Here is a 56422-nt window from a genome sequence, read left to right on the forward strand (position 1 = left end):
CGCCACCGGTCCCGGTGGCGCTCCACGCCTCTCCACCCACCCGGGCCCGGCTCAGTTCGCCTGCCCCAGGGCATGGCCCTCGCTCGCGGCGAGAACGAAGGGGTGGCCCGCGGGGTCCGCGTAACGGCGGGCGTCGTAAGGCCCGTGGTTCTCCCGTGTCTGCAACGGCCGCGCTCCCAGGCTGACCGCTTCGCGCTCTGCCTCGTCCATGTTGTCCTGCGGGACGAGGAAGTGCAGATGTGCCTGCTGTGAATCGTCCGGGCGGGGCCAACTGGGCGGCGCCGCGCCCCGGTCCCGCCGTATCGCGAGATGCACGGTGCCGCTCTCGACGACTTCGATGTAGTCCGGGCTGGTCCCGATCCGCACTTCTCCGCCGAGGAATTGTGCGTAGAAGTCCGCCAGTGCCGCGGGCTCCGCGCAATCCAGTACCAGGACGCTGGTCTTGGCGATGGCCATCCGGTTCCCTCCCTGCCGACGGGCCCCCGCCCGCCTCTTCGGACCGCTACCCCGAGACGGCTTCGGCACTCCGCGGACCGGGAAAGCCGCCGCACCCGACCCGGCGGGCCCGCCGTGCGGAAGGGGGCGCGGCCGACCGCCGGGGGAGAGCTCGGCCGATGATTACGGGGCGGATCCCTGTTCACGGCCGGCCTGCTCCAGCAGCGCGCGGGCGGAACGCGCATGGGGGTGCGCGGCACCGAAGGCACGGTCGCAGGCGCGTACCGCTTCCTCGGCCAACTGGACGGCGTCGGACCAGGTCAGCTTCTCGGGCTTGGTGTGGGGGCTCATCGTGCGGTCCAGGAATCGCACCACCGGCGCCGGGAACATCCCCACCCCCCGCGACCGGCTCGCGCCCTCGTCCCGCAGTGAACGGACCGCTGCCACCATCACCTCCGCATGCGCGAGCCGTAACAGGGCCGCGTCCCGCGGGCGGTCACCTTCGAGTTCCGCTCTGTCCCGATAGGCGAGAGCGTCATGGACCAGTGCGAAAGCCTCGTGCCACAGGCGCTGTTGCCCCAGCGCGCGGGCGCGGTGCAGCTGGGCGAGCAGGCGCGCCGGATGCGCCGCCCCCAGGACCCGCCAGCGCAGGCCCGCCGCCGCGTGCAACAGCCGCTCGCACTCGGCGTACCGCCGCAGCCCGTACAGGGCATCGGCCATTGCGTGTTGTACGTCGGCGACCTGCGTCAGCACCTGACAGTCGGCCGGGGAGAGCCGTCCGGTGAACGGGCCGTCGGCGTTCTCCCGGAGGATGTCGGCGATGCTCGGGCCGGTGCGCCCGGCAAGCGACAGCCCGCGCCCGCCCGCCTCCCTCTCCGCCTGTGCGAGCACCGGACGCAGCACCGCTTCCGCGTCACCGAAGTCACCGCAGCAGCACTGGAGTCGACCGAGTGCCAGGGCGTCCGCGAGCTCCGCCCCGGTGGCCGACGACTCCACGATCCGCACCGCGAACGGCAGCCCTTCCTCGTACTGGCCGGCTGCCGCATACGCGTCCCGCACCCGGCGCGCGACTGTGGCCGCCCGTGAGGGTGCCCGGCCGGAGCGCCACAGCAGGGCCATCGCATGCGGGGCGAACAGGTCCGGCGCCGCCCCGTCGGGCGACCGCAGCAGGGCATGGTCGAGCAACGCCGCGGCGTAGGCACACAGTTGCGCGCGGACCTCGTCCGTCAGCTCCCGGGCGGACTCGGCGACGGCGGCGGCGTCCGCCCGTACACAGGGCACCGGCGGCTCACCGTCCGCCCCGGTCCGCACCTGTGCGCCGTCGGTCAGCTTGCGCACCTCGGCCGCCACCCGTTCCGCCGGCAGCTCCGGCATCCGTACGGCGGCGACCGCCTCGGCGGACAGGACGGACAGCGGAAGGGGTGCATCGTCGAAACACGACAGCAGATGCCGCAGGGAGAGCCGCACCGGCCCCGGCGTGCGGTCCTCGCCCTGCTGATGGGTGATGTGCAGGTCACGGGCGGCCTGGTAGATCCGTGCCCGGTCGTGCGCCTCGGCGTCCCAGGACGCCCCGTCGCTCATGACCCCTGTACCCGCATATCGCGTCCTGCCTGGTAGATCCGGGAGCTGCCCTCCGCACGTGCCTGCAACTGCACGCTGCCCGTGGGGAATTCCGACGGCAGCGCACCCCTGGCCGCCTCCAGGATCCGCCGCAACTCCTCGGCGGCCGCCGGATCGTCACGCAGGACACGCAGCAGCCGCCGCTGCCACTCACCGACCAGTTCCTGCTCCGTCTCCTCGTCATCGCCGCCATCCCTGGCCTGGACGAGTTCCGCGCGGGCCTCGTCGAGGTCCCGGCCGACGCCGTCCGCGTCCGCGGGCCGTACCCGCCGCCACAGCGCGACCACGCCGTTGCGGGTCTGTCCCCAGGCCTCGGTCACCATCAGCCCGACCAGCGTCGTCCCCGCACTGGCAAGCACCGGATCCATTGCTCCACCGCCCCGTTTCCCGGCCATCTGGCTCTTCGGCCCGCCCGGCCCCGGCCGGTGTCCCGTGTGGACCCGGTTGCGGACCCCTGCGTACGTAGTCTCCTACGTCCGGTGACGGCGGCTCAACAACAGCCGCCGCGGGGCGCGCGCCGCGGGTGTGGTGCCGAGGGGCGGTCGCGGCAGTAAAGTCTGCTCCCATGTCGAAGCCCGACGAGCTGCTTGTCGACATCGCCGCGATGGTGGAGTCGGAGCAGAGCAATCAGATGTCTCTCACAGTGGTGGTCCAGGGTGCTGTCATCACCGGGCGGTTGGCGCCCGAGAGCGTATGGCGGCAGCGTGTGGCCGAGGTCTTGGCGCACTCGGAGCGGCTGGGACCGTTTTCCGCGCTCTTCTCCTCAGCCGGCCCGGACACCCGCCCGCCGCAACGGAAAGGGCCACCCACACACCTGTATTTCCATGTGGCGAAGATTCTGCAGGGAAGTATCGGCCTGCCCGAGACCGGCGGGATGTATCGCGTCGCGATCGAGGACGTAGGAGCCTGGACGGTGGGCGACTTCAGCTACTCCGACCGCTGAGGTCGCGTTTCCGCCGCGGCGCAGGACCGCCCTGCCGTCGCTGCCGAGGCCGCCGCGTGACCACGGTCCGTCATGAGTCCGGAAGACTGCCGCCAACAAAGGTGGGCTCCGACCGGTGCGGTCGGAGCCCACTTCGTTGTCCGGTGCTGCCGGGTGCTGTCCGGTGCTGCCCGGTCAGCTCGTCAGGTCACCGTCAGGCGTCGCCGGAGCCTGGAGCAGGGCCGACGCCTCCTCAAGAGGGGTGCGGGCGACGGGGGTCGAGGAACTGCAGGTGAAGCCGAGGCGGGTCAGCGCCCGGGTCACCTCGCCGGCGGTGAAGTCGCGCCGGTCCTGCCGGGTGATGATCTCCCCGACCTGCTTGACGGGGTAGTGACGGCCGCCGATGAGTACGGACTCACCCGTGATGGGTTCGGGCTTGACGCCCTTCATCGAGTCCTGCACCTCGGTCTTGATCAGGTCGAAGGGGAAGCGGGCGATGACGCAGCGCATAGTGCCTCTACAGGGTCGAAGAGAAACCGGAATCGGACTGACGGCGGAGCGAGGGAAGTGCCGCGGGCGAGCGGGATCACTCCCGGTCTACGAGGTGGTCTTGCCGGCCGAGGGCCGACGCTGCGACGTCCCGGACGCGGTCCGGGGCGCTCCGGAGGACCGCCGGGCCTGGGCGGAGCGACTGCGCCGGCCGCGGGTGGAGGAGCCACTGCGCTTGGGGCGTTCGACGACCGGTGCGGCGATGGTGACGGGAACACCGGAGGGAGCCTGGGCACCGGTGATACGGGTCAGTTCGGCCTCGCCCGAGCGGACCTGGGTGGACTGCGGGGTGATTCCCGCGTCGGCCATCAGCCGGTCCATCTCGCGCCGCTGGTTGGGCAGGACGAGGGTGACGACGCTGCCGGACTCCCCGGCGCGGGCGGTGCGACCGCCGCGGTGCAGGTAGTCCTTGTGGTCCGTGGGCGGGTCGACATTGACGACGAGGTCGAGATTGTCGACGTGGATGCCACGGGCGGCGACGTTGGTGGCCACCAGCACGGTGACATGGCCGGTCTTGAACTGGTCCAGGGTCCGGGTCCGCTGGGGCTGGGACTTGCCACCGTGCAGGGCCGCGGCGCGTACCCCGCTGTTCAGCAGGTGCTTGGTGAGCTTGTCCACCGCGCGCTTGGTGTCCAGGAACATGATCGACCGGCCTTCGCGGGCGGCGATCTCCGTGGTGGTGGCGTGCTTGTCGGCGTCGCGGACGTGCAGCAGGTGGTGTTCCATCGTGGTCACGGCGCCCGCCGACGGGTCGACGGAGTGGACCACCGGGTCGGTCAGGTAGCGGCGGACCAGCAGGTCGACGTTGCGGTCGAGGGTGGCGGAGAACAGCATCCGCTGGCCCTCGGGACGTACCTGGTCGAGGAGCGCGGTGACCTGGGGCATGAAGCCCATGTCGGCCATCTGGTCGGCCTCGTCCAGCACGGTGATGCCGACCTGGTTCAGGCGGCAGTCACCACGGCCGATGAGGTCCTTGAGCCGTCCGGGAGTCGCGACGACGACCTCGGCCCCGCCGCGGAGTGCGCCGGCCTGGCGGCCGATCGACATCCCGCCGACGACGGTGGCCAGCCGCAGCGACAGCGCCCGGGCGTAGGGGGTGAGCGCATCGGTGACCTGCTGCGCCAGCTCCCGGGTGGGGACCAGAACCAGCGCCAGGGGCTTGCCCGGCTCGGCGCGCTGGCCGGCGGTGCGGGCCAGCAGGGCCAGGCCGAAGGCGAGGGTCTTGCCCGAGCCGGTGCGGCCGCGGCCCAGAACGTCGCGCCCGGCCAGCGAGTTCGGCAGCGTGGCGGCCTGGATCGGGAACGGGGCGGTCACCCCTTCCGCGGTCAGCGACGACAGCAGCGCGGCCGGCATGTCCAGTTCGGCGAACGACTCGGCCGGCGGCAGTGCGGGCGTATGCGTGACGGGCAGGGCGAACTCTCCCTGCTGCGCGGCAGGACGACGCCGCTTGCCACCGGATCGGTTGGACGCCTGCGCGCGGTAGCCGCCACGGCCTGAACCGGCGGAGCGGGTACGGGAGAAGCGGTCGTTCGGGCGAGATGTGCGGTTCATGAGAACCTTCCTCGATGCGGTACGTCGAAGAATTCCCGGCAGCTGTGAGCCGCACACAAAAGAATCGCAGAACGGACCGAAGAAAACAGATGGAACGAGGCGGGGCGGAATTGACCGCCGGCGCGTGGAAAAGATTTCGCCGCAAAGTGCGGCGCACGTGATGCCGGATCGGGGAGCCGGGCGGAGCGGTGTGCTGTCGCAGCAGGCCGTGGTCCGGTACCGAGCGGGCTGCCCCTTGTCGCCGGCGCGGCCGTGACACGGCACACGCGGCGCATTCCGCAAAGGGCAACGAGCTGGGGCCCGCACCCAAGGTGCGGGCCCCAGCTGCGGTGTTACGCGTCAGCGTCAGGCGGGGACGATGTTCTCGGCCTGGGGGCCCTTCTGGCCCTGCGTGACGTCGAAGTTCACCTTCTGGCCTTCCTGCAGCTCGCGGAAGCCCTGGGTGGCGATGTTCGAGTAGTGGGCGAAGACGTCAGCGCCGCCACCGTCCTGCTCGATGAAGCCGAAACCCTTTTCCGCGTTGAACCACTTCACGGTGCCAGTAGCCATGTCATATCTCCTTCGGGGGCAGTGCCGGGGCCGCACTGTGCGGACCCCGCGTCGCCGCGATGATTGCCCCGTCCGGAAAACCGGATATACAAAAGCGCTCCCGCCGACCTGGAATGGCGGCGGGGGTGCGAGAAGTCTTTGGGAACCACAACTGCAACTGAGATCGACAGTAGCACGGCACGAGCGGCCTTGCGTGGCTGTTGCCTCCGCCTTTTCCGGGGCGCGAAAACCCCTGCTGCCGTGGCGGGTAATTCTGTGGTCGCGGCACGAGATATTCGCCCCTCGCGCGCTTGCCCTCCGGCCGGGAGGGGGCGCATCGCCGCGTACGTCCGGCTTGAGCGGCGGTGTAAGCGGTTCGTCCGTCACGCCGGTCACTCGCGGCCCACGGGCCGCTCTGTCGTCCGACGCGGGTCGACGCCTCGAAGGGGCGGAGAAAATCTATGCCGGTCGCGGGAGATATCCGCACCCGAGCCTCTCCACCGATTCCTGCCGACGGCGGCCGGAACCGTACCACTCACGGGACGTCGCGGACACGCCACAGGGGCCGAGCCGCGGGAAAATGTCGGGGTGGCGCGATATCTCCGTGGCGGGGCCGGAATCCGGGCGAGGGCGGCGGTGGAAGGGACCGGACGGCCCCTGTCCGGCACGCCCGGCGCATTCCAGGCTGGAGGTGTCACAGGCCAGGTGACGCGGTCCGGGTACCGAGGAGGCATCATGCAGAACACTCCGCACCTTGTCAGCGATGTGATGACACAGACCGTGGCCGCGGTCGAGCGGGAGGCGCGGTTCAAGGAGATCGTCGAGACCATGGAGCGGTGGCAGGTCAGCGCACTGCCGGTGCTGGCGGGGGAGAACCAGGTGGTCGGCGTGGTCTCCGAGGCCGATCTGCTGCCCAAGGAAGAGTTCCGGGAGTCGGACCCCGACCGGCTGGCGCAGCTGCGGCGGGTCGACGATGTGCGACGGGCGGGAGCGCTGACCGCGGGGGAGCTGATGACGAGTCCCGCCCTGACTGCGCGGGCCGATGCCACGCTCTCCCAAGCGGCCCGGACCATGGCGCGCGGGTCCGTCAAACGGTTGCCGGTGGTGGACGCACACGGGGTGCTCCAGGGCATCGTCAGCCGCGCCGACCTGCTCAAGGTCTTCCTGCGCTCGGACGACGATCTTGCGGAGGAAGTCCGCTACGTCGTGGGTGAGCTGTTCACGACGCCTGTCAGGGATCTGCGGGTCACCGTGGTCGACGGGGTCGTCACGCTCAGCGGACGGGTCCGGGACACCTCGCTCATCCCGGTGGCTGCCCGCCTGGTGCGAGCCGTCGAGGGGGTCGTGGACGTGGAATTCGACGTCACCGCCCCGGCTGCCGCCCGGACCCGGACGCCGATGGCGGGCCCGCACGGCTGACGGGACCGTACGCCGAGGCCGCTCACGGCCGGGCGCGCGGCACCGCCGGTGGCGGGGCGCGGTGCCGGGCCCGTACCGAGGAGGCGTCATGGAGCACAGCCCGTACACCGTCGGCGACGTGATGACCCGGACCGCGGTGGCGATCGGCCAGGAGGCGCCCTTCAAGGAGATCGTCGAGACCATGGAGCGCTGGCAGGTCAGCGCGCTGCCCGTGCTGGCGGGCGAGGGGCGGGTGATCGGTGTGGTCTCCGAGGCCGATCTGCTGCCCAAGGAAGAGTTCCGGGGAGCGCAGCCGAGTCGTCTGGAGCAGCTGCGGCGGCTGGACGATGTGCGCAAGGCGGGTGCGCTGACGGCGGGGGAGCTGATGAGCGCGCCCGCCCTGACGGTGCATGCCGGTGACACCCTGGCCCAGGCGGCGCGGACGATGGCGTTCAAGTCGGTGAAGCGGCTACCGGTGGTCGACGGCGCGGGGCTGCTGCAGGGCATTGTCAGCCGCGCCGACCTGCTCAAGGTCTTCCTGCGCCCCGACGAGGACCTGGCGGCGGAAATACGCACGGAGATCATCGGCCGGCTGTTCGCGGCATCCCCCGACGATCTGGCGGTCAGCGTCACCGACGGGGTGGTCACCCTCAGTGGCACGCTCCGCGACCCGTCGCTGCTTCCCGTCACCGCCCGGCTGGTGCAGGCGGTCGAGGGCGTGGTGGGGGTGACGTTCGACGTCAGCGGACCGGCGCCCACCGGGCGGGAGCGCCGGGCGGGCCACGGTTGACGAGGGCACGCCGGCCACCGCACGGCCACCACACAGGCACCACACAGCCACCGCACGGCCGCCGCGGGACCGTTCGGCATGGCAGGCCCCTGCGCGAGGGGTCACGATGGGGACAGTGGGACGGACGTCGTACCAGCCGGAGGGGCGTCATGAGCGACGCGGAGGCATTGTCAGCGCACCGGCCGATCCGGGTGTTCCTGCTCGACGACCATGAGGTGGTCCGGCGCGGTGTGGCGGACCTGCTCGATGCCGAGCCGGACATCGAGGTGGTCGGCGATGCCGGGACGGCCGCCCAGGCGCTCGCCCGCGGCCCGGCGCTCCGGCCGGATGTCGCGGTGCTCGATGTACGGCTGCCGGACGGCGACGGGGTCACGGTGTGCCGGGAGCTGCGCTCGCACCTGCCGGGTCTGGCCTGTCTGATGCTGACCTCGTTCGACGACGACGAGGCGCTGCTCGACGCGATCATGGCCGGCGCGGCCGGATATGTACTCAAGGAGATCAAGGGGGCCGACCTCGTCGCCGCGGTGCGCACGGTCGCCTCCGGCAGCTCGATGCTCGATCCCGCGACGACCGCACGGCTGATGAGCAGTCTGCGGGGCGGCGGCTCCGACGCGCCGCCCGAGGCTGCCGCGCTCGCCGGTCTGTCCCCGCGGGAGCGGGAGATCCTCGGCCTGATCGGCGCTGGATTGACGAACCGTCAGATAGGTAAGCGGCTCTACCTTTCCGAGAAGACCATCAAGAACCACATCTCCCGCCTGCTGGCCAAACTCGGTGTGGAGCGGCGCATCCAGGCGGCCGTCCTTGCCACCCAGGCTGCCTCGGCTCCCGGTGCGGGCGCGGGCCCGCACGGGAACTGAGGCGGGAGCAACGGTGCTTCACCCCCGTATGGGCCCGGAGGCCGGGTGACGGGCCGCTCCGGCCCGTTTCTCCGACCCCGAAAGGAGGACGGTCATGGAGCCGGACATCATCACCGTGGGACTCGACGGTTCACCGGAGAGCCTGGCGGCCGCGCAGTGGGCCGCTGACGAGGCGGACCGGCGCCAGTCGGTGCTGCGGCTGCTCCATGCGTGGATACTGCTGGCCGCCGAGGCGGCGGACACGCCCCCCGAACGTGACCAGAACGCCGCCGCCCGGCAGCTCGTGCGCCGGGCCCTGGACGAGGTACGGGAACGCCGCCCGCATCTGCAGATCATCGAGGACCTGGTGGGGGCGGAGGCGGAACCGGCGCTGCTGCGCGCGGCCGGTGAATCGCTGATGGTCGTGCTCGGGTCGCGGGCTCTCGGGACCTGGGAAAGCTATGTGCTCGGCGATGTGAGCCTGAATGTCGTGGGCCGGGCCGAGGGGCCGGTCGTCCTGGTCCGGGCGGCCGGGCGGGCGAAAACACCCCGCCACCCCTCCGCGGACGGTACGCCCCCCGCCCCCGAGCCGCGGGTCGTCGTCGGCGTCGGCCTCAACGGCCCCTGCGACCAGATGCTGAGGTTCGCCTTCGACGCGGCGGCGAGCCGTGGCCTTCCGCTGCAGGCCGTCCACGGGCGCCCGCTGCCCATGCAGGCGTACACCCCGTGGGGCATCGACCCCGACGCCGCGACAGAACTCACCAAAGAGGCGGACATCGAGCTGCGGGACGCCCTGCGCCCGTGGTGTGAGCGTTTCCCCGGTGTGCTGGTACAGGAGACCGTGCTGCCGGAGAGCCCGAGCCGGGCCCTCGTACAGACGGTCTTCGGGGCCGAACTCCTGGTGGTCGGCCGCCGGCGGCACCGTCCCCGGCTCGCGCCCCGCGTCGGCCCGGTCGCCCACGCCGCCATCCACCATGTGACCTGCCCGGTCGCCGTGGTTCCCCACGACTGAGCGCTTGCCGTAGCGCACTCCCCGCCCATGGGGCCGAACGAGATCCGGCCCGGCACACCCGGAGGGACTGGCCAGAGATGAGGCACCGCTGCGTGGCAGACCTGATGACGCCCGAGGCCGTCGTCGTCCAACGGGGCACTCCGTTCAAGGAGATTGCGCGGCTGCTCGACGAGTACGACATCACCGCCGTACCCGTGCTCGACGAGGACGACCAGCCGGTGGGGGTGGTGTCCGAAGCCGATCTGCTGCGCCGGCAGATCGCGAAGCTCGGGGCGACCACCGCCGAAGCGATCATGACGAGCCCCGCCGTGGTGGCCCGGCCCGAGTGGAGCGTCGTCGAGGCGGCCAAGACGATGGAGAAGAAGAAGGTCAAGCGGCTGCCCGTGGTCGACGACGCCGGACGGCTCATCGGAGTGATCAGCCGCAGTGACCTGGTGCAGCTGTTCCTGCGCCGGGACCGGGCCATCCAGGAGGAGGTGCTGGAGGAGGTACTGACGCGCACGCTCGGGGTGTCACCGTCCGCGGTCACGGTCGAGGTCTCCGACGGCCATGTGACCCTCACCGGCACCTTGGAGCGCAAGAGCCTGGTCCCCATTGCCGTGCGGCTGTGCGAAAGCGTCGACGGAGTGGTCGAGGTGATCGACCGGCTCAGCTCGCTGCGGGACGACACCGCCACGCATCGGCAGGACGCGCCGGAGTAGCGCGGACGGGCCGTCGCCGGCACTCCCTCGCAAGGAATCCGCTCGGTGGCCGTCGCCCCCCGGCGGGGGCCGGGCGGCGGCTCGCTTCCGGCCCCCGCTCGGAGCACCCTGGAGACATGACCCTGTAGCCGTGAACCGAGTGGTGAGGTGCCTGATGAGCACTCTCGAAGAACATATCGACGTGGGCGTTCCCATCGATACCGCGTGGGACTGCCTCCACCGGGCAGAGGCCTATCCGCGCTTCCTGGACGGTGTGCGCGAGGCCCGGTCGGAGGGCGAGCACCGGACGCATCTGGATATCGACGCGGGCGGTCAGCCACAGGCATGCGTAGTGGAGATCACCGACCGCAGCGTGGAAAACGTCATGAGGTGGCAGACCACCAGCGGCCCCGAGCTGGCGGGCACCTTCTCGCTGCTGCCCATCGACGAGGAGCACACCCGGGTCCAGGCCCGGTTCGAGTACGACCCGGGAACCATCAAGGAGGCGTTCGGCGGACCGCAGGGGTTCGCCCAGGCGTCCGCGATCGAACGCGGCCTCCGCAGTGACCTGCAGCAACTGAAGCGCCTGGTGGAACAGGAACGCTGAGCCACCCTGCCGCGCTCGCCCCGTGGCCCGCCCCGGCGACGGTCTTCCGCCGCACCGGGGCGGGCCACGGGCGGCTCGGTCGGCTTTCCTCACGGGCGGGCCGGGACGGGGCGGGGCCGAGGCGTCTCAGCGTGACCTGAGGAAGGCGGCGCGCAGCCCGGATCCGTTGACGAGGAAGGCGGTTGCGCCGATGGTGAGGGCGCATGCGACCTGCATCGCGACGAACCACGGCGGGAGGGCACCGGGAATCATGTCGATGGCGATGATCGCGATCGGCACGGTGACCGAGATGAGGCGCATGCGCAGATAGGCCCAGCGTGCTCCCCGTGCGGCGCGGACGGTCAGCCAGTAGGTCACCGCGGCGCTCGCGAGCACTCCGGCTGACCGGCCCCACATGAACGAGGTCACCGGGTGTGCGGTGGCCGCGAGGATGACGACGGTGCCGAGCACTGCCGCGCTCAGCGCGCCGTAGGCCGCGACGAGGAACTTCACCTTGCCGAAGGCCCGTTGGGTAGGTGGATGGTTGAGGCGGGCGGCCTCGGCCATGGTGTGTCCGGCGGTTTCCATGTCGGTCTCTTCCCTCGTGCGGTTGGTGTGGTGCCGACGTTAGGAAGCGCCGGTGTGGGGCGGTATGGGCCTGGACGCAGGGGTGGGTGGGGCCAGACCTACTTCTGGGCCGATCCGGCGGGAATCGGGCTCCGTGCGCTGCACAGTGGAAACGCCAAGCCGTACCGGCCTGATCGGCGCATGGCAGGAACCGCGGGTGCCAGGGTCGGGGTGATGAAGTGAGAAAGGAAGGTCATGCGACAGGTGGTGTCGTGGGTGTCGAGCGCCGGCGTGGGGTTCGTGCGGGCGTGTGTGGTGGTGGTCGTCAGCATGCTGGTCCCGGCCGTGTGGGCCGCTGCCGTGGCGCTGGGGATCTGGTGGGGGGCGGGAAACCCGTGGCCGTGGGTGGCGCCGCTGGTGCTGGTGGGCGTGGGCACGCTCGCCCTGTCCCGCCCGGTCTGCCGGATGGTCCGCCTTCTCGTCGCGAGGTGGACCGCGACGGTCATCCCCGCCGGTTACCGGCAGGCCGGGCCGGTGACGCGGATGTCCACCGGGTACTGGTGGAACGGTTTCAGCTACGAACGCACCAGCCGTGACGCCCTCTTGGACCAGAAGTGGCGGGTCCGGTGGAGCGACCCCGCCACCTGGCGCGACCTGCGGTTCACGGGGATCGCGCCGCTCACCGCGGGCGTGGTCGCGTCCCTCCCGCCGGCCGGGGTGGCCGCGGCGGCTGTGGGACTCATCCAGCCGGGGCACTCCGCGCGCGTCGTCGGGGGGCTCGGTCTGGCCGTGGCCCTCGCCACCGCCCCGTACGCCTGGCGGTGCGTGGAGCCGGTGGCCGTCCGCTTCCTGCGTGCGTCGCCCGCGATGGTGCTGGCGGAACGGGTGGCGGAGCTGACGGCCCAGCGCGCGGACACGACGGTCGCGCAGGCCGCCGAGATCCGCCGGATCGAACGGGACCTGCACGACGGAGCGCAGGCCCGTCTGGTCGCGCTCGGGCTCTCCTTGGCGACTGCGGAGAAGCTGATGGAAACCGACCCCGACCAGGCCAAGGCCCTGATGCGGGAAGCGCGAGCCGGCGCCGTCACCTCACTGACCGAGCTTCGCGACCTGGTCAAGGGCATCAACCCGCCGGTGCTGAACGAGCGAGGGCTCGTTGACGCCGTTCGCGCCTTCGCCCTGGACAGCCCGCTCGAAGCGACGGTCAGCGCCGACGCTGAGCTACGCCTGGACCCGCCGATCGAGTCCGCCGTGTACTTCGGAATCGCCGAACTCGTGACCAACGCGGTCAAGCACGCCCAGGCGACCGGGGTCCGGATCTCCCTCGCCCGGGACGGGACCGGCATCGTCGTCGATGTCGAAGACGACGGCCGGGGTGGGGCCGGCGAGCGGGCCGGCGGTGGACTTGAGGGGCTCCGCCGCCGCCTCGCGGTCTTCGACGGCATCCTGGAGATCACCAGCCCGACAGGCGGCCCGACCCGTGTGAGGATGTTGGTGCCATGCGCATCGTTGTAGCCGAAGACCTCTACCTCCTGCGTGATGGGATGGTCCGCCTCATCGAGGCCTACGGACACCAGGTGGTGGCGACGGCGAGCACCGGACCCGAGACGCTCGATGCGCTGCTGACCTGGCGGCCGGACGTTGCCCTCGTCGATGTCCGTATGCCGCCGACCCAGTCGGACGAGGGCCTGCGCGCGGCTCTTGCGGCGCGCAGCGAACTGCCCGGACTGCCGGTCTTGATCCTTTCTCAGCACGTGGAACAGCTGTATGCCCGCGAACTCCTGGCCGACGGTGCCGGTGGCATCGGCTATTTCCTCAAAGAGAGCGTGTTCAACGCCGATCAGTTCATCGATGCTCTGGAACGCGTCGCCGGGGGCGGGACCGCCATGGACCCGGCCGTCATCGCCAAGTTGCTCTCCAGCGGGCCCTCGAACCGACGACTCGGACAGCTCACCGAACGCGAACACTCCGTGCTCGGCCTCATGGCCGAAGGGTTGTCCAATCAGGCCATCGGCCGGCAGCTCTTCCTCAGCGACAGCGCGATCAGCAAGTACACCACCTCCATGTTCGGCAAACTCGGCATCACCGATGACGACAACAACAACCGTCGCGTCCTCGCCGTCCTCACCTACCTGAACAAGCCCTGATGCGGCGGGCCCGCCCACACACCGTCCACTTGCTGGAACTACAGGCGGACGACGACGAGGGCGATGTCGTCGCGGGCGCCGGCGCTGACGCCGAGGCGGGCCAGCAGGGCGTCGGCGAGGCGTTCGGGGCTGAATCCGCTGTAGCGGGCGAGGGCGTCGGTGAGCCGGGCGAGGCCGGTGTCGATGTCCTCGTCGCGGCGTTCGATGAGCCCGTCGGTATAGAGGACGAGGGTGTCGCCCGGCACATAGGGAAGGTGGGCCTGGGGGCGCGGCACCTGTTCGGGGTGGGCGCCCAGGGGCGGATCGGTGGCCCGGTCCAGGAGTTCGTGGGTGCCGTCGGCGTGCAGCAGGACGGGCGGGGGGTGGCCGGCGCTGCTGTAGGTGATCTGGCCGCCGGCGGTGTCGATCAGGGCTTGGACGGCGGTGGTGGCCAGCGCTTTGTCGACGGAGCGGGCGTACAGGCCAAGCACCTTCAGCGCCTGCGCGGGGCCTTCGACGGAGCGGGCGGCAGCGCTGAGGGCGCTGCGGAGCATCCCCATGACGGCGGCGGCTTCCAGACCGTGGCCGACGACGTCGCCGACCGCGATGGCGAATCCATCCTCCGGGAGGTCGACGATGTCGTACCAGTCGCCGCAGACATTCAGGGAGCCGATGGCCGGGAGGTAGCGCACCGCGATGTCACGGTGTCCGGCGAGGTCCGGGGAGTGGAGCATGGCCTCCTGCAGGGTGAGGGCGACCTGGCGTTCGCGGGCGTGGGCCCGGCGCAGCTCCTCGTTGAGGTGCTGCAGCGCCCGTGCCCGGACGTACAGCTCGGCCTCCATCGCCTCCTCGCGTGCGCTCAGCTGCCCGCCGGGCAGCGGACGGGACCGGCGGGAGTGGACGAAGGCCGTCACGTCCTCGACCCGGTGGATGATCCATGCCACCCTCTCGTCCGGCCCGGTGACGGGGGTGTTGATCGTGGACCACCAGCGTTCCTCGAACACCCCCGGCTGGTCCGTCACAGGGATGTCGTACCGCTGCACCGCCATCGTGTCCGGCTCCCCGGTGGACAGCACGCGGTGCAGCGAGGGGTGCAGGTTCTGCACCCCTTCGGCATCGGGGTCCGCGGGGTTGTCGGGGAAGGCGTCGAAGACGTACTGCCCGAGCAGATCGTCCCGGGTCCGCCCGGTCGCCTGGAGGTACGCCTGGTTGACGTCCACGATGACCAGCTCCGGGTCGAGGACCAGGCACGCGCTCGGTGTCGCGGCGAACAGCGCCGCATGATCGAGCTCCGGTCTCCTCACGCGCTCCTGCCCATCCTCCCGCAGTCCGGTGATCCGGACCTTCCTCATGCCCGCCGCCGCTGTGTGGCCCGCGTCCGCCGTCGGCGTTGCCTACCCGCCGCGGGTCCGTCCCGGCCGCGGCGGGTCAGGCGCCCGGTGGACGGAAGCCGACCGACTTCTTGGCGGCCTCGTCGATCTCCTCGACGGTCAGCAGCGGAATCGTCTTGGAACGCAGGGCTCCGCTGGCGCGGACGGTCATGGCGATGGCGGCCATCGACAACTGGTCGGGGAATTCGACGATGCAGTACAAGTCGTCGTCCCCGTAAGCGAAGTAGATCGTTTCGAGCCTGCCGCCGCACGCGCTGACCACCTGCTCGACGGCCGCCTTGCGCCCGGTGCCGCCCTCGGCGAGCAGCCCCTTCATGCCCTCGGCGGTATAGCTGGCCTGGACCAGGTACTTCGGCATCCGGCTCTCCCATGCTTCGGCCCATGCGGCAGCGGACCGCGGTACGGCGGTCACACGGCCACCCTCACCCGCCTGATGCGCACCGGCCACTGGTGGGCCGCCGAACGAAGGAACCCCCTACGGAGGGCGCAGCGGGACTCCCGAAGCCGGCCGCCGAGGCAACCGGCCGCCCGTCGAAGCGGGCGGTCACGATGCCTTCCACGGGGCGAAGGCGTTGTCCACGGACCGCAGGGACGACCGCAGCTCCGGGAAGTGGCGCAGCAGCACGGTGGTCATGCTGTTGTTCTCGATCCAGTCCAGACCGGCCTGGGTGTACACCTGGGGCGTGTAGTCCGTGGTGAGGAACCGGTCGCTGTTGAGGCGGCGGGAGGCCATGAGGATGAAGATCCGGAAGGCGGTGTCGCTGAAGGCGAAGCCCTTCGGCCGCGGCTCGGCATACATGCCCACCATGAGGTCGACGCGCTCGATGTCGTCGTCGTACATCCGGCGGAGTTCCCCGGCCCAGGACGGATCGTCCGTGAGGGAGGCGAAGTCCTCGGCGGGTTCGAGGTGCAGCCGGCGCCGGAATTCGTTGTACCGCGGTACGCCGAGTTCGCGGATCCGCAGAATGTCGACGGCCGCCAGGTCCATGAGGTGGCCGTCCGGACGCTGGAACTCCTGAAGGAATGTCGGGTAGTTGTGCAGCGTGACGAGTCCCGGATGCGAGGTGCCGAACGAGTAGAACAGGTCCGGCAGCGCATGCTTCCGCAGGATGTCGTAGGCACAGGGGCCCGACAGTTCGCGGAAAGTGGCCTCCTGCAGCAGCGAGTTGTCGGCGGCCGCACGGAAGCTCCAGTCGTCCGGGATCAGGGGGTGCATGCGGTAGACGGCGACGAATTCCTCGGTGAGTGAGTAGGGGACACCGAAGTGGTCGGGCCGGCCGCCCACGATGCCGCTCAGTACCTCGCTGCCCGTGATCCGGCCGAGCAGTTTGTGCACCCGCTCGCCCAGGATTCCGAACCAGTTGGCACGCAGTGCGGCGACCGTCGTCGGATGGCTGATCACCGCGGGAGTCCACTCGACTGTGTGGATCTTCGCGATCAGCGCCGCGTTGATCAGACGCGCACGCTGGAAGAGCTGCTCGTCCGACCAGCCGGGGTACTCCTGGCGCAGCCGGTCGCAGACGGCGTTGTGCTCCTGGAGGAACAGCAGATGCATCATGGCGAGGCCCAGCCAGAAGCCAGGGGTGTGCGCCGGGTCCCGCTCCGGCTCGTCCGGGAACAGCGAACCGTTGTGCGGCACCCGCAGTTTGCCGTCCGTGCCCGAGCGCAGTGCCCGCTGCGCGGCCGGGTCGTTGCCGTAGAGCTGGGACGCGTCCCACCAGTGGGAGTTCTCGTTGAGGTAGGTCGGCGGCAGGCCGTCGCCGCCGGCCGGCCGGGTCGGGTCGGGGAGGGTGCGGGCCACCGGCATCGGCGATTCCGGCCACGGGTCGTCGTCGGCCAGTTCGATGTGCCAGGGGTGGTCCATGGTGCCCTGACCATGGCTGACCCAGTCCCGGATCATGAACTGCAGCCATGCGGCGACCAGGGTGTTGACCGATTCGGCGGGGAGGAAGGTGTGCCTCGTGAGCAGTGCCCGGCTGATCTCACGGGGGCTGGGGGACAGGATCTCCGGCTCCGGCTCGGGAAAGGTCTGCGCGGGCGGGACATTGCGGCCGAAACGCGACCGGGCCATGCCCATGCGGGGGTTGTCCAGGTCGTTGTACGTACCGTCCGCGGTCCGTTCGGTGCCGTGCCGCGCATCGGGAGGCCCCGGGTCCGGCAGATTCTGGGCCGGGTAGCCGCCGGTGTCGAAGAGATTCTGCCGGCGCAGGATGTTGCGCAGGCCCAGCAGGCCCAGCAGGGTCAGCAGGCCGAGCGGCTTCGGCAGGTTCTGCCAGCCGATTCTGTGGTCCACCGCGAGCATCAACCTGTTGTAGAGGGCGAGGAACGGCGACGGGGCGTCACCGGCGTGTGGGGGGTCTGATCGGCGTGCGGAGCCTCGGGGTGCGGTGCTCATTGTGGACCTTCCTTCCGGCATCCGGTTCGGCCGGCGGGAGAAGGCGGCGCCGGCAGTCGGACCGACGCGTGCACGCGCCAGTTGCCCGGCCGGAACCGGCGGCCCGATCGGATCATCCCCGTCCCCGCGGATGACCGGCTCGGCGCCGGGGATCACGGTCCGTATGCCGGGGCAGTCGCCGCACAGACGTCATGGCTGGGTGGTCCGGGCCGGATGGCCGTCGGATGTGCACCGAGCCCGCGTGCCGCCCACTCCGGCGCCGGTGACACCGCCGCGCGGTGGGCCGGCCGGATTCCCGCCGGGGACCTGGGCGGTTGCCTGCGCCTGCTTCGGCAGGCCCTCCCCGCGTGCGTGAGAGCGGGTGAATCCCTCCATATCTCAAGATATCGAACGTGCCACTGATCGGCGCGCCGAGTTCTCCGGAGCGCCCGGTCAGGCCTGGCCGCCGCCCGCGGCCCGTTGGGGCAGGCGGTGGGCGCAACTCCGCCCATGGCCACCCGTCGGCCGCCGGGAACCAGGCATCGGGCCCGTACGACTGACTGGACCGGGGCCCGTAGGCGGGCCGGAGCTGTCGGGAGGGGCGCGTGCTGGTGAAACGTGGCAAGGAACCGGAGGCCGCCGGGCCGGACGGTGGGACCGCACGCGCACCGGGCGGCGGGTCGCTGACCGTGCTGCTCACGACGGCCATGGCGTTCTCCATGCTGCAGCTGTTCGTGATCGGGGCGCTCGGACCGCGGCTGGTCGGGGAATTGGGGATCTCGCGTACGGTGCTGGGCCTGACCACCACCACGGGCTTCGGGGCGGCGGCCCTGCTGTCACCGATGGCGGGCCGACTGGTGGACCGGGTGGGCCCCCGGCGCTGCCTGATCGCGCTGCTGCTGCTCACCGCCGCTTCGCTGGCGCTCATCGGCGCCGTCCCCGGAACGAGCGTGCTGCTGCTGGCCGTTGCACTCGGCGGTGTACCGCAGGCGCTGGCCAACCCCGCCACCAACAAGGTGATCCTCGCCGCCTTTCCGGCCGAACGGCGGGCCGCCGTCACCGGGCTGAAGCAGTCCGGGGTGCAGTGCGGGGCGTTCGTGGCGGGACTGCCGCTGTCGCTGCTGGCGGCAGGGGTGGGCTGGCGCGGCGCGGTCTGGGCGGCGGCCGGCACGGCGGCACTTGCCGCGCTCTGGGCGACACGGGTACTGCCGGCCGACCCGCCGTCGGCCACCGCGGGCGCACCTGCCGCCGCATCGTCCCCCCGGGAGACATGGCGGCTGGCCGTCTTCTCCCTGCTGCTCGGCTGCGGTATCGCCTCGGTCAACACTTATCTGGCGTTGTTCGGCTCGCAACGCCTCGGGATGGCGCCGACCACGGCGGCGGCACTGGTGGCCGTGCTGGGCGTGGCCGGTATCGGCGGGCGGGTCGGCTGGTCACGGGCGGCGGGGCGGCCGGGCTGGGCCGAGGCGCTGCCGGCGCTGCTGGCGGCCGGTGCGGTGGGCGCCGCGCTGCTGCTCGCCGCCGCGCTCCGGGCGCATCCGCTGGTGTGGGTGGCCGCCGTCGCGGTCGGCTCGTTCGCCGTGTCCGCGAATGCCGTCTCCATGGTGCTGGTGCTGCGGAAGGCGGCGCCCGGCCGGGCCGGGAAGGACTCGGCCCTGGTGTCGGCGGGATTCTTCGCGGGGTTCGCGGTGGGACCGCCGCTGTTCGGCGCGCTGGTCTCCGCGACCGGATACGGGCCGGGCTGGCTCCTGGTGGCGGCGGAGTTCGCGGCGGCGTCGGCGGTCGCCGTTCCCCTGATGCTGCGTCGCACCGGAGGGCCCGATGCCTGAGACGACCCGCCACACGCCATGGGCCGACCGTGCGTGGACGGCAGTGCTGGAGCGGACCGGGCGGACCGCGGCCGAAGTGGGGCCGCGCTTCCCGCTGTACGCCGATCCGGAGAGCGGCACCTGGAAGTCCACGTCCAGAGGGTCCTGGACGGGCGGCTTCTGGGCCGGACTGCTCTGGCTGCGCGCCCTGGCGTCGGGCGCTCCCCGGGACCGGGCGGCCGCGGCCGAGTGCACCCGGAGACTGGCCCACTGGGTCGACCAGGACACCGCCACCCGCGGGCTGATCTTCTGGTACGGCACCGCGCTCGCCGCGGGACCGGGGAGCGACGGTGCAGCGGCCGGGCTGCGGGAGAAAGCGGCCCGGTCCTGTCTGGCGGCATACGACCCGGAGCGGGAACTGGTGCCCTGGGGCGAGGCGTTCGGCGGCCCCCGGATGCTGGCACGGGTGGACGCGGTGCCGGGACTGGTGCCGCTGCTGGCGGGCCTGGCGGGGGAGGGGCGGCGCGCGGCGTACGGGCATCTGACCCGGCATCTGACGCTGAGCCGCACCGAGCGCCCACCGCGCCCGGCCTGGCAGGCCGGGCCCGGTGACGGCTGGACACCCTGCGCCGAACCCGCACCGGGATGGAGCCGCACCACGCCCTGGCTGCTGCTAGGCCTCGCGGACGGACTCCACTGCCTCACGGACGGGCTCGACTCCCGTGCGGCCGGGGCCCTGTGGGAGGCGGCGGACCGGCTCACCGCGCCGCGGCTCGCCCCGGCCGCCGGGCTCGTCCCGCCGGCCCAGGACGGGCAGCGGTCCGGCCCGGTCGACACCTCCGCGGCTGCCATCGAGGCGGTGGCCCTGCTGAAGCTGGCCGCCCTGACGCGGGCGACGGGCCGCGGGAACGAAGCCGGACGACTGACCGCGCGGGCCCGGCAGATCCTGCATCGCTTGTGCACCGGCCATCTGTCGGCCCGGGGCGCGCTGACGGACGGGTGCTACGACGCCGCCCGCGCCCTCGCCCCGCGCCATGAGCTGATCTGGGGCGACTTCTTCCTGGCGGCGGGGCTGGCGATCCTCACCGGCCGGACGGATCCGTTCGCGACATGACCGGTTGGCTTCTCACTACGATCAGCCCCGGTAGCCGCGCAGCACCCGGCGGGCGACGGCCGTGATGTGCAGCTCGTCGGGGCCGTCCAGCAGCCTGGCCGTGCGGCCGGTGCGGAACAGCCCCGGCAGCGCGGTGTCCGGACCGAGACCGGCCGCGCCGTGCACCTGGATCGCGGCGTCGGCCACCTGCTGCAGCATGCGGGCCGCCGCCACCTTGGCCAGGCCGGTCTCCAGCCGGGCGTCGCCGCCCGCGGCCAGCCGGGTCACCGCCTCATGGACCAGGGGCCGGGTGGTACGGATCGCCAGCAGCGAGTCGAAGACCATCTGCTGGACGAGCTGACGGTCCGCCAGCGGTCCGGCCGACTGGCTCCGCGACCGGGCCCGCAGACACATCAGGTCGAAGGCCCGCTCGGCCTGTCCGAGCCAGCGCAGACACCGCAGCACCCTGCCGAGCACCAGCCGCTCCCCGGCGATCCGCAGTGCCTGGCCGGGGGCGCCCACCGCATGCTCGGGCGGCACGGCGACCCCGTCGAGTTCGATCTCCCACTGACCGCCGGCGCCCAGGACGGGCAGTTCCCGCACCACCGTGAACCCCGCGGCAGACGCGGGCACCAGAAACAACGACAGGCCGTCCGTTCCGGCCCCTTCGTCAGCCACCCGCGCCAGCACGGTGACCAGATCGGCGTCGCCCGCGCCCGAGGTGAACCACTTGCGGCCGTGCAGGACCCAGCCGCCCGCGGCGTCCGAGACGGCCCGGGTGGCGGTCAACCCCGGGTCGGTACCGGGTGTTTCGGGCTCGGTCATCGCGTAGCAGGTCCGCACCTCGCCGTCGGTGATGCGTCGCAGAAACCGTTCCTTCACGGTGTCGTCGGCATGCCGCGCGAGCATCAGCACATCGAGCAGGGGAGCCGAACCGAGCGCCGCCGGGCCGTGGTCGCTGGCTCCCTCGGCCTCCGCGATATGGGAGTAGAGCGCAAGGCCGAGCCCCTGGCCGCCGTGTTCCTCCGGCAGCGGCAGGGCCCACAGCCCCTCCCGCTTTGCCTCGGCCTGGAGTCGGCGCAGCTCGGTGCGCGCCGCGGCGCCACCCGCGTCCAGCACCGGCTCGCAGGGCATCACCCGCTCCCGCACGAAGGCCATGACCCGCCCGCGCAGGGCCTCGGCTTCGGGCGGACAGCCGGGCTGCCCGAGTCCGGCGGACCCGAGCGGCGGGTCCGCCGCCGACAGGTGCTGCCCAGCGTTCATGGCGTGCACGGCCTTCCTCCATATTCACCGGGAACTCGGTGGACGGACAGTCCGACTTACTGGCCGTGGAGTTGGTCGGCGCCGGACGCCGTCTGGTTCCCGTGTCTGTGTGTGAACCAGGCGGCGGTGCGCCGCCGGAGAGGAGTGCCGTGGGACACCCTGCCGTCATCCACGCGTCCCAACCGTTGGAAGAGGTGACCGTGCGGGTCGAGGGCCCGCCGGCGCTCACCACGCCGGCGGCCGCCCATCTGCGGGCACTCGGCGCGACCCTGACACCGCAGACGCCCGGACCGCACACCGGGCACGCGACGTTCGAGGCCGCGGGCGCGCCGGGCGCGGCCACCGCGTACACCGCCTGGGCCGATGTCCTGCCGGACGCGGACGCCGTCGACGAGGCCACGGTCCAGGCGGCCACCGGCATGATGCAGGTACACGGCAGACGCGACGGCCGGCCGCGTGGTCTCGCCGTCGACTACGCCGCCACCTGTGCCTCCGTGCTCACCGTGCAGGGCCTGCTCGCCGCCCTGCTCGGCCGGGCGCGCGGCGGCGCGGGCCCCGCGCAGGTCACCACCGGAGCCGACCGGGCCGCGCTGCTCACCCTCGGCCAGTACCTCGCGGCGGCGAACGCCCCGGAGGCCGAGGCCGTACCGCTGTCACCGGGCGGGCCGCCGTTCACCGCCCGGTGCGGCACCCGGTTCGAGCTGGAGGCCTTGGACCCCGTCCTCTGGGCTCGGTTCTGGCGGGACCTCGGTGCGCCCGAGGAGGCCATCCGCACCGGCTGGCAGCCCTTCCAGTTCCGGTACGCCACCGCCTGCGCCCCGATACCCGAGGCCTTGCACCGGGCGGCACGTTCCGCGTCCTGGGCACGGGTGCAACAGGCCGCAGCCGCCTCGGGGGCGGAGGTGTGCCTCCTGCACGCCCCGGCCGCACTGCCCGGAGCGACGGCCGGGACGGCACCGTGGACCCTGACCCCCCACACCGCGGACCGGCCCCCGCCGGCCACCGGCACCGTCTCCTCTGCCGCACATCCCCTCGCGGGGCTGACGGTCCTGGAAGCGGGCCGCCGCATCCAGGCCCCGCTCGCCGCCCATCTGCTCCGTCAGCTCGGCGCCGAGGTCCTCCGGATCGAACCCCCCGGCGGTGACCCGCTACGCGGTATGCCGCCCTGCTGCGAGGACATCTCCGCCCGATGGCTCGCGCTCAACCGGGGCAAGAACGCCGTACAGATCGACATCAAGTCCCCCGTCGGACAGGCCGAGTTGCGTGAGCTGGCCGCCGGTGCCGATGTCTTCCTGCACAACTGGGCTCCGGGCAAGGCCGAACAGCTCGGCCTGGACGCCGACCGGCTGACGGCCGTCAACCCGGGGCTGGTGTACGCCTACACCGGCGGCTGGGCCGGGCGGCTGCCCGGCGCTCCGATGGGCACCGACTTCATGGTCCAGGCCCGTACGGGCGTCGGCACGGTGGCGCGCCCCGCCGACGAACCGCCCGCGCCGTCCCTGATGACCCTGCTCGACGTCCTCGGCGGACTGCTCGGCGCCGAAGCCGTCGTCGCCGGTCTGCTGCTGCGCGAATGCAGCGGCCGCGGGGTAAGGGTGGAGTCCTCGCTGCTGGGCGCCGCGGAGGCGCTCACCGCACCGGCGCTGCACCGGGCTGCGGCCGGCGGGGCACTCCGCCGTCCCGCGGGCTTCCGCCGTCCGCTGCCGACCGCCGACGGCTGGATAGCCCCCGCCGACGACTCCGCTGCCGCCGCCGGTGCCCGCGCGGCCCGGTTGACGGAGCTGACCTCGGCGCAGGCGCTCGACGGGCTGCGCGCCGACGGACTGGCCGCGACCGCCGTGGCCACCGACCTCGGTGCGCTCCCACAGGACCAGCGCCTCCGCGGCGCCTTCACCCGTGACGCCCATGGCTCCCTCGCCGTCCCCACGCCCTGGAGATTCGTATGAACCATCGGATTCACGACCTGGTTCCCGGCACGCTCCGCCGCACCTGGGCGGCGGCGGGACACTGCCCCGATCTCGACCTGTACGCGCTGTTCCGGGCACACCGGATGCGGAACCCCCTCCGCACCGCCGTGATCGATGCACAGGGCGAGACCAGCTATGCCGAGCTGGACACCCAGGCGCGATGTCTGGCCGCCGGCCTCGCCGAGGCCGGTATCCGACCGGGCGACGTGGTGGGCGTCCAACTGCCCAACAGCAGAGCGGCGGTGGCCGCCGATCTCGCGCTGGCCGCCCTGGGGGCGATCGCCCTGCCCTTCCCCATCGGGCGCGGCGGACGCGAAGCCGTGTCGCTGCTGGGCCGCTCCGGGGCGCGGGCGGTGATCGCGGCCACCGCGTTCCGGGGGATCGAGCACGCCAGGGAACTGGCGGAACGGGCCGACGCCTTGCCCGCCCTGCACACCGTGCTCGCCGCCGGCCCGGGCCCGGTCCCCGCGGGGTGCCGGTCGCTGGCCGGCCTGACCGGTGACGAGCGGGCCGGTTTCACCCCCGAACGGCCCGATCCCGACTCCGCGGCCCGGATCCTGGTCTCCTCCGGCTCCGAGGCGGAGCCGAAGATGGTGGCGTATTCGCACAACGCGCTCGCCGGTGGCCGTGGCAATTTCCTCGCCTCCCTGCTGGTCGACGACAGCCCGCCGCGGTGTCTGTTCCTCGTCCCGCTCGCCTCGGCGTTCGGCAGCAACGGGACCGCGGTGACCCTCGCCCGGCACGGCGGAACCCTGGTACTGCTCGACCGTTTCACGCCCGAGGACGCGCTGGCGGCCCTGCGCACCCATCGGCCCACCCATGTGCTGGGCGTGCCCACGATGGTCCGCATGATGGTGGAACGCTGCGGAACGGAAAGCCGTACGGCGGACGGGCCGAGGGCGCTGATCCTGGGCGGCTCCGCGCTCGACGCGGCCACCCACGACGAGGCGGCCCGGGTCTTCGGCTGCCCGGTGGTCAACCTCTACGGATCGGCCGACGGGGTCAACTGCCATACCGGCACGGCACAGCGGGACCTGCTCCCGGACGACGGGCCGGGGATCGTGGTGGGCCGGCCCGACCCCGCCGTCTGCGAGATCCGTATCGCGCCACCGCACGGTGCGGCCTCGGACGGGACCGGGGAGATCCTCGCGCGGGGCCCGATGACGCCCCTGTGCTACGTCGGCGCCCCCGAGTTGAACATGCGCTACCGCACGGCCGACGGCTGGGTGCGCACCGGCGATCTGGGGACGTTCGCCGCCGACGGCACCCTGCGGGTCGTCGGCCGGCTCAAGGACATCGTGATCCGCGGCGGCGCGAACATCAGCCCCGCAGAGGTCGAGGGCGAGCTCTCCTCGCACCCGGACGTCCGGGACGTGATCTGCGTGGGCGTGCCCGATCCGCTGATGGGGGAGCGGCTCGCGGCCTGTGTGGTGCCGAGAGCCGGCCGGGAGATCACCCTGCAGAGCCTGTGTGCCCACCTCGACACACGGGGTCTGGAGCGCCGCAAGCACCCGGAGCAGCTGCTGCCGGTGACCGGCGCGCTGCCCCTCACTCCCGCCGGCAAACCCGACCGCGCCGCACTGCGCGAGCGGCTCGCCGCCGGGCTCCCGGACGAGCCCGCACGGACGGGGTGACCGGCCGGCGGTGGTGGGCCGGTACGCTCCAACGACCCACCACCGCACGGCGATCCGTCCGGTCAGGACCCGGCGAACGCCTTCTCCATCTGCTGCGCGGCCTTGCGGTACACCCCCAGCAGATCCAGGTCCTGGCCCGGGTAGTTGGCGATGTTCAGCTGCTTGGCGCCCGCACCTGGCAGTACCGTTCCGGTCGACATGTTCTCGTTGTCGAGCACGAACTCCGGCTTCTTCGCAGACAGCTTCGACAGCTGAGCCGGAGTCACCGCCTCCGGGCCGTACGTGCCCACCATCTGTGCCCCGGCGAGCTTGGCCGCCCACGTGGTGAACATCTGCGCCGTCACCGCCGGGGCCTTGCCACCCGGCCAGGCGGCCTGCACCTTCTTGTTCAGCGACTCCCACTCCTTGCCGAACGTGGTGTTCCACCGCGCGGCCGCCTGCTGCGTACCGAACGCCTTGCCCAGACGCGTCACATTGGCCGTCGTCTTCGACGGGGTGTTGTCCAGGTTCAGCTCGATCATCTTGGCCTGGGAGCCCGCCGCCTCCTTGATCCGGCCGGCGAAGGGCTCGAACGAGGAGTAGAGGACGTAGTCGGCTTTCGCCACCTTGGTCAGATCGGACGGCTTGACGTCGTAATCGGGCGCATGCCGGATGGCGGCGGGGACGATGGAGGTGACGTTCTTCGCCCCGGCGGCCTTCGCCAGCGCCGCCTCCCACACCGTGGTGGCGACCACCACGGGCCCGGCGGCAGCCTTGTCCGAGGTGCCGGCCGCGGTGTCTTCCGAGGCCGCGCCGGAGCCGCATCCGGAGATCAGCAGCAGTCCCGCGCTCAGTGCGGTGAGGGGACGGATGAGGACGCGGGTGCGCGCCATGAGGGGGTTCTCCGTTCGGGGATGAGATGAGCTGCGAGGGCGACCGCACCCGCAGCGAGGACGAGGACCGGCCCGGGAGGCAGGTCCCAGGCCAAGGAGGCAAGAAAGCCGGCGACGTTCACCACCAGCCCGATGCCGATCGCCCACAGCGTGATCGACACCAGGGAGCGGCCGAGCCGGCGGGCGGCGAGGGCGGGCAGCAGGGTGAGCGCGTCCACCAGCAAGGCACCGGTCAGCCGGATGGCACCGGCCACCGCGACCGCCACCAGGACCAGGAGCAGCACGGTGAGCCGCTGGACCGCCACCCCGGAACACAGCGCCAGTTCCCGGTCGTGCAGCAGCAGCGACAGGTCCCGGCGCCGCCAGACGAACAGCGCGGGAAGAGCCACCGCCAGGGCACCCAGCACCGCGAGGTCGACGGGGCGCACCGCCAGAATCGACCCCCACAGCAGCGCGAAGGCCCCGTTCGCGTTCACCCCGGACAACGCCAGCATCAGCAGCGCGGCGGCGATGGCCAGGCTCATCAGCAGCCCCATCGCCCCCGACAGACCGTCCGGCGTACGCGCCAGGGGAGCCACCCCGGCACCGGCCAGCGCACAGGCGAGCAGCGCGCACAACACCGGGTCCAGGCCCACCAGTTGCCCCACCGCGATACCCAGCAGCGCCACATGCATCATCGCGAAGCGCACCGGCATGATGTCCAGCCCGACGATCACCACGCCCACCACCGGCAGGCCCAGCGCGGAGAGCAGCAGACCGGCCCCGGCGCGCTGTACGGGGACGAGCTGCAGCAGGTCACCGACCTGTCCGAGCGCACTCACCGGACCTCCCGCAGACGTCCGGCGGCCATCTCCAGCGTCCGGTCGCAGCGCGCGGCCATCGCCCGGTCGTGGGTGACCACGAGCACCGTCACCGGCAGCGTGGTGAGCACCTCCGCGGCCTCCTCCTGCCCGGCGAAGTCCAGTGCCGCCGTCGGCTCGTCGGCGAGCAGCACCCCCGCCCCGGCGGCCACACACCCCACCGCCCGCGCCAGATGCATCCGCTGCAACTGCCCACCGGACAGACTGCTCAGCGGACGGTCCGCGAGCGCACCCACCCCCAGACGGTCGGCGGCCCCCGCGGCCTCGGCCGGGGCGCCGCTGCTCGCCAGCAGTTCCTTCGCCAGCAGCGGGAAGCGCCCGGCGGCCGGGCGCTGCGGTATCCATGCGCAGGCCCGTCGGCGCCAGGCCCACTCCGCGGCGCTACGACAGCCCCGCCGCCCGACGAGAATCTGGCCGTCGACCTGCCGGTGCAGCCCCAGCACCGCCCGCAGCAGTGTCGTCTTGCCCGAACCGTTCGTACCGGTCAGCGCGATCCGTTCACCGGCGGCCACGTCCAGATCCACACCGCTCACGGCCTCCAGACGGCCGTGCCGGCACACCACGCCGTGCATCCGTACGTCGAGACCGGACGACTTGCTTTCCTGCCGTGCCGCTGGGGGCTCCGGCCGCTCTTTGCTGCGCTCCACAGCCCACTAGTCGGACCGCCGGGCCGTCGGGTTCCCACCGACATCACTTTCTCCGCGGGGAGCGAACCGGGCGACGCGTCACGGGATATACCGGCGGCGCTGTCGGTTCGGTGCGAACGGCGTCTGTTGACGCCTGCCGTCACCTGCCGCCGCCTGCCGCTGCTTGCCGACGGCCGCCGACGGCCGCGGAGCGGTCCCGGCACCGGGGCGTGGCACCGGGGTTGCGGGACCGGCGCGCGGCACCGGGGCGCGGACCGGTCTGCGGGGCCGGGCTGCGGGGCCCGGGGGGCCGGGGGGCGTGGGAACGCTGCTCCAAGCGCGTCCCTGCACCCCGGCCTCCCGCCCGGCCGCCGCCACCACCTCATCCGGCTCCCGGCCCCGCTTCCGGCCCCGGCCGCCGCGGATACCGCCTCAGGCCGACGCCGTCGAAGCGGGCACCTGCCACTTCGCGCCGAACCCCGCCGGCGCCGCTTCCCGCTCCGCGCTGTCCGGCCGCCGCGCGGTGCTGCCCTCAGCGGAGTTCAGCAGTGCGATCAGCGTCTCCCGGGCCCGGGCCACCCGGGACCGGACGGTGCCCACGGGACACCTCGCCACCGAGGCGGCCTGCGCATACGGCAGCCCGAGCAGTTGGGTGAGCACGAACGCTTCCCGCCGCGCGGGCGTAAGAGCACAGAGCAGATCGGCCAGCACGATGCCTTCGTCGAATCCCGGCAGGATCTCCGGCTGCGCCTGTTCCGCCATGGCCTGCCAGTCGTCGAGCGCGGCGACCCGGGGCCTGGCCCGGTTGGCACGGATCCGGTCGGCGACCGTGCGCCGGGCGATCGTCAGCAGCCAGGTACGGGCCGAGGACCGGCCCTCGAAGGAGGGGAGGCCCTTCAGGGCCCGCAGATAGGTGTCCTGGACCAGGTCGTCCGCCGCCTGGAAGTCACCGCTCAAATGCGTGACATAGCGCAGCACATCGCGTCGGGTGGCCCGTACGAACCGCTCGACGGCGGCCTCGTCGCCGCTGCGGCCCTCCAAAGCCCACCTGGTCACCAGGGCGTCCTCAGCCGCACGCATGCGATGCCTCCTCTCCCTTGCGCAGTTCCATGGGCACGGGTATCTGCGATACCGGCATCTGGGCAGGCGTCATCATCGGAAGTCCTTCGCTGGATCCGGTCACTGTGACGGCGTCGGGACCGGAGTGTCGGGGCGGGCGCGGCCGGCGCGGCGTGCGCGCGAGATCCGTCCGCGGCCCGGAGGGCGCACTGCTGTCAGTGGACAGCCGGCTCCAGCGGTGGGCCCCGGCGCGAGACGACATGGACCAGGAGCAGTCGACGCAGGGCGCGGTGCGGTGTCCGCTCCGGTTCCCGGGCGTCCGCAGGGAGGGTCGGCAGCACGGGTTGCAGAACGAGGCGGATACGCGGCACGAGAGCGAGGGACACCGTCCGTACCAGCCGGAAGACCGCGCGCTCGCCGCCCCACATCCACCACACGCTCAGCGTCGCGATCAGCAGATGCGCCGCGAGCATCGCACCGACGCCACCCGGCGTCCCCGGATGCGGAAGGTGCCCCATGCCGGGCATCTGGCCCGGCACCGACAGACCAACGAAGTGCCCGCCACCCGCCACCACCTGCACCGGTGAACCGTCAACCAAGGCCGCGCGCAGGCCAGTTGAGGCCCGCATGTCATCAAGTGGTACACCGCCACCACACCGCAGCGATTCCCACCACAGCGTGGCCCAGGACAGCTTGCTGTGCCCGGCGTGGTCGATCGCCTGCCCGAGGGCGAAGGCGGAGTGCAGGGCCGCTTGGGTACCCACCGTCAGGGCCGCCACCGTCAACGGACCTCGTTCACGGCCGGCGAAGCACCACGCACCTCCCGCGGCCCCTGCCGCAGCTGTGAGCAGCACCTTCCACGGCAGCACCGCACCGGACGTCAGCACATGCCCGACAGCCGTGAGCAGTACGCAGACCACCGCGAACGCGATGGCCCGCAATCCCCTGAGTACGTATCCGGCTTCCATGGCGAGAACAGCTTGCCCCTCCCATGCTCCGTCAGACAGAAGAGGCCAAAAGATGCTCACTTCCGGAGTGAAAATGACTGCCGGAACGGATGGCGGACTACGGCACATCGATGGCCGACGGGCCACCCAAAGACGTACGGGACACCCAGCGCCGAGGAAGTCCTGCATCCGGGGCGCAGGCGACAAGGGCGGCGTACCGGGCCCCATCACACCCCCCTCCCCGTGCCCTCGCCAAACCCATACCCCAAGGACGAGCCACAACCAGTAGCGTCGGACGCATGCGTGCCTTCATCGTCGATGCGTTCACCGACCGCCCCTTCGCCGGCAATCCCGCCGGTGTGTGTCTGCTGGACAAGCCGGCCGACGCCGCCTGGATGCAGCGGGTGGCCGCCGAACTCAACCTGCCGGAAACCGCCTTTGTGCACCCGACGGCGGAAAACATCTACGGATTGCGATGGTTCACGCCGACCGTGGAGGTCGATCTGTGCGGTCACGCCACCTTGGCCACCACCCACGTGCTCCACACGACCCAGGCCACTGCCCCTGACGCGGTCCTGTACTTCGACACCCTCAGCGGTGCACTGACCGCCCGTCGCCACAGCCAGGGCGCGATATCCCTGGACTTCCCGACGGATGTGCCGACCGCAACCCCCGTGCCCCCGCACCTCGCCGAGGCCCTCGGCGCCGAGCCGAAGTGGACGGGCCGGGCCAGGCACGATCTGCTCGTGGCACTGCCCGATGCGGAAACGGTGCGTGACCTGACCCCGGACATCGCCGCACTGGCCGACTTCAGCGGCCGGGCGGTCATCGTGACCGCGAGCGCCCCGGACGGCGCCGACCACGACTTCGTCTCCCGCGTCTTCGCCCCCGCCGCAGGTATCCCCGAGGACCCCGTTACCGGCGCCGCCCACTGCGTCCTCGCACCCCACTGGGCCGGACGGCTGGGCCGCACCACACTGACCGGCGTCCAACTCTCCCCGCGGGGCGGCCGGGTGGGCGTCGAGCTACGCGGCGACCGGGTCACCCTGATCGGCCGGGCGGTCACCGTCTTCGACGGCGAACTGCGGCCTTGAGGTGTGGGGTGCGGGCCGGCAGATGCAGGCAGCGTCCGGCCCCGCAGCTCACCGGTTGTCGGTGAACCGGGGTGCTGTTCACCGACGCGGACGCCGCCGCGCTGTACGACCTGTTGAATCCGTGGGACCCGGAACAGTGGCCCAGTGATGGCTTCTACGACGCGCTGGTCATGGCCGCGGGCTCGGTCCTGGACGTCGGCTGCGGTACCGGCGCCATGCTGCACCTCGCTCGCGAACATGGCCATCCGGGCCACCTCGTCGGACTCGATCCCGACCGTGCCGCACTTGCCCGCGCCCGGCGTCGCGCCGATATCGAGTGGGTCGAGGGCACTGCGGCGGCCGCGCGGTGGGACGCCGCATTCGAGCTCGCGACGATGACCAGCCATGCGTTCCAATGCCTTGTCACCGACGCGGAGTTGCGTGCCTCGCTCGCGGCGGTCCACGCGGCGCTGCGCCGCGGCGGTCGCTTCGCGTTCGAGACGCGGCACCCGCAGGCGCGTGCCTGGGAGGAGTGGAATCCGGCCAGGGCATCCGATGTCGTCGACGCGGCCGGCCGGTCCCTGCGGGTGTGGCACGAGACCGAGTCCGTCATCGGTGACGTGGTCACCTTCACCAGGACGACGGCCGCGGCCGACGGCACCGTGCTCCGAGTCGAGCGGACCAGCCTGCGCTTCCTTGACGTGGCGATGCTCGACGCGTTCCTCGCCGACGCGGGCTTCGCCATCGAGGCCCGTTACGGTGCCTGGGACGGCGGCCCCATCACCGGTGCGAGCCGGGAGATCATCACGCTCGCCCGCCGCCGATAGGCCCATGGGCGCTGTGCATCTCGGCGGGCGGAACGCGGACTGGGCGGGTGGGTGCGCAATCAAGCCATTCCCATTCCCCTTCCGTGGCGAGAAATGACGAAAGCGGCATCAGGCGCACATCGCAGTCACTTGACGCCGCGTCAAGTGACTGACATCACAGGGACTTGATATTCGGCAAAGCGCCCGCTGTCCGCTTTTGCCTGTGGTTTCGTGATACCTTCCTCCAGCTTCTTATTCTGTCATTACATCCATGGGGGGACCGCGGATGCGTTGTCGCCCATCCCGGAAGGATCACCGGCCGAAGTCTGACGACCTTTCTCTCCCGAGGTCTCGCCGACGTACCCACCCCTGCCGTGCAGTTTCCTTCGCCTATCCGGCGTGCGGAAGGAAACAAAGGAACCAGGGGTGGGGTCATCGTCGATGCGGACGGCCGGTATGCCGAAAAGCAGCTCACCGCAGGCCGGTAAGCGCTCGGTAAAAGTAGCGAGATCTGGCCATTCTTTCAGGACAGCGCAGCCGGTGAATTCGACACCGGCCGGCGGCGATCAGGATTCGCCCCGCTGATCCGGAGGAAGCGCGCCATGAAATGCACGAGCAACACCGAATCCCCGGGCGGGGAACGCACCCCCGCCCCCGGTTTCCTCAGCTGAACCCGGTCGCTTCGACCCTTCAACGGACAGGCTCATGAAACGAATACCCTGGGTGCGCGCCGCTGCCGTCGGCGTCTGCGCCTCGATCGCGCTCGCCGTTCCGGCATTCGCCGCGCACCAAGCGTCGCCGGATGCCCGGACCGCGCCCACGGCTCAGGGCGTGCAAGCGTCCCTGCTCAGCGGCCTTCGGGCACCGGATGTTCCCGCCGTCTTGACCACCCCGGCGCCGGCCGGCACGGTAACGCCTTCTCATGGCCCGGTGAAGCCTTCCAAGGGCGTGACACCGGACGAGATACGCAAGGCGCAGGAGCTGGAGCGCTACTGGACGCCGGAGCGCATTCGCAGCGCCGTCCCCGTGGACGCGGTGCAGGTCGGGGAAAAGGGCCAGGACCTGCAGGGTGCCCCCGATGTGGCGGGCCGGCGTGCACTGTTCGCGCCGAGCCATCAGGTCGCATCGGGAGTCGCCACGGTCGGTGTGTTCCTGATCCGCAGTGATGACGGGTCGGCGACGCCCAACCAGTTCTGCAGCGCCAGCGCCGTCACCTCGCCGACCAAGCGTCTGGTGCTCACCGCGGCCCACTGTCTGAAGGGCGGCAAGCCGTACCGCAATGTCGCCTTCGTGCCCGGCTACCGCGGCGGGGCCTCGCCGGCGGGCCAGCCCGGGGAGCGGCCGTACGGTCTCTTCCCGATGGAGCTGGGCAAGGTGTGGATCGACGAACGGTATCTGTCCTCGTCACCCAGCGACGATGTGGACTTCGCCGTCCTGCGCGTCGGACCGAACTCCCAAGGACAGCTCCTGGAAGACGCCATCGGCCGCGGCAATACGCTCACGGCGGTCCCCACCGCGAATCTGGCCCGCCGTGAGGTGACGCTCACGGGCTACCCCGGGGGCCAGAAGACCCCACTGCAGTGCACGAACGGAACCAGGGCCTTCCAGGGCCGGTTCATGGAAATCAGCTGCGACGGCTTCCGTACGGGCGTCAGCGGCGGTCCGTTCCTGGAAGGCTTCGACGGCAGCCGCGGCAACCTCGTCGGCGCCATAGGCGGCTACAAGACCGGCGGGCTCCAGGACAACATCTCCTACAGCTCGCAGTTCGACAACGACGTCTTCCGTCTCTACCACCAGGCGGTCGCGGACGCGGCGCCGGATACCGTCAACCCCCTCGGTGACGCCACCACCTGGCAACACGCCACCACCGTCCTCACCGGCCGGTTCCACTCCGGCTCGGTGCGCAACAACACCGGCGACCTGATCGTGCGCTGGTCCGACGGTGAAGTCTCCCTCTTCCCCGGCAACCGCGCCTACGGCCTGGGCAAGGACATCCGGCTCGACAAGAAGGACCGGGCCTGGAAGCAGGCGAAGGCCGTTACCGCGGGAGAGTTCACCGGCAACAGCACCGACGACCTCCTCGTCCGCTGGGCCGACGGCAAACTGACCCTCTACAAGGACGTCAACGAAACCAACAAGCTCAACAACGCGATCCAGCTCAAGGGCCCCAACGGCACCTGGACGCATGCCGAGGGCATCACGGCCGGCCGGTTCGGCGGGGGCAACGCGCGCCGCGACGACCTCGTGGTGCGCTGGTCCGACGCCGAGATGACCCTCTACACCAATGTGGACGGCCGGGGTCTGCACGCCGAGAAGCAGCTCGCCAAACGCAAGAACACGACCTGGTCACACGCCCGCGACAGCGTCGCCGGGAACTTCGCCGCGGCCGCCGGCGACCAGGATCTCTTCGTCCGCTGGTCCGACGGTGAAGTGACCGTCTACGAGAACATCGCCGCCAAGGGCTTCAAGGCCGAACACCAGCTCCGCCCCGCGAAGTCCGCATGGCGCTACAGCAGCCTGGTCACCGCAGGTGCCTTCGGCGGTGGTACCCGGCAGGACGACCTTCTCGCGCTCTGGCCCGGTGGCAAGCTCGTCATGTACGGCGACACCACGGCCACGGCCCTGGGCCGCGAACGCCTGCTCGTTCCCGCACGGATCAGCTGAACCCGCACATCACGCCCCGGAATGCCGTCCGGTCCCGCTCACGGAACCGGACGGCATTCCGGCATGGACGCTTCGGCCCTCGGGGCCGCCGCCGGCGCTCACCAGGCGCCGGCGCGCAGGTCAGGCCGGTGCCGGGAGGCCGCGGATCAGGTCCGCCGCCTTCTCCGCGATCATGATCGTGGGAGCGTTGGTATTGCCCCGCACCACCGTCGGCATCACCGAGGCGTCCACCACGCGCAGGCCGCTGACACCGTGCACCGTGAGCCGGGAGTCGACCACGGGTCCGATCGAGCAGGTGCCCGCCGGGTGGTACAGGGTCTGCAGCTCACGCCGGGCGAACTCCAGCAGCCCGGCGTCGTCCGTGGAGCGGGGGACGCGGAAGTCGGCGCGACGGTGCTTGCGCAGGCTGGGCTGGTCGGCGATGTCCAGCAGCATCCGCAGCGCCCGCACCACCGTGGTGCGATCCTCCTCCGTGGTCAGGTAGTTGTGCAGGATGTGCGGTGTGGCGCTGGGGATCGCCGACCGCAGCGAGACCTTGCCCCGGCTGGTGGGGGCGAGCAGGACCGCGCCGAACATGAAGGCATGGTCGGTGACCGGGCTGATGCCCTCCTCGTGGAACATCACCGGTGTGGCGTGTACCTGGACGTCGGGAGCGTCCAGCCCCTCGCGGGTGCGGTGGAACCCCCCGGCCTCACCGACGTTGGAGCTCAGCGGGCCACGGCCCTCGGACTCCAGCATGCGCACATTGTCCGGCGTCTCGGCGGTCAGCAGGGATTCGGTGTCGGTCAGGTAGGAGAGGCCGATGTGCGGGTGGTCCTGCAGGTTTTCCCCCACCGGGAGGTCCACCCGGGGCGTGATGCCGCGGGCCGCCAGTTCCTCGGCCACGCCGATACCGGACAGCATGAGCAGCTGCGGGGAGTTGTACGCCCCGGCCGACAGCACCACCTCCCGCTCGGCGCGCCGTTGCAGCAGTTCACCGCCCCGTTCCAGCTCGACCCCGGCCGCGCGATCGCCGTCGAACAGCACCCGGGTGCACTGGGCGCCGGTGAGCACTTCGAGATTCGGCCGTTCCAGAGCCGGCCGCAGATACCCGACGGCCGTGCTGCAGCGCATACCGGCGCGCTGCGTCAGGTGGTAGTAGCCGACACCGTCCTGTTCCGGACCGTTGAAGTCCGCGGTGTAGGGGTGGCCGGCCTCCTGGGCGGCCGCCACGTAGGCGGCCATCAGCGGATGCCGTGAGCGGCCTTCGCTGACGGTCAGTGGTCCGCCGGTGGCGTGCCACGGCGATGGCTCCCCCCGGAAGTCCTCGGCGCGCAGAAAGTAGGGCAGGACGTCGTCCCAGCCCCACTGCTCCGCACCCGCGGCGGCCCAGGCGTCGTAGTCGCGGCGGTTGCCGCGAATGTAGATCATCGCGTTCATCGACGACGAACCACCGAGCATCCGGCCTCGCGGCAGGAACCGGCGCCGGCCGTCCAGCCCCGGTTCACAGTCGCTGAGGTAGCTCCAGTCGTACTTCGTCTGGAACAGCTTGCTGAAGGCGGCCGGAACGTGGATCTCCTGCGCATCGTCCACCGGCCCGGCCTCGACAAGGAGAACGCGGGTGCTCTCGTCCTCGGTGAGCCGGGCTGCCAGCACACATCCGGCCGACCCGGCACCCACGATGATGTAGTCGTACACCCGTACCCCTCACGCAGCGCTCTTGCGGACCTCTTCACCCAAGCCGCATCGACAGGTCCCCTCACACCGGGATTCCAGCCAATGTCATCCGGATCCGCCCGGCCCCGTACGGCAGTTGAGAGATGCCTCCCAGGTCAGGCAGGCTCCTCACCCATCCGTCCCGTACGGGTCACCCATCCGTCCGTACGGGTCACCCATCCGTCCCGTGCAGGGCTGCCCCGCACACCCCCGCGCCACTGCGGCCGCCGCAGGTGCTGGTGCGCCGCGGTACGCGGTGGCGGGGTCCGGCCCGTCGCGCAGCGGTCATGAGGGCCGGAAGCGCAGCGGTACGGCGGCCGCGACGCCGGTTGTCCCGGTCCCGTGCCACGCCGAGTGTCCGCACAGGAGGGACGGGCGCAGAATGAAGAGAGCCGCTCTGGCGTACGGAGGGCGGACGGGCCCCCGTGCGCGGCGGGTGGAAGGACGAGCCGGTGCCATCAGATCGGCCCAGCGACGAGCAGGCTCGCGGTCCGCTCTGGTCCGAGCCGGGGTCGCTGCTGGAGCATGTCGCCGTCGCCGTGTTCGGCATCGATGACGACAACCGGGTCTGCTACTGGGGCCCCGGCGCACAGCATCTCTTCGGCTACCGGGCCGCGGAGATGCTGGCGAAGCCCGGCGCTCTGCTCTTCCCCGCCTCTCCCGGTGACGTTTCCGACGCCTGCGCCCGCCTGGCCGAGCGCGGCCGGACCGAGGGCTACTGGCGTGGGCGTCTGCTCGCCACACATCTGGACGGTTCGGTCTTCGACTGCGGCTTCCGGGTCTTCCCGGTGGCCGGGGCCGCGGGACGTTCGGTGGTCATGGCCCTGGCGAGCCGTGGCGACGAACTGGACCGGGTGAAGACCAATCTCGCCTTCCTCGACGCGCTCTTCGAGACCTGCCCCATCGGCCTGGTCATGCTCGACGAGGAACTGCGCTACGCCCACCTCAACCAGGGGCTCGCCGACATCAATGGGCTGCCCATCGAGGAACACCTGGGACGGCGCATCACCGAGATCATGATCACCGCGGACGGCGGCGAATACGAGCGGATGCTGCGCGGCGTCGCCGAGGAGGGCAAGCCCCTCGCGGGGGTGCGGGTCGGGATGCGCACCCGGGGCCATCCGGACCGGGACAAGGTGCTGTCGGTGAGCTTCTTCCCGCTCTCCCGGGCAGGCGGCACCCGCCCGGGATTGGGCGGCCTGCTGGTGGACGTGACCGACCGGGAGCAGGCCATCGTGGAGGCGACCGCCACCCGTCAGCGGCTGGCGCTGCTGGACCAGGCGTCCACCCGGATCGGCACCACCCTGGACGTGAAGGTCACATCCCAGGAACTGGTCGATGCCGTGGTTCCGGACTTCTCCGACGCGGCCGTGGTGGAGCTGGTGGAATGGCTGGACGAGCGCAAGTCGTTCGACCCGGCACTGCCGGTGATCACTCACCGCCTCGCCCACGGCACCGTGCTGCCCCCTCCCGCGACGGAGCTGGTGAGCGGGGTGGAAGGAGTGCACTATCCGCCGGGCTCCGCCATCCACCGGATGCTGCGGACCGGCCGTCCGATCTCCGTGCCGGTGAACCAGGAGTTCATCCTGCGGACCGTGCTGGACGAAGCGCGCGCCCGGGTGCTGGCCGGCAGCGGTCTGACCTGTCTCCTCCTCGCCCCGCTCATCGCCCGGGGAACGGTGCAGGGCATCGCCATTTTCGGCCGGTCCGCGGCCCGGCCGGCCTTCACCGAGCAGGACCTCAGCCTGGCCGCGGAGCTCGCCTCCCGGGCCGCGCTCTGCCTGGACAACGCGCGGCTGTACAGCAGGGAGCGGAACATCGCGCTCACCTTCCAACGGGCGCTGCTGCCCAGCTCCCTGGGGACCTGCCCCGCCCTGCACCTCGCCCATCGCTATCTGCCCGGCAGTCATGTCACCGAGGTCGGCGGCGACTGGTACGACATGATCGCCCTGCCCGACCAGCGAGTCGCCCTGGTCGTCGGCGATGTCATGGGACACGGCGTCTCGGCCGCCGCGGCGATGGGCAGGCTGCGTATCACCGCCAAGGCACTGGCCCGGCACGACCAGGAACCGGCAGAGCTGCTCACCGAACTCGACCACTGCGCCCAGGAGGCGGGCATCGAACTCGCCACCTGCCTCTACATCCGCTACGACCCCGTCACCGGACGCACCCGGATCGCCAGCGCCGGCCACCCCCCGCCCCTCCTCCGCTACCCCGACGGCCGGACCGAGCTCATCGACGAGGTTCTGGGGGTCCCGCTCGGCGTCGGCGGCTGCCCCTTCGGGTCGACGGACATCGACCTGCCCGACGACACCACGCTCGTCCTCTACACCGACGGCCTCATCGAGTCGCGGGGCCACGACATCGACGAGGGGCTGACGGCGCTCCGCACCGAATTGAGCCGGCTCCCCGACTCACTGGAAGCCGCCGCGGACCACATCCTCGCCCGCCTCGTACCGAGCTCCCCGGCCGATGACACCGTCCTGCTCCTCGCCCGGGTACACCGCCTGCGGCTGTGAGGGGGCACGCGCGACCCGCGTCACCCGCGTCACCCGCGTCACGGGCGTCGACGGACCGGCGTTCCTTAGGGCCTGTCTGATGGGTCAGGGTCGGACAGGCCCAAGGTCGGACAGGCGCTAAGGGCGTCCCGGCGCGGCGATGCGCGCAGATACGCACGGATCCTCGTTGCGGTATCCGAGGCGGCTGTAGAGCCGCTCGGCGGGCGAGTTGTCGGCGAGCTGCCACAGCGTGCAGTACCCGTACCGGCGTACGGCGTACCGGGTCAGCCACGAGGTCAGCGCCGCGCCGAGGCCCTGACCGCGCAGCCGCGCGTCCGTCGCGACCGACGCCATCAGCGGAGCCCCGCTGTCCCGCAGGCTGCTCAGGGCGCCGCAGGCCACCAGCCGCCCGTCCGTGTCGCGGATACCCGTCCACAGGCTGACGCCGGAGGAGCCGGGGCCGGTCGAATGGGCGGGGCTGTGCTCGTTGAGGAAGGCGAGCAGCTCCCCGTGGTGCGTCTGGTCCAGCTCGATCACCCGCTCCTCGGCCCGATGGACGGGCGGTTCCTCCAGCGTCCACCGGAAGACCCACTCGACGACATCGGTCACCGCAAGGTGGCGGCCGACCAGCGCATCGGTACCCAAGGGGGCGGTGAACTCCCTTACACCGTCAGGGAATTCATGCGCGGCGCGGAGGACGAGTCCGGCGGCGGAAACCGCTTCGCCGACGCTCCACAGATGTCCGCGGGCGTCGTCGAGCCAGGCGGCGGCACCGTCGCCGGACCAGCTGATCCGGTCGGCAGAGCGCCGTCGCGCGGCGCCGAAACGCAGCAGGGCGGAGCCCGCCTGGCGCTCCAGACCCTGCTGGAACAGGTCTGCGGTCCGGGGAGGAAGAGTCGTTGCCTGCATCGCTCTCTCGGGAAGGACGTAACGGGAGGGCGACGGCCCGGACACGCGCAGGGCGCAGCCGGAACCGACCGTCTGGGGGTGTGGGGGAGTCCCGGCAGGGGCTGCGCGCAGCGCGCCCGGCCGACCGGGAGGCCCACTGTTGCACACCGCCCCTGGCCCGGGGCAAATCCGGGGCTCAGGCAGCGGATGCGTACCGGGAGCAGCGGAGGGCGCCACCCGGGATTGGCCCCCGCCGGCCGGCACCGTCCACCACGCACCGGCCTGCGGAACGCGCCCGCGAGCGCCCGCTCTCCCCGGGCGCGAGCAGCGCAGAGGCGGGTGCAGGCAGCACGTTCGTGACCCGTCGGCCCGCCGGGGGAGTGGTGGCGTTGATCACGATGCGGGCCGGAGCAAGAACGTCCCCCCCGCGACTGCGCGGCCGTCCTGATCCGGGGAACATGGAAGCACTGCTAGGGGCAGCGGACACGAGCCGCAGCCTGAAGCCGGCGGGACCCGATGCCGCGCTCACAGGCGGAGGAGGTGCCTGGGATGGGTACAGCAGGCCCCTTCGGACCGTCGGGCGCCCAGCCGCCTTCCGGGGTGCCGCAGCGGAGCGGGCTGCTGGATCTGCTGAGTGTCGCGGCGGTGCTGCTCGACGCCGAGGGGCGGATCGTGCTGTGGAGCCCACAGGCCGAGAAGCTGTTCGGGTACACCGCGCAGGAGGCGCTGGGCCGGTTCGCGGGTCGGCTGCTGGTCCATGAGCAGCATCTGGACCTGGTGATCAGTCTGTTCACCGAGGTGATGGCGACGGGCGAGAGCTGGGCCGGCGCCTTCCCCGTCCGGCACAAGGACGGCAGCACCCGGCTGGTCGAGTTCCGCAATATGCGGCTGCTGGACGACCGGGGTGACTTCTACGCCCTGGGTATCGCCACGGACGAGGAGATCCTGCGCCAGGTGGAACGAGACGTGGCCCTGTCCACGCGGCTGGTCTCGCAGTCCCCCATCGGGCTGGCCGTTCTGGACACCGATCTGCGCTATCTCGCCGTCAACCCTGCCCTGGAGCGGATGAACGGTGTCCCTGCCGAGGACCATCTGGGCCACTCGGTGCGTGAGGTGCTGCCGTTCCTGGAGACCGACGCCATCGAGGCCGCCCTGCGGCAGGTCCTGGAGTCCGGAACGCCCCTGGTCGACGAGCACACCGTGGGCCGCACACCCGCCGACCCCGACAACGATCATGCCTGGTCGGTCTCCTACTACCGGCTGGAGGACCCGGGCGGGCGGGTGCTCGGGGTGGCCGGCCTCGCGGTGGACGTCACCGACCGGCACCGCGCGGCCACCGAGGCGGCCCGCGCCCGGCGACGCCTGGCCATGATCGCTGACGGGTCCGCCCGGATCGGCACCACCCTGGAGGTCGAGCAGACCGCCCGTGAGCTGGCCGACGTCGCCGTCCCCGAGCTCGCCGACGTAGCTGCGGTGGACATCCTGGATTCCGTCCTGGAAGGCCGCCCGGCCCAGACATCCGGCGCCCGCCATGCGCTCTTCCGGGCCCTCGCGGTCAAGGCTGCCTACCCCACGGAGGCGGTCCGCGCCGCCGACCCTCCCGGCAAGCTCGCCAGCTACGGGCCCGACCGACTGGCCACCCGGTGTGTGCGCACCGGCCGCCCCCTCCTGATACCCCACATCGAAGAACACGACCTGGCACGCATCGCCCGCGACCCCGAGGCAGCCGACCTGCTGGCCCGCGCCGGCATCCACACCTACCTCACGATGCCGCTGATCGCCCGCGGCGAGGTACTCGGCGCCCTGGGCCTCACCCGCGCCCGCAACCCGCTGCCGTTCGACGAGGACGACCTCGCGCTGGCCGCCGAACTGGCCGACCGCGCCGCGGTGTGCATCGACAATGCGCGCCTGTACCAAAGCCAGCGCAACACCGCCATCACCCTCCAGCGCAGCCTGCTCCCCGACCGGCCGCCGCACCAGAAGGGCCTGGAGATCGCTACCCGCTACCAGCCCGCCGGCACGACCAGCGAAGTCGGTGGCGACTGGTTCGACGTGATCCCCCTCAGGGCGGACAAGACCGCGCTCGTCGTGGGCGATGTGATGGGCAGCGGCATCGACGCCGCCACCACCATGGGACGCCTGCGCACCGCCACCTCCACCCTGGCCGACCTCGACATCCCGCCGACCGAGGTGCTGCAGCACATCGACAAGATCACCTCCGGTCTGGACCAGTACGCCACCTGCGCCTACGCCGTCTACGACCCGCACCACGCCGTCTGCCACATCGCCGTGGCCGGGCATCTGCCGCCGGTGCTGATGCGCAGCGGTCGGCCCCCGGAACTGCTCGACCTGCCCATCGGCGTACCGCTCGGGGTCGGCGGTGTGCCCTTCGAAGAAGCCACCTTCGGCATGCGCCCCGGCGACCAGCTGGTCCTCTACACCGACGGTCTGGTCGAGACCCGCCACGACCCCATCGACGAGCGCCTGTCGCTTCTCCTCCGCCTTCTCGACAGCCCGGACCGCTCCCTGGAGGACACCTGTGACCGTCTTCTTGACGCACTGCGCGATCCGGACGACCCCGACGACGTCGCCGTCCTCATCGCCCGGGCCCGGCACCAGGAACGGGACTGTGAAGACAGGTCCTAGATACGGCGGATCCGGGCCGCCGGCTAGATACGGCGGATCCGGGCCGCCAGCGCATGCCCGATGCACACATAGACGACGGCGGGCAGCCCATAGTTCAGCACGGTCCGCAACCACTCGGCGTCCATGGTGAACAGGTCGTGCGACCACCCGGCCAGCCAGCCGGCCGCACCATGGACCACGCTGACCAGATCATTGGCGCGGTTCGCGTCGACGAGGGCGAACAGGATCCACAGACCGAGGATCAACGCCGTCAGGTCCGCGAGGACGACGATGGCCTTCGCTGCTTCGTTGTTGCGATAACGAGCGCGTGGGGACATGCACAACGCGTTGCCGCTTTCGGCCGCTTGAAACGCGCCGGTTCGGCCGCTTGAAGCGCGCCGCTGAGACGCCCGCCGCAGGCTGCCGGGCCCCGGCCAGCTCCGTCCCGCACGACGGTCATGGTCTCGGAGGGGCGGCACGGTCATGGTCTCGGAGGGGCGGCCAGTCACTCCTCGTGGCGCAGCGCGAGATCAGCCGCTCGCGGTTTCCGTGGGCGACGAGTTTCTGCTCCGCCGGTGTCCGCGCGGCACCGCCAGAGGTTCTTCGATGCAGTCCGTGTGCGGTCGGTGACCGGTCCGGCTGGTCATCCAGTCACTCGGCCGGCTCCTGGCCGGTGTCGGTCAGGCTCGCGATATGGGCGCGGTAGGCAGTGACTTCGTCCTCGGTGAGCGCCAGGCGGCCGGGGCCGGCCTGGTCGGCCGGAAGCTCGGTTGCCTGGACCGCCGCCCGGTACAGGGGGCCGGGCAGATTCAGCAGCAGCTGTCCCTGCTCGGCGGTTTCGATCACTATCCACGAGTCCGCGTTGTCGTCGTGAACATCGGTGACTCCGATGGTGCTGATGGCGGTCACGGTCAGGACCGGAGGTATTTCGCTCATGCCACCTCCCTATCAGCCGTCGCGTGCCACGGCGAATCGCCGAAGTGGGGTGGGCTCCCCAAAAGGAGAGCCCACCCCACAGCCCAACAGGAAGCCGGCCGGCACCCGGTCACTGACCCGTCGTGCCCGGCCCGCTGCGTGTCCTAGCGCAGAAGGTCGGCCAGGTACCCGCCACCGGTGTGCACCCCGCCGGTCGGCCGGTGGTGGTCCCACCTGTGGTGATCACGCTTGTGGTGATCGCGCTTGTGGTGGTTCTTCTTGCGGTGGTCCTTCTTCTTGTGATGGTCCCGCTTGTGGTGTCCGTGCTTGCACTTGCGGTGGTCGTGGTCGGAGCTGCTCGACGCGACGTGGTCCGTGGCGTGGTCCTCGACCGAGGACGCGGCCGTCGCGGTGGGGGCGGCGATCGCGAACATCGCGGTGATGACGGCTGAGGCGAACAGAGTGCGGGCAGTGCGCATGGACATGTTCCTTTCGGCCTGCTGCGAAGGGCGACACCCTGTCGGCCTTCTGCGGCGCACTAGTGATATGACACGCAGTCAGTTGCATTGTCACGGCGCACCACTTGGGAGGGGCGGATCCGGGCGAATAATTGAGCTTTATGGGTGGCGTGAGCGCACTGCGGGCGCCGGCGGTGTGCGCAAGGAAAAAGGCATGAGCATGGCGGCCGGTTGGCCGGTTGGCTGGTTGACCGGTCTGAGGTCTGGGGGTCGGGTGCTGCCCCATGGGCCGGGCGCCGACCGGGGAAACGCCGCTCCCGGAGCGCTGACCTGCACGGCATTCGCCAGACGTGGGCGCAAGGGTCGTCGTGACGAACGGAAATTACCGGGAGTAGTTCCCGGGTGAGAGGGTTCGAATAGCGACATTTCCAGGTGAATGTCGTCGATAGGGCGGAATTAAAGGAATGCGCCTATTTAACTCATCGCTCTTTGTGGAGCCGTGAATGCTCCCAGCTCTGAGATGCTGGCCGTCCGGTACGGCAAGCTCGCCGTCCGTAACGAAGCAACCGTTCTGGTCGCGGGCATAAACGAGTGGCTGTGACCAGTTGTCATGCCAAACCGGCCAGGGCGGCGCGTGAGCGTCAGGAATTCATGGCGGCCCGGTCGGACTCACTGCGCAGAACGCAGAATTCGTTGCCTTCGGGATCAGCGAGGATTGCCCAGCCTGAACCATCGGGATTCCGGTGATCGGTGACAAAGGTGGCACCGAGGCCCAGCAGCCGGTCCACCTCCTGATCGCGCGAGGTTTCGGGGCAAACACAGATGGATCCGGTTCTTGATCGTCTTGGCCTCGGGCACCTGGTTGAAGTGCAGCACCGGCCCCTCCGCCAGCAGCACCTGAATCTCCCGGTCACCCGGTCTGTCCTCCGGATGCAGCGGACGGCCGGTCGCACTGCTCCAGAATCGCGCCAGCTCGTAGGCATCCGCACAGTCAATCGCCACGTTCTGCAATACCGAGACCATGCGCGCGAGCCTTTCTGATCTCCACACCGAACGCCACCGAGTTGCGCTCATTCTTCGAGCACACAGCTCAGGCCCCTGGCAGCACTATCGATTCACGCCCTGGAAGTCAGGGGTGAAGGGCTCGGTGCCGGCGATCAGCAGGGCGACATCATCCGGGTCGTCGGGGCGTCGCAGATCGCGCAGGAGCCGGTCGCAGGTTTCTTCCAGTGAGCGGTCGGGTGCGTCCAGCAGGCGGAGCAGGGTGTCGAGGCGTTCGTCGAGGGAGTGATGGCGGGTCTCGACCAATCCGTCGGTGTAGAGGACCAGTTGATCGCCGGGGTCCAGGCCGAAGGTGATGGTTTCGAAGGGGACGCCGCCCACTCCGAGGGGCGTGCCGGTGGGCAGATCGAGGAACTCGGGGTGCTTGCCGCGGCGTACGACGGCGGGGGGCAGATGGCCGGCGGTGGCGATATGGAATGTGGCGTGGTGGGGATCGTAGGTGGCGTAGACGCAGGTGGCGATGTAGTGCTCCAGCCCCGAGGTGATCTTGTCGAGGTGCTGGAGGACCTGAGCGGGGTCGAGGTCGAGGTCGGCGAAGGCGCAGGTGGCGGTGCGCAGACGGCCCATGGTGGCGGCGGCGTCGATACCGCTGCCCATGACGTCGCCCACGACGAGGGCGGTCTTGTCGCCGTCGAGCGGGAGGACGTCGTACCAGTCGCCGCCGATCTCGTAGGTGGCCTGCGCGGGCCGGTACCGGGAGGCGAGCTGCAGACCGGGACGGTGGGGCGGGTGGTCCGGGAGCAGGCTGCGCTGCAGGGTTTCGGCGGCGTTGCGCACGCTCTGGTGGGTGCGGGCGTTGTCGATGCACACGGCGGCGCGGGAGGCCAGCTCGGCGGCCAGGGCGAGGTCGTCCTGGTCGAAGGGGGGCGAGTTGAGGGCACGGATGAGCCCCAGGACGCCGAGGATATGGCCGCGGGCGGTGAGCGGGGCCAGCAGGTAGGAGTGCACGCCGGCGCGGGCCAGCAAGGTGGCGGCGTGGTCGTCGCGGGCGATGCGCGCCAGGTCGTGGGAATCGGCGTGGGAGATCAGGATCGGGCGGCCGGTGCGCACACACTGGGTGGCCAGGCGGTCGGTGTCGTAGACGGCGATATGGCCGGGGGGATCGGCGGCCCGGACGGCTTCGGTGGGGTAGGCGGCCTTCACCGCGAGGGCGCGGAAGAGCGCCGAGCCGTCGCTGGGCGCGGGGCGGTGCTCGTCCAGGACGGAGTCGAGGACATCGACCGTCACCACGTCGGCGAGCTCGGGAACGGTGACCTCGGCCAGTTCCCTGGCGGTCTGTTCCACCTCCAGGGTCGTGCCGATCCGGGCGGAGCCGTCGGCGATCAGGGCCAGACGCTGCCGGGCCTCGGCGGCCTCCCTGGCCGCCTGATACCGGTCGGTGACGTCCACCACCAGGTCGGCCACCCCCAGTACACGTCCATGGGGGTCCTCCAGCCGGTACAGCGAGATCGACCAGGCGTGCTCGTGGTCCGGGTCGGAGGGGGTACGGCCGACGACCGTGGCCTGGTCGACCATGGGAATCCCGGTCTTGAGGACCCGCCGCATCGCGGCCTCGGGCACCTCGAACTTCGTGGCGGTCATGATGTCGCGGTAGTGCCGCCCGAGATGGTCCTTCGCGGGGATGCCGTGCATCCGCTCCAGAGCGGGGTTGACGGCCACGTACCGCAGTTCGGTGTCGAGCATCGCCAGCCCGATGGGGGACTGGGAGATCAGCCGGGTGGACAGGGCGACATCCCGCTCCACCTCGCGGAGCGTCGAGGAGTCGGTGGCGAGCCCGAGGGCGTAGAAGTCGCCGTGGTCGTCCATCAGCCGCATGTTGCGCAGCTCCACCAGCCGTACGGTGCCGTCCCTGTGGCGGACGGGGAAGGTGCCGCTCCAGCTCCGGCCGGTCTCCATGACCCCGGAGAACTTCCCGATGACCAGGTCCCAGTGCTCCTGGTGTACGAGCAGGGGCGCCGCGTACCGCCCGAGCGCTTCCTCGGCGGTGTAGCCGTACAGGTCCTCGGCCTGCGGGCTCCACAGGACGATCCGGCCATCGGCGTCCAGCAGGACCGCGGCCACACCGAGGAGGTCCATCAGCCCGCTCGGCTGTGGCGGCCTTCCCTCCGGCTGACCGGCATCGGCCGGACGCCCATCGGCTGCGCTCACCCGGGCACTCCTTCCACCCGACGGACCAGATGGGCAGCCCCCTGACTCCGGTCCGTGGCCTGTCCACCTCGTTGGCTGTGGACCTCCCCTTCGCTGGTGAGTGCTTCGACTTCCATCGTCCACCAGGACCGGCCGCCCGCACACCCCGTCCCGCCAGGGCCAAGGGCGCCACTGGCCGAACGCAACCTGACAGTGCTTATGTAAGCGCTGTTACGATGCCCTGCATGGCCGAGGAACCGAAGCCCGATCCCACCGACCGGAGCCTCTGACAGCCCCGCTGCGACTGCTGCAGGCATCGATGGACGCGGACATCGCCCGGATCTACACCGAGGAGCGGATCACCGGACTCAGCCGTCGTCGGCTGGAAGACAGTCAGCAGCAGCACCACGGGACGGCTGAACTCTCACTCGCGGCATAAACCCCTGTGTCCACATCCCGGGGGTCACCTCATGGGCGAATCCATGCCCTCGATGTGGCGACGCCTGGTGTGCTCGCGAGGTGGGGGACGGGTTGCAGCAGTGTTCGGCGCGGCCCACTACTCAGAAGCGACTGATTCGGCCAACGGCGCGGGAGCGCGCTCCGGGCGGAGCATGATCGTGCGGGAGACCACGAAGGTGATCGGGATAGCCGTCGCGGCCGCGACAAGCGGTGCATAGCGGCTGCCGAAGTGGAGCACGTCGACCAGCAGGCACACACCGCTCGTGGTGATCACGAAGTTCGCGGCGTTGGTGAGCGGGAACAGCAGGAACTTCCGCCAGGTCGGCCGAGTCCGGTAGGTGAAGTACGAGTTCAGGAAGAACGAGCCGACCATGCTGAGCAGAAACGCCAGGACGTGCGCCACGACGTACGGCATCCAGGGCAGGAACAGCAGATAGCAGCCGTAGTACGTCGCCGTGTTCACCACGCCGACCAGGGCGAAACGGAACATCTGCGCCTGGACCGTCATCGGCGTACGAGCTCCCCCTGCTCCTCCTGGGTGCGGTGCTGCTGCCGGGACGGCAGTCCCACGTTGGTCGCCGCGACCAGATAGTGCGGGCGGCGCTTCACCTCGTAATAGATACGGCCCACGTACTCGCCGACGACGCCCAGCATGACCATCTGGACGCCGGCAAGTGCGACCACCGCTACCAGAAGTGTGACATAGCCGGGGGTATCTACCCCGTTTACCAGGGCGTCACCGATGATCCACATGGCATACGCCATGGCTACGGCGAGCAGCAGGAGGCCGATGTACACCGCGGCCCGCAGCGGCTTGTTGTTGAAGGAGAGGAGACCGTCGAGGCCGTAGTTGAGCAGCTTGCCGAAGCTCCATTTGGAGCGGCCCTGCTCACGCACCGCGTTTTCGTACTCGAAGGTCGTCGTACGGAATCCGACCCAGGCGAAGAGGCCCTTGGAGAACCGGTTGTACTCGCTCAGTCCGAGGACGGCGTCCACGGTGCGGCGGGACAGCAGCCGGAAGTCGCCGACGCCGTCGACGAGTTCCACGTCCACCAGCCGGTTGATGAGCCAGTAGTAGGCGCGCGCGGTGACCGTGCGCGTGACCCGGTCGCCCTTGCGGGTGCGTCGGGCGATGACCTGGTCGAATCCCGCCTCGTACAGGTGCAGCATGCGATGCACCAGCTCGGGGGGGTGTTGGAGATCGGCATCCATGATGACCACCGCGTCACCGCCGGCGTACTGGAGTCCGGCCAGCATCGCAGCCTCCTTGCCGAAGTTACGGCTGAAGGAGACGTACCGGGTGCGGGCGTCGGCCGCCGCGATCCCCTCGAGGAGAGCGAGCGTGCGGTCCCGACTTCCGTCGTCCACATAGACCAGTTCGTATTCCTGGCCCAGCAGGGCGAGTTCCTTGGTCACGTGTTCATGGAAGTGGCCGATGATCTCTTCTTCGTTGAAGCACGGGATAATGATCGATATCAGCACAGTAGAACCACAACCGCCGTGGATGTCGTCTTTGGATTCGGTACATGGCGGGCAGGTGATCAATGCGTGAATTGCGTCCTTTATGCCTCGAAGTCACGATGTGCCCTGTCATATTCGAAGAATCATGCCGAACTTGGACAACACCGCGCCGGTCCACATATCCGGCTCCCGCGATCGCGGCCGCGCCACCACACTTGCCGCCCTGCTGACGCTCGTGGCCGTATGCGCCGGTGACGCCGTCGCCCGCAGCTTTCCCTTCGGGCCGAAGACCCGGAGCGTCAACGACCTGGGCAATCAGTTCGTCCCCTTCCATGCCCATCTGTGGGACCTGCTCCACGGCCGCGCCGGGGGCGGGCTGCTGCTCAACTGGCAGTCCGGGTACGGCACGAGCTTCCTTCCCGACCTCGGCACCTATCTGACCAGCCCCTTCTCGGTGCTCGTCGGACTCTTCCCGCGCGAGGACATCGATCTCGCGGTGCACGTGATCACCGTGCTGAAGATGGCCGCGGCGGCAGCCGCGATGACCTGGCTGCTGTTCACGCTGCACCGCGGCAACGGCCGCTGGTGGGTAGCGGCGGTGCTCGGTGCCTCGTACGCGCTGTGCGGCTGGTCGGTCGTCGAGGCCTCCTACAACCCGATGTGGCTGGACGGATTGATCGCCTTCCCGCTGCTGTGTGTGGTCGGCGAATGGGCTCGGACGAGGCAGCGGGCCGTCCTCGGCACGCTGATCGTCGCCGTGGCGTGGGCCGCGAACTTCTACACCGCCTACATGGCCACCCTCGGCGCCGCCCTGGTGCTGGTGCTGCGGCTGATTCTGGACGAGCGGACGAACGACGGGAGAGACGACGGGGCGGGGACAAGGACAGCCATGCCGACGCCGGTACGGGACCGGGTGCGGGTGCTGCTCCGGGCCGCCGGGACCACCCTGCTCGGCATCGCGCTCGCCACCCCGGTGCTGCTTCCGGTCTTCCGCGGCTCGAAGCACGCCTACCCGGGCTGGACAGGGGAGTTCGAGCCGGCCGGCTGGGCCGATGTGTTCGCCCGCGCGCTCCCCGCCACGTACAGCTTCTTCACCCCGGCCGCCTTCCTCGGCACCGGAGCGCTGCTGCTCGCCTGCGCGCTCGTCTTCCACCGCGGGGTGCCGCGGCGCGTGCGCTGGTGGTGGACCGCGCTGGTGGTGGCCGTCGCGGTGTCGATGCAGTGGGGGCCGACCCATCTGGCCTGGCACATCTTCGCCACCCCCAACGGCAGCCCGTACCGGCAGTCGTTCGTCCTCGCCGGTGTGCTGGTGATCGCGGCTTGGGTGTGTGTGGCGCGGGCATGGCCGGGACGGCGGGCGCTGCTGGCCGGCACCGGGTTGCTGGCGGTGCTCGCGCTCGGCGCGGCGACCAGCAAACTAGTCACCGGTTGGACGTTCCCGCTGTTCGCGCTCGGGCTGGCCGGGGCCGTGGGCGGCCTGGTGCTGGCGACGCGGCAGAAGTTCGCCGTCGTCGCCGCGCTCCTCCTTACGGGCGGCCTGGTCGGACAGGCGGCGGCGACCACCGCGTACGCCGACCGGCAGCGCCTCGGTCGGCTCGACCACTATCCAGCGTGGGGCGCCGCCCACAGTGCGCGCGCCGACGCGGTGGCCGGGGCCGACAACTGGCCCGGCTCCCGCACGGACAGCGGTCGCGAGCACCTCACCGGCAACGATCCGATGCTGCTGGGCGGCGAGAGCGGCGCCTACTACAGCAGCCACACCCCCGCCGTGCTCACCCGCACCATGGCCGCGCTCGGCGCCGGCTGGACCTCGCGGGGCCGCAACGTACAGAGCCTCGACAACCCTGTCACCGACGCGGTCTTCTCGGTGGGGGCGCGGGTGCGCACGGCGCCCGGCGGGCGCCCCGAGGTGACGCGGGCTGCGGTGCCACCGCTGGTGACCGTACGGCCGGAGGGCCCGGAACCGCGCTATGGCACCTCACCGTTCCGCAACCAGGAACTGCTGCTCGGCGCCCCGGTGTACGGCGACCCCGTCGGCGGTGTCTGCCCAGCGGGCACCGACGTCTTCCTGTGGGCTCCCGACTTCGCGGGCACGGCCCGGCTCGGTGACGGAAAGCCGGTGCGGCTCACCGGTGGCTTGCCCAAGCGGCGCGCGCCGATGATCCCGCTCGGCACGTCGAACGGACCCGCCTCCCGGATCGCCTTCGGCAAGCAGGAGCCCCGGGACTGGAGCGCCGGCTGTCTCGACCGCGGCAGACTGGCCGCCGCCGTGGCCCGGCTGAAGACCTCCGGGGCGGTGTCGGTGGAGGTCGGCGACAGCGGGCTACGCGCCGAACTGCCGCCCGGCTCCACCGGTACCGCCGTACTCGCCGCGCCGCGTATCGCCGGCTGGACCTGCGACGGCAGGCCCGCGGGCCGCTACCTCGGGCTGGTCGCGGTGCCGCTCGACGGGAAGCGGACCACGGTCGACTGCTCCTTCCGGCCGCCGGGGCTGCGCGCGGGCGCGGCGGTCGGCGGAGCCGCGCTGGTGGTGCTGGCGGTACGGGCGGCCGTCCCGCTCGTACCCGCCGTACGGGCGCGTCGACGGAAGGACGCCAAGCCTTCACGGCACATCGCCGACTCAGGTCACTAGTACCGCACCCGCAGTTATGGGTGGTTGGTCACCGACCACCGGCTGCCCCGGCCGAGGGTCGGCGCAAGACGCCCTGGTCAGCCATTCTCCCTTGCCGGCTGCGGCTCCGGCTCCGGCTGTGGCTCCGGCTCCGGCGCCTTGCCGGGCCAGATGGTGGTCGCTACGGGCCAGATGAGGCTGTAGACAAGGACCTTGGTGAGCGGGTTGAGCCAGACGAGGAGCGGAGCACCCTTGTCGAGCGTGCCGACCAGTACCACCAGGCCGAAGAGCATGCCGACGCTGACCGCATAGGCCAGCAGGAACGTGAACCAGGACTTCCAGGCGTCCACAACGGCCGTGCGGCCGTGGAGGCTGGGGCGGGGCGGAGCGGCGCTCCCGCCGAAGCGGCGGGCGAACTTCGCGTCGGCCCAGCGGACGGTGCGGTGTCCGTAGACGACGGTGATTCCGAGGTAGGCCGCCGACAGGCCGTGCCAGACGGTCGGTCCGGCGCCGTCCTGGATGCTGAGGACGGTGGCTCCCAGCAGTACGACATCGATCAGCGGGACACACAGCAGCAGCCCACCCCCGAGGGCCCGCCAGCCGGCGGCGTAGCGCGCGGCCAGGCCGCCGACAAGGAAGATCCAAAAGAGCACATCACAAGCGAGAATCAGGTAAAAGATGACGCGGCCCCCCAATGCGCGATTCGATCATTATCGTCCGGGGCGGCCGCGACCCGGCGTCCGGATCCAGCCACGTCGGGGCCCCACCGCGCCGGCCCCACGGACGGACAGGGAGGACGGACAGGGGAGACGGGCAGGGAAAGGGCGGGTGAACCGTCCTCGGGCACCGGGGGAGCGTGTCCGCGAAGAGCAGCACGCTCAGCCGATAGGGCGTAAACGAGCGCATCCAGCCCACAGGGCGTATATGTGAAGCCATCGGAATGACACACCTGGTGCGGTGCAGTACGCCGTGCGGGGGTGGCTCCGGTCCTTCCGCGTCGCGAGCGCGGCCCGGCAGCAGGAGATGCACTGTGAAAGGCCTGCAACCCACGCTGGCGAAGGTGCCCTGGATACTCGCGGCGCTGGCCCTCCTGGCCGGCGTCCTGCTGAACCTTTTCGCGCCCGAGCCGTACATGGGACTCCCGCTGCTGGCCGCCGCACCGCTCGTCGCCGGCGCCACGCTCACCTTCCGCTCCGCGCTCGCCGTCGTATGCGTCACCTGCGTGGTCTCGGTGGCACTGGACATCGAGCGGGGGCGTCCGGCGACGCCGCTGTTCGTCGATCTGGCCGTGGTCGGCCTGATCGGCGTGCTGGCGCTCGCGGTCAACCGGCTCATCGTGCGGCAGGGCCGCGATCTGGCGCTGGCCCGGGATGTCGCGGAGGCGGTCCAGCGGGCGGTGCTCCCGGATCCGCCGGCGGAGGCCGGGCCGCTGGCCGTGGCTGCCGGGTATACCGCGGCGCAGGCCGAGGCGCGGATCGGCGGGGACTTCTACGCGGTGCAGGAGACGCCGTTCGGGGTGCGGATGATCATCGGGGACGTGCGGGGCAAAGGCATGCAGGCCGTCGCCGCGATGGCGGTCGCGCTCGGGGCGTTCCGTCAGGAGGCCGAATACGCTCCCACCTTGGTCACGCTGGGCGGGCGGATGGACGAGGCACTGGCCAGGGCGGCGGCCCGGAGCGGGCCGGTGATCTCCAGCGAGGGCTTCACCACCGCTGTGCTGGCCCAGGTCTCCGCGGACGGTGAGGTGCTGAGCCTGGTGAACCGCGGGCATCCGCCCCCGTATCTGGTGCACGACGGGCAGCTCGTACGGCTCGACCCGACCGCCCCACAGCTGCCCCTCGGGGTGGGGCTGGACGAGATCACGCCTGCGGCCTCGGCGCCGGTCGATGCGGTGCGACTGCCCCTGGGAGCGTCGCTGCTGTTGATCACGGACGGGGTCACCGAGGCACGGGACAAGCGGGGCACGTTCTACGACCCGGTCATCGCGGGGCGTCTGGGCCGGCGGTTCACGGACCCCGAGGCCCTGGTGGATGCCCTGACCAAGGACGTCGGCCGCTGGACCGAGGGCGCCCACGAGGACGACATGGCCATTCTGGCCGTCACCCGGCGCCGCCCTCCCCACGCCGCCTGATCGGGACATGCGCCGCCACGAATGGCGGACCGCCGTTTCCCGCGGGTATTCACCAGCGCTTGTGCAGGCCGCCGCGCCCGTTGCCGGTGTCGCATGGCGTGGTCCTCGTCCGCTGCGGCACAAGATTGGGCCCGCTCAGGATGCGCAGGTCTTGGAGACGATGAGACTTGGTGTATGGCAGAGCAATCCCGAACGCGGGTCCGGTCGTCCACGGCTGCCCGAAAGCAGAAATCAACGCCGGAGAGCACACCTGCGGAGGTGGCGCACCGTGCCGCTGAATTGCTGCAGAACGTGATCAGCCACCGGACCGAAGGCGTTTCGGCGGTACGGCGGACCGACGACGGCTGGTGTGTCGTGGTGGATGTGCTGGAGCTGGCACGGATCCCGGACACCACGAGCCTTCTTGCGACGTACGAGGTAAGGCTCGACGGCGAGGGCGAACTGCTCGAGTACTACCGGACCCACCGCTATCGACGAGGTGCGGCCGACCAGTGAGCGCGCCGTCCCGACCAGCTGAAAGGGCACCCTAGATGACCACGACGACCTATTCAGGCCTGTCCGGAGAGGTAATTCCCTGCCCGCCCAGGGCCGGAACGCTGTACGACGTGATGGAGCTCATCCTGGACCGCGGGATGGTCATCGATGTGTTCATACGGGTGTCCCTGGTCGGGATCGAGATTCTGAAGATCGATGCCCGCATCGTGGTCGCCAGTGTTGATACGTACCTGCGTTTCGCAGAGGCGTGCAATCGACTGGATCTGGAGCGGGATTCGGGAAGCGTCACCGTTCCTGAACTCTTCAGCGGCCAGGCTGCCAAAAGCATCGGAAAAAGCAAGGTGAAAGACGCCGCCAAATCCGTTGGCGATACCGTCCGTTCGGCGGTGGGCAAGGGCGATGACTCGGATGACGATGCGGACGAGGAAGCGCAGCCGCAGCGGCGGCGGCGTAGTTCCGCCCGGTCCGGAGCTGCTTCCCGCCGACGGCGCTCAGAGGAGGAATGACCCGTGACGGACGACGGTATCTACGTCTACGGCATCGTCCGGACCGATCGCCCGTTGCCCTCGCAGGTGGGTGGAGTGGGGGATCCCCCAGGAGTCGTGGAAAAGATCGAGGAGGGACGGGTCGCCGCGGTCGTGAGCCAGGCGCCGCCGAAGCTGCGTGCCCGCCGTCGCGACCTCTTGGCGCATCAGGAGCTGCTGCTGGCCCTGTCCGAAGGCGGGCCGGTCCTGCCCATGCGATTCGGCATGGTGGCGCCGGACGAGACGGTGATCCGCCGTCAGCTGGCCGACGCCGAGGAACGCCATCTCGCGGCGTTGGAAAGCCTCGCGGGCCGGATCGAGATCAATGTCAAGGCGATGCCGGCCAACGACTCGCTCGCCGCGCTCGTCAAAGGGGACGCCACCATCCGGGGGCTGCGCGACGAGGTGCGCCGGCGGCCGAGCTACGAGGCCAATATGCGGCTGGGAGAGGCGGTGGCGGGCGCGCTGTCGCGCCGGGCCGCCGAAGCGGGTCAGGAAATCGTGCGTGAGCTGAAGCCCTGGGCACATGCGGTCTGCCCCGGGCCGGAGGTATCCGGATACCAGGTCAATATGTCGTTCCTGGTGGACCGGAGCGACAGTGCCGAATTCGCCGCGGAGGCGGAGCGTCTCGCCCAGGACCGGCGCGAGCGCGTCGAACTGCGGGTGGCGGGACCGCTGCCCTGCTACAGCTTCCTGGAGCCGCAGGTGCTCGCGGGAAGAGCCGGAGGATGACATGGGGCTGATCAGCGGAGTGCTCACGCTGCCGCTCGCCCCGGTGCGGGGGGTGGTCTGGGTGGCCGACCAACTCGCCCAGGCGGCCGACCGCGAGCTGCACGACCCGTCCGTCGTCCGCGCCCGGCTCGCCGCACTGAACCAGGAATACGAAGCCGGTCACCTCAGCAAAGCGGCGTTCGAACGTGAAGAGGACCAGCTGCTCGACCTGCTGTACGAGCGCTGACCGGCGCCCCCGAGCCGCGTCCCGCCCTGTACGCGACGAAGAGGAATGAGTGACCACGTGACCGACGTCGATTACAGACAGGCCGCTCCTCCTGCCAACGGTCCCAGCACCGCGAACCTCGCCGACATCCTCGAACGCATCCTCGACAAGGGCATCGTCATCGCCGGGGACATCAAGATCGATCTGCTGGACATCGAGCTGCTCACCATCAGGCTGCGGCTGTTCGTCGCGTCGGTGGAGACGGCCAGGAAGGCCGGTATCGACTGGTGGGAGACCGACCCCGCGCTCAGCTCCAAGGCGGCGCGGAGTGAACTGCGGGAAGAAAACGCCCGGTTGCGCGAGCGCCTGGAAGCGCTGGAGTCCGGCGATGACGAAGCGCCGGAGTCGGGCGATGACGGTGCGCTGGAGTCGGGCGATGACGGTGCGGCGTCCTCCTCGCGGGCGAAGGACAAGGCAGGGTCATGACGATGGAGCAGCTCGACACCTCGGAGAGCGCCACCGCGACCTATGTCTATGCGGTGGGCCGCCGGCTGGACCCGGCCGCCCTCAGCGGGCTCACGGGCCTCGCCGAAGGCTTCCCCGTGCGCACACTGCCGCTCGGGCCCCTCACCGCGGTCGTCCAGCATGTACCGGCCGCCGAGTTCACCCAGGACGCCTGGCAGGAGCGGCTGTCGGACCGTGCGGAACTGGAGCGCTGCGCACGAGCGCACCACGAGGTGGTGACCGCGGCCGCCGCCTGCGGGCCGACGGTGCCGCTGGCGCTCGCCACCCTCTACCAGGGGGACGAGCGGGCACAACAGGCCCTTGGCGCGGACCGGGACCGCTTCGCCGCGGCGCTGGCCCGTATCGAGGGCCACGCCGAATGGGGAGTGAAGGTCAGTCTCCCGGCAGCCGCTCCCGAACCTCCCAAGAGCGGACCTCCAAGGAGCGGTGGCAGGCCGTCCGGCGGGGCGGGCCGTGCCTACCTGGATCGGAAACGAGGGCTGCACCAGGCGCGCGAGCAGCACCATGACCGTGCGCTGCAGACCGCCGAGGACATCGATGCCGCCCTGAGCCGCCTGGCCACCGCCACCCGCCGGCTGCGCCCGCACACGCAGGAGATGACCGGTGAGCGGCACCGCCTGCAGGTGCTCAACGCGGCATACCTGGTGACGGCCGAGCGCGAGAAGGAACTGCTCGATGCGGTGGCGACCTTGCGGCACCGTACGGGAGCAGAGGTCGAGGTATCGGGCCCCTGGGTGCCGTACTCGTTCGTCGGGGAGGTGTGAGCCGTGTCCGCTCGCGAGCCCGTCCCCTGGGACACACCGGGCCCGCTCACCGGGCCCATCGGGGTGCCGCTGGTCGACCTGCTGGACCGCGTCCTGTCCACCGGGGTCGTGGTCAGCGGGGACCTGGTCATCGCCATCGCCGATGTGCCGCTGATCCGGCTCTCCCTGCACGCACTGCTGTCATCGGTCAGCGACCGGGTGCCCGCGCCG

The 56422-nt window shown here is 71.0% G+C and carries 52 protein-coding genes and 1 pseudogene (1 of these 53 only partly in view); 27 read left to right on the plus strand and 26 right to left on the minus strand.

Annotated elements, in window-relative coordinates:
* Positions 1–51 precede the first annotated feature (51 nt).
* The 3 genes from AB0C46_RS12815 to AB0C46_RS12825 form a co-directional block, all read right to left on the minus strand.
* Positions 52–456, minus strand: coding sequence for a VOC family protein (locus tag AB0C46_RS12815; protein ID WP_362827831.1), 405 nt, complete (start codon positions 454–456; stop codon positions 52–54).
* A gap of 162 nt (positions 457–618) precedes the next feature.
* Positions 619–2016, minus strand: a complete 1398-nt coding sequence (locus tag AB0C46_RS12820; protein WP_362827832.1) for a tetratricopeptide repeat protein — start codon at positions 2014–2016, stop codon at positions 619–621.
* Entirely contained in the window at positions 2013–2423 is a 411-nt protein-coding gene (locus AB0C46_RS12825) for a hypothetical protein (protein ID WP_362827833.1), read from the minus strand. Before AB0C46_RS12825 ends, AB0C46_RS12820 begins: the two co-directional genes overlap by 4 nt.
* Positions 2424–2620: 197 nt before the next feature.
* Here AB0C46_RS12825 and AB0C46_RS12830 point away from each other — a divergent pair, with 197 nt between their 5' ends.
* Entirely contained in the window at positions 2621–2998 is a 378-nt protein-coding gene (locus tag AB0C46_RS12830) for a hypothetical protein (protein WP_362827834.1), read from the plus strand.
* Positions 2999–3172: 174 nt separating this feature from the next.
* Here the strand turns inward: AB0C46_RS12830 and AB0C46_RS12835 are convergent, their stop codons facing one another.
* The 3 genes from AB0C46_RS12835 to AB0C46_RS12845 all read right to left on the minus strand — a co-directional run bounded on the left by AB0C46_RS12835 (position 3173) and on the right by AB0C46_RS12845 (position 5626).
* Complete coding sequence (locus AB0C46_RS12835) at positions 3173–3487, minus strand: SCO5918 family protein (protein ID WP_362827835.1); 315 nt, start codon at positions 3485–3487, stop codon at positions 3173–3175.
* 87 nt (positions 3488–3574) lie between these two features.
* A complete protein-coding gene (locus AB0C46_RS12840; protein WP_362827836.1) occupies positions 3575–5077 on the minus strand; it encodes a DEAD/DEAH box helicase in 1503 nt (500 codons plus the stop codon).
* A gap of 345 nt (positions 5078–5422) precedes the next feature.
* Positions 5423–5626, minus strand: coding sequence for a cold-shock protein (locus AB0C46_RS12845; protein ID WP_046930152.1), 204 nt, complete (start codon positions 5624–5626; stop codon positions 5423–5425).
* 714 nt (positions 5627–6340) lie between these two features.
* Here AB0C46_RS12845 and AB0C46_RS12850 point away from each other — a divergent pair.
* From AB0C46_RS12850 to AB0C46_RS12875, 6 genes are all read left to right on the plus strand, one after another.
* Positions 6341–7024 carry a CBS domain-containing protein gene (locus AB0C46_RS12850; protein ID WP_362827837.1) on the plus strand — a complete coding sequence of 228 codons (684 nt, stop codon included), beginning with the start codon at positions 6341–6343 and terminating at the stop codon, positions 7022–7024.
* An 88-nt stretch (positions 7025–7112) separates the two neighbouring features.
* Positions 7113–7793: a CBS domain-containing protein gene (locus AB0C46_RS12855; RefSeq protein WP_362827838.1), complete on the plus strand. Its 681-nt coding sequence runs from the start codon at positions 7113–7115 to the stop codon at positions 7791–7793.
* 149 nt (positions 7794–7942) lie between these two features.
* Complete coding sequence (locus tag AB0C46_RS12860; RefSeq protein WP_362827839.1) at positions 7943–8650, plus strand: response regulator transcription factor; 708 nt, start codon at positions 7943–7945, stop codon at positions 8648–8650.
* A 94-nt stretch (positions 8651–8744) separates the two neighbouring features.
* Positions 8745–9641 carry a universal stress protein gene (locus AB0C46_RS12865; protein WP_362827840.1) on the plus strand — a complete coding sequence of 299 codons (897 nt, stop codon included), beginning with the start codon at positions 8745–8747 and terminating at the stop codon, positions 9639–9641.
* A gap of 77 nt (positions 9642–9718) precedes the next feature.
* Positions 9719–10342 (plus strand): CBS domain-containing protein, encoded by a 624-nt coding sequence (locus AB0C46_RS12870; RefSeq protein WP_362827841.1) that lies wholly within the window; start codon positions 9719–9721, stop codon positions 10340–10342.
* A gap of 154 nt (positions 10343–10496) precedes the next feature.
* Complete coding sequence (locus AB0C46_RS12875) at positions 10497–10928, plus strand: SRPBCC family protein (RefSeq protein WP_362827842.1); 432 nt, start codon at positions 10497–10499, stop codon at positions 10926–10928.
* 126 nt (positions 10929–11054) lie between these two features.
* Here the strand turns inward: AB0C46_RS12875 and AB0C46_RS12880 are convergent, their stop codons facing one another.
* On the minus strand, positions 11055–11495 hold the full coding sequence (locus tag AB0C46_RS12880) for a hypothetical protein (RefSeq protein WP_362827843.1): 441 nt from the start codon (positions 11493–11495) through the stop codon (positions 11055–11057).
* Positions 11496–11729: 234 nt separating this feature from the next.
* Here AB0C46_RS12880 and AB0C46_RS12885 point away from each other — a divergent pair, with 234 nt between their 5' ends.
* Together AB0C46_RS12885 and AB0C46_RS12890 are read left to right on the plus strand one after the other, a co-directional pair.
* Positions 11730–12989, plus strand: coding sequence for a histidine kinase (locus AB0C46_RS12885; protein ID WP_362827844.1), 1260 nt, complete (start codon positions 11730–11732; stop codon positions 12987–12989).
* Positions 12974–13621, plus strand: a complete 648-nt coding sequence (locus AB0C46_RS12890; RefSeq protein ID WP_362827845.1) for a response regulator transcription factor — start codon at positions 12974–12976, stop codon at positions 13619–13621. The genes AB0C46_RS12885 and AB0C46_RS12890 overlap by 16 nt, the downstream gene beginning before the upstream one ends.
* Before the next feature lie 38 nt (positions 13622–13659).
* Here the strand turns inward: AB0C46_RS12890 and AB0C46_RS12895 are convergent, their stop codons facing one another.
* The 3 genes from AB0C46_RS12895 to AB0C46_RS12905 all read right to left on the minus strand — a co-directional run bounded on the left by AB0C46_RS12895 (position 13660) and on the right by AB0C46_RS12905 (position 17386).
* Positions 13660–14952 carry a SpoIIE family protein phosphatase gene (locus AB0C46_RS12895; protein ID WP_362827846.1) on the minus strand — a complete coding sequence of 431 codons (1293 nt, stop codon included), beginning with the start codon at positions 14950–14952 and terminating at the stop codon, positions 13660–13662.
* A gap of 76 nt (positions 14953–15028) precedes the next feature.
* Positions 15029–15349, minus strand: a complete 321-nt coding sequence (locus AB0C46_RS12900) for a GYD domain-containing protein (protein ID WP_362827847.1) — start codon at positions 15347–15349, stop codon at positions 15029–15031.
* A gap of 186 nt (positions 15350–15535) precedes the next feature.
* The gene (locus AB0C46_RS12905; protein WP_362827848.1) at positions 15536–17386 is read right to left on the minus strand and encodes a peroxidase family protein; all 1851 of its coding nucleotides are present in this window, start codon (positions 17384–17386) and stop codon (positions 15536–15538) included.
* 584 nt (positions 17387–17970) lie between these two features.
* Between AB0C46_RS12905 and AB0C46_RS12910 the strand changes: the two genes are divergently transcribed.
* Positions 17971–19194: an MFS transporter gene (locus AB0C46_RS12910; protein ID WP_362827849.1), complete on the plus strand. Its 1224-nt coding sequence runs from the start codon at positions 17971–17973 to the stop codon at positions 19192–19194.
* Positions 19187–20287, plus strand: a complete 1101-nt coding sequence (locus tag AB0C46_RS12915; protein WP_362827850.1) for a sugar ABC transporter permease — start codon at positions 19187–19189, stop codon at positions 20285–20287. The genes AB0C46_RS12910 and AB0C46_RS12915 overlap by 8 nt, the downstream gene beginning before the upstream one ends.
* Positions 20288–20308: 21 nt before the next feature.
* Here the strand turns inward: AB0C46_RS12915 and AB0C46_RS12920 are convergent, their stop codons facing one another.
* A complete protein-coding gene (locus AB0C46_RS12920; RefSeq protein ID WP_362827851.1) occupies positions 20309–21529 on the minus strand; it encodes an acyl-CoA dehydrogenase family protein in 1221 nt (406 codons plus the stop codon).
* 149 nt (positions 21530–21678) lie between these two features.
* Here AB0C46_RS12920 and AB0C46_RS12925 point away from each other — a divergent pair, with 149 nt between their 5' ends.
* Positions 21679–23475: a CoA transferase gene (locus AB0C46_RS12925; RefSeq protein WP_362827852.1), complete on the plus strand. Its 1797-nt coding sequence runs from the start codon at positions 21679–21681 to the stop codon at positions 23473–23475.
* Positions 23472–25130 carry a class I adenylate-forming enzyme family protein gene (locus tag AB0C46_RS12930; RefSeq protein WP_362827853.1) on the plus strand — a complete coding sequence of 553 codons (1659 nt, stop codon included), beginning with the start codon at positions 23472–23474 and terminating at the stop codon, positions 25128–25130. Before AB0C46_RS12925 ends, AB0C46_RS12930 begins: the two co-directional genes overlap by 4 nt.
* Before the next feature lie 62 nt (positions 25131–25192).
* Here AB0C46_RS12930 and AB0C46_RS12935 read toward each other — a convergent pair whose 3' ends face one another.
* The 5 genes from AB0C46_RS12935 to AB0C46_RS12955 all read right to left on the minus strand — a co-directional run bounded on the left by AB0C46_RS12935 (position 25193) and on the right by AB0C46_RS12955 (position 29515).
* Positions 25193–26002: a zinc ABC transporter substrate-binding protein gene (locus AB0C46_RS12935; RefSeq protein WP_362827854.1), complete on the minus strand. Its 810-nt coding sequence runs from the start codon at positions 26000–26002 to the stop codon at positions 25193–25195.
* On the minus strand, positions 25960–26823 hold the full coding sequence (locus tag AB0C46_RS12940; RefSeq protein WP_362827855.1) for a metal ABC transporter permease: 864 nt from the start codon (positions 26821–26823) through the stop codon (positions 25960–25962). The genes AB0C46_RS12935 and AB0C46_RS12940 overlap by 43 nt, the downstream gene beginning before the upstream one ends.
* Positions 26820–27434 (minus strand): ABC transporter ATP-binding protein, encoded by a 615-nt coding sequence (locus AB0C46_RS12945; RefSeq protein ID WP_362827922.1) that lies wholly within the window; start codon positions 27432–27434, stop codon positions 26820–26822. Before AB0C46_RS12945 ends, AB0C46_RS12940 begins: the two co-directional genes overlap by 4 nt.
* Before the next feature lie 486 nt (positions 27435–27920).
* Positions 27921–28568 (minus strand): sigma-70 family RNA polymerase sigma factor, encoded by a 648-nt coding sequence (locus AB0C46_RS12950; protein WP_362827856.1) that lies wholly within the window; start codon positions 28566–28568, stop codon positions 27921–27923.
* A 194-nt stretch (positions 28569–28762) separates the two neighbouring features.
* Complete coding sequence (locus AB0C46_RS12955; RefSeq protein WP_362827857.1) at positions 28763–29515, minus strand: PE-PGRS family protein; 753 nt, start codon at positions 29513–29515, stop codon at positions 28763–28765.
* Between the two features lie 278 nt (positions 29516–29793).
* Here AB0C46_RS12955 and AB0C46_RS12960 point away from each other — a divergent pair, with 278 nt between their 5' ends.
* From AB0C46_RS12960 to AB0C46_RS12970, 3 genes are all read left to right on the plus strand, one after another.
* Entirely contained in the window at positions 29794–30588 is a 795-nt protein-coding gene (locus AB0C46_RS12960; protein WP_362827858.1) for a PhzF family phenazine biosynthesis isomerase, read from the plus strand.
* A gap of 71 nt (positions 30589–30659) precedes the next feature.
* Positions 30660–31394 (plus strand): methyltransferase domain-containing protein, encoded by a 735-nt coding sequence (locus tag AB0C46_RS12965; RefSeq protein ID WP_362827859.1) that lies wholly within the window; start codon positions 30660–30662, stop codon positions 31392–31394.
* Between the two features lie 909 nt (positions 31395–32303).
* On the plus strand, positions 32304–34037 hold the full coding sequence (locus AB0C46_RS12970) for a hypothetical protein (protein ID WP_362827860.1): 1734 nt from the start codon (positions 32304–32306) through the stop codon (positions 34035–34037).
* A 120-nt stretch (positions 34038–34157) separates the two neighbouring features.
* Here the strand turns inward: AB0C46_RS12970 and AB0C46_RS12975 are convergent, their stop codons facing one another.
* Positions 34158–35714, minus strand: coding sequence for a GMC family oxidoreductase N-terminal domain-containing protein (locus AB0C46_RS12975; protein WP_362827861.1), 1557 nt, complete (start codon positions 35712–35714; stop codon positions 34158–34160).
* Positions 35715–36184: 470 nt separating this feature from the next.
* Between AB0C46_RS12975 and AB0C46_RS12980 the strand changes: the two genes are divergently transcribed.
* Positions 36185–38251 (plus strand): SpoIIE family protein phosphatase, encoded by a 2067-nt coding sequence (locus tag AB0C46_RS12980; RefSeq protein ID WP_362827862.1) that lies wholly within the window; start codon positions 36185–36187, stop codon positions 38249–38251.
* Between the two features lie 117 nt (positions 38252–38368).
* Here the strand turns inward: AB0C46_RS12980 and AB0C46_RS12985 are convergent, their stop codons facing one another.
* Complete coding sequence (locus AB0C46_RS12985) at positions 38369–39139, minus strand: GNAT family N-acetyltransferase (protein ID WP_362827863.1); 771 nt, start codon at positions 39137–39139, stop codon at positions 38369–38371.
* 528 nt (positions 39140–39667) lie between these two features.
* Here AB0C46_RS12985 and AB0C46_RS12990 point away from each other — a divergent pair.
* Positions 39668–41764 carry a SpoIIE family protein phosphatase gene (locus AB0C46_RS12990; protein ID WP_362827864.1) on the plus strand — a complete coding sequence of 699 codons (2097 nt, stop codon included), beginning with the start codon at positions 39668–39670 and terminating at the stop codon, positions 41762–41764.
* A 23-nt stretch (positions 41765–41787) separates the two neighbouring features.
* On the opposite strand, the gene AB0C46_RS12995 is transcribed toward AB0C46_RS12990, so the two are convergent.
* The 7 genes and pseudogenes from AB0C46_RS12995 to AB0C46_RS13025 form a co-directional block, all read right to left on the minus strand.
* Positions 41788–42081 (minus strand): hypothetical protein, encoded by a 294-nt coding sequence (locus AB0C46_RS12995; RefSeq protein WP_362827865.1) that lies wholly within the window; start codon positions 42079–42081, stop codon positions 41788–41790.
* 313 nt (positions 42082–42394) lie between these two features.
* Positions 42395–42679, minus strand: coding sequence for a hypothetical protein (locus tag AB0C46_RS13000; RefSeq protein ID WP_362827866.1), 285 nt, complete (start codon positions 42677–42679; stop codon positions 42395–42397).
* A gap of 143 nt (positions 42680–42822) precedes the next feature.
* Positions 42823–43137, minus strand: a complete 315-nt coding sequence (locus tag AB0C46_RS13005) for a hypothetical protein (protein ID WP_362827867.1) — start codon at positions 43135–43137, stop codon at positions 42823–42825.
* A gap of 620 nt (positions 43138–43757) precedes the next feature.
* Positions 43758–44139: pseudogene (locus AB0C46_RS13010) on the minus strand (VOC family protein).
* Between the two features lie 84 nt (positions 44140–44223).
* Complete coding sequence (locus AB0C46_RS13015; RefSeq protein WP_362827868.1) at positions 44224–46326, minus strand: SpoIIE family protein phosphatase; 2103 nt, start codon at positions 46324–46326, stop codon at positions 44224–44226.
* A 535-nt stretch (positions 46327–46861) separates the two neighbouring features.
* On the minus strand, positions 46862–47272 hold the full coding sequence (locus AB0C46_RS13020; RefSeq protein WP_362827869.1) for a GtrA family protein: 411 nt from the start codon (positions 47270–47272) through the stop codon (positions 46862–46864).
* Entirely contained in the window at positions 47269–48246 is a 978-nt protein-coding gene (locus AB0C46_RS13025) for a glycosyltransferase family 2 protein (protein ID WP_362827870.1), read from the minus strand. Before AB0C46_RS13025 ends, AB0C46_RS13020 begins: the two co-directional genes overlap by 4 nt.
* Positions 48247–48370: 124 nt before the next feature.
* On the opposite strand from AB0C46_RS13025, the gene AB0C46_RS13030 reads away from it, so the two are divergent.
* Entirely contained in the window at positions 48371–50857 is a 2487-nt protein-coding gene (locus tag AB0C46_RS13030) for a YfhO family protein (protein WP_362827871.1), read from the plus strand.
* Positions 50858–50934: 77 nt separating this feature from the next.
* On the opposite strand, the gene AB0C46_RS13035 is transcribed toward AB0C46_RS13030, so the two are convergent.
* Positions 50935–51489 carry a hypothetical protein gene (locus tag AB0C46_RS13035; protein WP_362827872.1) on the minus strand — a complete coding sequence of 185 codons (555 nt, stop codon included), beginning with the start codon at positions 51487–51489 and terminating at the stop codon, positions 50935–50937.
* A 398-nt stretch (positions 51490–51887) separates the two neighbouring features.
* Between AB0C46_RS13035 and AB0C46_RS13040 the strand changes: the two genes are divergently transcribed.
* The 8 genes from AB0C46_RS13040 to AB0C46_RS13075 all read left to right on the plus strand — a co-directional run.
* Complete coding sequence (locus AB0C46_RS13040) at positions 51888–52967, plus strand: PP2C family protein-serine/threonine phosphatase (protein WP_362827923.1); 1080 nt, start codon at positions 51888–51890, stop codon at positions 52965–52967.
* A gap of 174 nt (positions 52968–53141) precedes the next feature.
* A complete protein-coding gene (locus tag AB0C46_RS13045; protein ID WP_362827873.1) occupies positions 53142–53462 on the plus strand; it encodes a gas vesicle protein in 321 nt (106 codons plus the stop codon).
* 35 nt (positions 53463–53497) lie between these two features.
* On the plus strand, positions 53498–53968 hold the full coding sequence (gvpJ, locus tag AB0C46_RS13050) for a gas vesicle protein GvpJ (RefSeq protein ID WP_362827874.1): 471 nt from the start codon (positions 53498–53500) through the stop codon (positions 53966–53968).
* A 3-nt stretch (positions 53969–53971) separates the two neighbouring features.
* Positions 53972–54718, plus strand: a complete 747-nt coding sequence (locus tag AB0C46_RS13055) for a GvpL/GvpF family gas vesicle protein (protein WP_362827875.1) — start codon at positions 53972–53974, stop codon at positions 54716–54718.
* Position 54719: 1 nt separating this feature from the next.
* Positions 54720–54944, plus strand: coding sequence for a gas vesicle protein GvpG (locus AB0C46_RS13060; RefSeq protein WP_362827876.1), 225 nt, complete (start codon positions 54720–54722; stop codon positions 54942–54944).
* Between the two features lie 57 nt (positions 54945–55001).
* Positions 55002–55409, plus strand: a complete 408-nt coding sequence (locus tag AB0C46_RS13065; protein ID WP_362827877.1) for a gas vesicle protein — start codon at positions 55002–55004, stop codon at positions 55407–55409.
* Complete coding sequence (locus AB0C46_RS13070) at positions 55406–56212, plus strand: GvpL/GvpF family gas vesicle protein (protein WP_362827878.1); 807 nt, start codon at positions 55406–55408, stop codon at positions 56210–56212. Before AB0C46_RS13065 ends, AB0C46_RS13070 begins: the two co-directional genes overlap by 4 nt.
* Before the next feature lie 3 nt (positions 56213–56215).
* Positions 56216–56422, plus strand: the 5' portion of a protein-coding gene (locus tag AB0C46_RS13075) for a gas vesicle protein (protein ID WP_362827879.1). The gene runs 24 nt beyond the window's last position; 207 of the gene's 231 nt are visible here — the first part of the coding sequence; it begins with the start codon at positions 56216–56218; its stop codon lies off the right edge, out of view.

Source organism: Streptomyces sp. NPDC048637 (assembly GCF_040650675.1).
Lineage (GTDB): Bacteria > Actinomycetota > Actinomycetes > Streptomycetales > Streptomycetaceae > Streptomyces.

Coding starts and splice junctions, on each gene's coding strand:
- AB0C46_RS12815 (WP_362827831.1), bottom strand. CDS start 456: ATGGCCATCGCCAAGACCAGCGTCCTGGTACTGGATTGCGCGGAGCCC.
- AB0C46_RS12820 (WP_362827832.1), bottom strand. CDS start 2,016: ATGAGCGACGGGGCGTCCTGGGACGCCGAGGCGCACGACCGGGCACGG.
- AB0C46_RS12825 (WP_362827833.1), bottom strand. CDS start 2,423: ATGGATCCGGTGCTTGCCAGTGCGGGGACGACGCTGGTCGGGCTGATG.
- AB0C46_RS12830 (WP_362827834.1), top strand. CDS start 2,621: ATGTCGAAGCCCGACGAGCTGCTTGTCGACATCGCCGCGATGGTGGAG.
- AB0C46_RS12835 (WP_362827835.1), bottom strand. CDS start 3,487: ATGCGCTGCGTCATCGCCCGCTTCCCCTTCGACCTGATCAAGACCGAG.
- AB0C46_RS12840 (WP_362827836.1), bottom strand. CDS start 5,077: ATGAACCGCACATCTCGCCCGAACGACCGCTTCTCCCGTACCCGCTCC.
- AB0C46_RS12845 (WP_046930152.1), bottom strand. CDS start 5,626: ATGGCTACTGGCACCGTGAAGTGGTTCAACGCGGAAAAGGGTTTCGGC.
- AB0C46_RS12850 (WP_362827837.1), top strand. CDS start 6,341: ATGCAGAACACTCCGCACCTTGTCAGCGATGTGATGACACAGACCGTG.
- AB0C46_RS12855 (WP_362827838.1), top strand. CDS start 7,113: ATGGAGCACAGCCCGTACACCGTCGGCGACGTGATGACCCGGACCGCG.
- AB0C46_RS12860 (WP_362827839.1), top strand. CDS start 7,943: ATGAGCGACGCGGAGGCATTGTCAGCGCACCGGCCGATCCGGGTGTTC.
- AB0C46_RS12865 (WP_362827840.1), top strand. CDS start 8,745: ATGGAGCCGGACATCATCACCGTGGGACTCGACGGTTCACCGGAGAGC.
- AB0C46_RS12870 (WP_362827841.1), top strand. CDS start 9,719: ATGAGGCACCGCTGCGTGGCAGACCTGATGACGCCCGAGGCCGTCGTC.
- AB0C46_RS12875 (WP_362827842.1), top strand. CDS start 10,497: ATGAGCACTCTCGAAGAACATATCGACGTGGGCGTTCCCATCGATACC.
- AB0C46_RS12880 (WP_362827843.1), bottom strand. CDS start 11,495: ATGGAAACCGCCGGACACACCATGGCCGAGGCCGCCCGCCTCAACCAT.
- AB0C46_RS12885 (WP_362827844.1), top strand. CDS start 11,730: ATGCGACAGGTGGTGTCGTGGGTGTCGAGCGCCGGCGTGGGGTTCGTG.
- AB0C46_RS12890 (WP_362827845.1), top strand. CDS start 12,974: ATGCGCATCGTTGTAGCCGAAGACCTCTACCTCCTGCGTGATGGGATG.
- AB0C46_RS12895 (WP_362827846.1), bottom strand. CDS start 14,952: ATGAGGAAGGTCCGGATCACCGGACTGCGGGAGGATGGGCAGGAGCGC.
- AB0C46_RS12900 (WP_362827847.1), bottom strand. CDS start 15,349: ATGCCGAAGTACCTGGTCCAGGCCAGCTATACCGCCGAGGGCATGAAG.
- AB0C46_RS12905 (WP_362827848.1), bottom strand. CDS start 17,386: ATGAGCACCGCACCCCGAGGCTCCGCACGCCGATCAGACCCCCCACAC.
- AB0C46_RS12915 (WP_362827850.1), top strand. CDS start 19,187: ATGCCTGAGACGACCCGCCACACGCCATGGGCCGACCGTGCGTGGACG.
- AB0C46_RS12920 (WP_362827851.1), bottom strand. CDS start 21,529: ATGAACGCTGGGCAGCACCTGTCGGCGGCGGACCCGCCGCTCGGGTCC.
- AB0C46_RS12930 (WP_362827853.1), top strand. CDS start 23,472: ATGAACCATCGGATTCACGACCTGGTTCCCGGCACGCTCCGCCGCACC.
- AB0C46_RS12935 (WP_362827854.1), bottom strand. CDS start 26,002: ATGGCGCGCACCCGCGTCCTCATCCGTCCCCTCACCGCACTGAGCGCG.
- AB0C46_RS12945 (WP_362827922.1), bottom strand. CDS start 27,434: ATGCACGGCGTGGTGTGCCGGCACGGCCGTCTGGAGGCCGTGAGCGGT.
- AB0C46_RS12950 (WP_362827856.1), bottom strand. CDS start 28,568: ATGCGTGCGGCTGAGGACGCCCTGGTGACCAGGTGGGCTTTGGAGGGC.
- AB0C46_RS12955 (WP_362827857.1), bottom strand. CDS start 29,515: ATGGAAGCCGGATACGTACTCAGGGGATTGCGGGCCATCGCGTTCGCG.
- AB0C46_RS12960 (WP_362827858.1), top strand. CDS start 29,794: ATGCGTGCCTTCATCGTCGATGCGTTCACCGACCGCCCCTTCGCCGGC.
- AB0C46_RS12985 (WP_362827863.1), bottom strand. CDS start 39,139: ATGCAGGCAACGACTCTTCCTCCCCGGACCGCAGACCTGTTCCAGCAG.
- AB0C46_RS12990 (WP_362827864.1), top strand. CDS start 39,668: ATGGGTACAGCAGGCCCCTTCGGACCGTCGGGCGCCCAGCCGCCTTCC.
- AB0C46_RS12995 (WP_362827865.1), bottom strand. CDS start 42,081: ATGTCCCCACGCGCTCGTTATCGCAACAACGAAGCAGCGAAGGCCATC.
- AB0C46_RS13000 (WP_362827866.1), bottom strand. CDS start 42,679: ATGAGCGAAATACCTCCGGTCCTGACCGTGACCGCCATCAGCACCATC.
- AB0C46_RS13005 (WP_362827867.1), bottom strand. CDS start 43,137: ATGCGCACTGCCCGCACTCTGTTCGCCTCAGCCGTCATCACCGCGATG.
- AB0C46_RS13020 (WP_362827869.1), bottom strand. CDS start 47,272: ATGACGGTCCAGGCGCAGATGTTCCGTTTCGCCCTGGTCGGCGTGGTG.
- AB0C46_RS13030 (WP_362827871.1), top strand. CDS start 48,371: ATGCCGAACTTGGACAACACCGCGCCGGTCCACATATCCGGCTCCCGC.
- AB0C46_RS13045 (WP_362827873.1), top strand. CDS start 53,142: ATGGCAGAGCAATCCCGAACGCGGGTCCGGTCGTCCACGGCTGCCCGA.
- gvpJ (WP_362827874.1), top strand. CDS start 53,498: ATGACCACGACGACCTATTCAGGCCTGTCCGGAGAGGTAATTCCCTGC.
- AB0C46_RS13060 (WP_362827876.1), top strand. CDS start 54,720: ATGGGGCTGATCAGCGGAGTGCTCACGCTGCCGCTCGCCCCGGTGCGG.
- AB0C46_RS13070 (WP_362827878.1), top strand. CDS start 55,406: ATGACGATGGAGCAGCTCGACACCTCGGAGAGCGCCACCGCGACCTAT.